This is a genomic window from Cobetia sp. SIMBA_158 (assembly GCF_046566945.1).
Lineage (GTDB): Bacteria > Pseudomonadota > Gammaproteobacteria > Pseudomonadales > Halomonadaceae > Cobetia > Cobetia amphilecti.
Window position 1 is genome coordinate 57,672 of the sequence record NZ_JAWJYL010000014.1, and the last position, 41,729, is coordinate 99,400.

Here is a 41,729-nt window from a genome sequence, read left to right on the forward strand (position 1 = left end):
TCAGCGTCACCAGTGGCGAAGACATCAACCTGGCCACCGGACGCAGTCTGGTAGGCGCCGTGGTCGAGAAGTTCTCGCTGTTCGTACAGCGCTCCGGCATCAAGCTGTTTGCCGGCAAGGGCAAGGTCGAAGTTCAGGCGCAAAGCGATGCGATGGACCTGACGGCGGAAAAGGACGTCACCATCACCTCCACCGAAAACGACATCGACATCAACGCCGCCAAGGAAATTCTGCTCACCTGCGGCGGCGCCTATGTCCGCCTCAAGGACGGCAATATCGAACTGCATGCGCCGGGCAAGGTGGATGTCAAAGGCGCGCAGCACAGCTTCGGTGGGCCGACGAGTCTATCCACGGCTTTCGATTCACTCCCAGAATCGAAAGGCCCCTATGAGCAATATTTCACGCTTAGGGACAAGCGGACAGAAAAGGCATTGCCTTACGCTTCCTATCGTGTCGAAACCGCAGAGGGCGACATTATCGAAGGTCGAGCCGATTCCGAAGGGAGGACTCAGAAGATTCTGACGCTCAAGCCGGAGAAGTTGAAAGCCACGATACTTGATCGCTTCGATGATGCAGCAGAGGGCAATTTATCATGAATATCTCTTCAACGACTGAAGCTCATGGAGAGGATAGCACCCGCTTAAACGCGAATGGTGCCGAGGCATCAAGCGACCCCGCTGATCAGCTTTTTTATCTGACTGGCACGAATACCATTCTCATGGTACCTCGTGAAGCGATGCTCGATTTCAATACTGAAATGTCCACTCTTGAAGCACTGGTGGAAGCTCAACAAAGTGCCACGGCAGAACTCAAGCAATGGCAGGACCGGTATATCGCTTATGTGCAAAGCAACTATTTTAAGCCTAACGAACGCTCCAATATTGAAGATGCCGGCGGCGTCGGTAATAAAGAAGCTGTTGGCATGCAGGTGCTGCAAGCTAAGGTCAAGCTAAATCAAGCCAATAGAAGACTCAACGAGGTCATCGATTCTCTGAGCAGTCTGGATAGCAAGACGAACAATATCGTCGAACTCATTGCGCTTCAGCGTCGTGGTGCCAAGTCGTCATCGGCAGGCTTTCGCATGGGCTATGTCAGATCGGAAAAGATCTCCAGTGAGTGGAATAGGTATTCTCTTTCCCCATCAGGCCATGAAGATATTGTTGATTCTGCCGGACAAGTCGATTGGATAACTTTGAGAGATCAGATCCAAAGCTTGAGCAATAAGCTTGATGGCAAAGAACCTTGGATTGATGGGTGGTTGGCGTTGGAGGATCAGGAGAAAGAGCTTTATCAGTGGAGCCAAGCCACCAACGTCAATCTTCAAGTGGGTAGCGAAAACGGAACCAATGGAGAACATGACCCTGGTTCAATCAAGGTTGAACTCACGAATGAAGCGCAATTGATGCGCTGGGCCCATGGCGCCGGTGGTATTTCAGTCACCAGTGCACCTTATGAACAAAGCGGTACTATCAAGTCCACTGGACATGCGGAACTGATGCTGGCGCAGGCCAAAAGTGAACTCCATTGCTACGAGCCACCCGGTGGTTACATGATGGCTTTTCAGCTACCGATGAGAGAGTCTGCCTCGACCGACGGCGATACTAGCGATAAGAGAAATGCATCCAAGTCCACTCAATTGATCGATTTGGGGATGATTCGCTCCCACCTGATCGTCATTGCTGAAGGGGGGGTTGGTGCCAGCATCGCTGCGGAATTGAATATTGAGGCAGACCTTAGTCAAGCCAACGGTAGAACAGTTGGTACGCGAGGTACGCTGGATACTCAAGCTCTACCTGGTATGCAACGTCTAGATATGTCAACTTCCGAAGAGGAAGATGATGCCGGTAATCAGGTTCGTGCCTTTGTTGGTGCGGAAATGAGTTGTACGGTGACTGGCCAGGTCGAGTGGAAGAATCCGGAGGTCAATGAATTCCGCCCGTTTGCCAAGTTGGCTCCAGCACTCACTGCACAGGTTGGCGGAGGGTTTGAAGGCGGACTGTACATCACCTATGGACAAAGTAAGTTCAAGTTTATGGCAAAAGCGGGTTTTTGCTGGGGCGTAGGTGCCAAGGGTAAAGTGTCTGGGGAAATCGACAAAGGATTATTGCTGGAGTTTATCAAATGGGTGGCTTATCAGCTGCGCCATGTTAATTATCAGCGTCTAGAGTTTATTGGTACAGATTCATTTCAAGCAATATCTGAAATAGTATATGGAGTTATTCTTACTGGGGAAAAAATAGAGGATTTCTTGGCTGACTCAGTAGTTGAGATATCTAAGTTAATAGATTATAAGTATAAAGATTTTATGGCTAGTATTAGAGAGGGGCGAGAGCGTGGTGCTTTGACAGACCGTATAAATGGAGATCCAAGTCTACTAAAATATGCTACTCCGGAAGCGAAAGGTGCAATATTATACTTGCTAACAGAAACAAGCGTTATAGATGGTTTGGACCCTAGGAATGCAGTATCGCCTATCGATAAAGATGCTTGGAGAGCTGGAGCTCTGCCCAATAGGAAACGAGCAATTATTCGTGTGTTTGAGTGGGTTCAGTCTAAGGCGGAATTTGATTGTGTCATGCAACGAGTTCAAGCTGTTATAGATACTAGAAAAATTACATACGCACAAAAAGCTAAGTTGAAAGTCGAAGGAGAAGCTAGAGTTTATAGCTTTCTTAACTTAGGTGAGTTTAGTCGTGAATCATGGTACGGGAATTCATTAAATACTAGTGATTATGATAGTGATCTACGGAGAATTTATCAAAATCTCCCTGACAAAGCCCCCAAAGGTGCACCACTAGTAAAAAACAACGTACAAGAATATTTCAGTCAAGTGAAATATGGAATAGATCCGAATTTCTATATACCTTGTGGCAATAAAACATCTTCGATATGCTCTCCCAAAAACTTTATGGTGGTGTAATAAAAGCCGAAAGAGCTTTATCTCTTTCGGCTTCTACTGTTATCCAGATATATCAGTATTTACTGCGCATCGGAAAGTAAATATCATTTTTGCACGATCAGTGAGGTCGGGGGGAGCATGATAGCGTTCCATGGTCAACTTACCCCCCATACCATCCCCATGTGGTGAGCCCCTTACAACTTTTTCTTGCCCCATATTTGGTCCAGCAGGGTTCACTTTGACAGAATGCTGGTAATAATCGGCTTTATACCAGTCTGAGACCCATTCGTATCCATTATCCCCCATTTGGTATATTCCTAGCTTGTTGGGTGGGTAAAGTGCCACTGGATAGGGGGCGATATTACTTCTAGCACCAGTCTGGGTTGCCTTATCTACGTCGATGCTTGTTGGTATACTCCTCCCTTTTTCTAAAGTGCCTGTGCTAGTACCATAAGGGATAAATTCCCCACCGGATCGTGCTGCATACTCCCATTGTGCTTCTGTTGGTAAAGTAAAGGGCAATGAAGTTTGCTCAGCTAGCCAACTGCAATACTCATTGGCTTGATGCCAGTCTACTCCAGCAGGTACATTGTCCTGACGGAACTGCATCTCGAACTCGCTAGTATTATTGATTTTATCTTTGTCCGTAGCTTGGGTATAAATATCATAGTCTGCGTATGTCACCTTAGTGGGTGACATATAAAACGTATCTAGTGTGACCTTATGCAACGGCTTATTATCTTGTTCCGCGCTATAAGGTAACCCTTTGTTGTTACCTGTCAGGTTGGGATCGATGGGCCCAAAATCTCCCATCTGAAAGCTACCGCCCTCGACGCGCACAAGAGCATCTTTTGTCTTTTGAATCAATGTATCGATAGCCTGCTGATTGCCTTCGTCAGCATTGCCATCGTTGCAAGCACTCATGCCTATGGCAGATAGGGCCGTCAGAACGACTGCGTATTTCATAAAAACTCCAGCAAAGACTGTAGGATCATTATGCCACGGATGGTGGCCTTGTGATGCAGGTCACATCATAAAAATGCACTCAGCACAATTCTTGACACGGAGTATCCAGACACTGATCTCTAGATCCCAAAGGGTATGAGGGACGGGCCATTTTGCTTTGTCATCAGATCGTTCGCTTTGTTCCATTGAGCCGAGGCTTGTGCGAGATTTTCGTAGCATAGGCAATTAATAGGCTCATTGAGCAGTAGCCCAATCTGCAGCCCGTAGTTCGCTCTGTAAGTTGTCCTATGTTATAATTATATATCACTTAGTTTTTGTAGATCTATGAGTTGTAATCTGTCGAGAGTTTCGTTGAAACAAAATTGCGTCGAAACAGAAATTTGACCACAAGGTTACGAACTAGCAAATCTCAGTTTGTCTGAGAGAACAACGGTGATGGTGTTTCCATTGGCTCTAATAGTTATCACCTTAACCATATATCGGAGAATTTAGCGGCTGATGGTGGTACAGCAATGGATAAAAAATCCTGGCTTATTCGTGACTAAATATAGGCGACGATAGCAGTGGTTCTTGGCAATACCATACCTGATGGGTCACATGTTGCACTAGCTCATTGAGACCGCTATGGTTCATCACTTGAGGTTAAAGTGGTTGGTATAGAAAAAGCCAAGATACTATATGATTTAAAAGTACTTTCTGAAAAATCAGCGGTTAATGACTCTGTAGTACCAGGTTTTAATAAGGAAATAGCATATTTTGCTAATAATGAAAATAAGCATTCTCTGGTAAAACTTTCTCGATACTTGAAGATGTAACCTGATGTCAGTGTGAGGTTGTGGTTTATTCCTCAAGCTATAGCGAAAGAATTAATGATAAGTTCAATTTAATGGGTGATTTGTGAAATTTTTTCTAGTTCTAGTTGTATGCTTGTTAAGTAGCAACGTGTATTCTGAAGTATTGTTTAATGATCCTAGTGAAAAAGACTTAAATGCGAGGTTTTCAAATCTCAAGCAAGAAGATTTTGAGAATAATAAAAAAAGCCCTGAGATCAATTTGTTCTTAGGTATTTTGTATTTTAATGGGTTTGAGAAGTATGAGATAAGCAAAGATATTGATAAATCTATAGGTTTTTATAAGGCAGCATGGCATGATAACATATCGGATGCAGGTTATGCACTGTCAAAAATTTACCATAATGGAATAGGTGTTAGTAAAGATAGTGCTAAAGCTAAGTACTATCTGGAAGAATCAGCTGAGAGTGGCTATATTCGCTCACAAAAATTATTAGCAAAAGCATATTGGGGGCAAGACTTACAAGGTTTATATGTAAAAAATATTGATAAGGCAGTTTATTGGTTTAAAGAAAGTGCTAATCAGGGAGATAGTGAATCTGCGCTAATTCTCTCTAGGTTGTATTTGAATGACGAAGAAGTTGACAAGGACTTAGATGAGTCTTTTAAGTGGGTAGAAAAAGGACTTCACGCTAAGTACGATACCTCTGGAATAGCTCCTTATATCGCCGCAGAATACTATGAGAAAGGCTGGGGTGTAGATAAAAATTTGGTATTGGCCTATAAATATTATGATTTAAGTGGCACCGCTGGTTCAAAAGGCAAAAGCAGAGTATCGAAAAATATGTCTGATGCTGAGATCGAGGAAGCCATCAAGCAGTCTCGTGCGTGGCAAGCAGTCCAAACCTTTCTCCGGTCGTTTCACTGTGATGATAAATTCACGATCAAGAAACTACATGATATTAAAAGATATTCAGATACTTTTTATTTCAGGGCATGATTCAATGAATAAATATATGGTTGTAGTGTTTTTTTTGATTTTTCATTCTGTAGCACAAGCAGATACTATAGCTTTTCCAGACCCTGGTGGTGTGTCACTTTTTAAAACATACATTAGATATGGCAAAGACGATATTAACGGGCTGAAAAAATCAGATAATCCAGTTGATAACTATATACTGGGCCACCTTTATTTTATAGGGAGTGAGCAACTAGGAATACCTAAAAATAATGATGAGGCGCTAAAGTTTCTAAGTGAAGCTTGGAGAGGAGATGTTATTGACTCTGGGTTTGACTTGGCTTTGATTTACTATAGCTATGGAAAAGTCAAAGATTTTGATAAGTCAAGGTCTTACATGCTCGATTCTGGAGATGGAGGGTATGTTAAATCGCAAAGGACCCTAGCTCGTGCTTATGCTGGTGAAGTATTAGAAAATGCTTTTTCTGTTGATAGAAAGAAATCAATTGAGTGGTATGAGAAAGCCGCACGTAATGGCGATCAAGATTCTGCAGACTATTTATCCTTCGCTTATAGAAATGGAAGTTTAGTTAATGAAGATCCTAAGTCTTCTTTCTACTGGAGAGAGGTTGCGTCAAAGTCAAAATACGGTCAACAGGAGTTATTTAGCTTTCGCATACTTGCTAAGTACTATGAAAAAGGCTACGGCACCTCTAAAAATTTAGTTGAATCATATAAGTACTACGATCTCTCTGGTACAGGTGGTACTGAGGGAAAGAAAAGAGTTGCTAAAAATATGACTGATGCTGAGATCCAACAAGCCATCAAGCAGTCTCGTGCGTGGCAAGAAGAGCACAATACGTTCGTGCCTAGTTATTACGGGCTTGAGCATCAAACCGATGGCAGCTATCGTTAGTCGACTCAGTTGACCCAGTGTTGTGCAGACAGCCCGAGCCCTTCCAGGACTCGGGCTTTTTTGTGCTTGGGGCTTTCAATGCTGGCTGATGATCGTGAGTCAGTACCAACCAAGGGGAGGGGGTGTTATGAGTCTGTAGCAGGGCAAGGCGATCAGGATGGCCTTTGACTCGCTAGCGCTTGGGCGAGAGAGGCTGGCTGCAGTTCTGTTGGCGCTGGTCGCCATGAGTGAGCGTGAAGAGGCTGCATGGGTGCGCAATGGTCGCCTGCATGACTGAGAGGTCAGGAAGTGCGGCAAGCGAAAAAAGGAGACATCGCTGGTCAATAATGAGGGTTTTCATCAACGTGATGACTCTGTCATTTCACTCAGTGAAGGGGTCGTTTATAATATTAGTTTAAACTGATTCAAAGTGTCAGAAGAAATGTCGTCGCGTAATGGGCAACTGTCTTGTCATATTTATGTTACCCAATCTCGGTATTTTTGTAACACTTTTGTTCCAGTATGGTATATGGCAGCATGTCATTGTTCTGATGGTGTTTTCCCCACCTGCGTGCCAGGTGGTGGCGAGTCGGGAGTGGCGAGGCAGGATTGAGTCCTTACTATCGCTCCAGGGTAGGTACGGCAGGCCTCTCTGTCAGATGATTGCGACACCATGGGAGATGGCGCCGCCCGCTCTGTGGCGTGGCAAGCATGGTGTTAATCGTTATTTAAACGATATTTGCCTTGCGTTTCTTGCTGGAATCTCCACCTGCAATATGTTTCCATATTCGCGTCTGCGCTAGAACAAATATACAGATTTACCCTCTATGTATCGTCAACGCTTTTCCTTCTGTATGCCCGCCGCAAGATGTCACCTATTCACGGTATCGAGCACGTCAATCAGAGGGTAGTGGTGGCAAGACGTTGTCTTGATTTATCTGACAGGGAAGCAGATTGATGTCAAGAAATGGCGGCATGTCCTTACCAGGCGGTGAAACCTTGAAGACTTCTTTTATTGCCATTGTCGGGTCATTGGTGGTGGGGCTCCTGCTGTTGAGCGGTTGCAGCTCTGCACCGGACACAGGCCCTGCCGACTACACGCCGCCGCCGATCGAGCGCTTCGTCGGCACGCTTCCCTGCCAGGATTGCCGCCTCATCCGCGCGGACCTGACCCTGCATCGCGATTCCGAGAGTGGCAAGCCTACGGCGTTCTTCCTGCAGGAAGCTCACGTCGATGCCATCGGGGGCGATTTCGTGACCACGCAGTGGGGCGACTTCGAGGCCGAGACCTCTGACAGCACTACCTATCTGCGTCTGGAGCGAGATGCGCCGCTGATGCTCAAGATGGAAGAGGGCGGCGACACCCTGGAGTTGATGGGGCAGCAGGACACTGACAGCGATTACCAGTTCACCCGTGCCGAGCCGCTTGGCTGAGGTTCATCACGCGTTGCGCAAGGTCTGCGCACGGAGAGTATCTGACATGGATTCGTCCTTTGACATTGAAGCCTTCATCCGTCAGCGCAAGCAGACTCGCGTCGTCAGTGATCTGCTGTATGACAATGCGTCGGATTATCTGACGACGCTGGGGGCCTTGATTCGCCCACAGATGATCTTTGGCGAATACCTGCAAGGGGCGCCGCGCGGTAGCGGCCGTGAGGCACAGCATGCCTTCAAGGAATTCACCGCTCTGTATGACTCCACGGCCAATGCCGAGCCTTTCCGCTTGCTGCAGGAGCTGGATGTGCCGCTGGAGCTTCTGAGCACGGCCCCGCGCCTTTATCCGCATGAATATGACGTACGCCTCACGTCCACCGGCAAGGTGATTCGCGTCACCAGCCCCACACGTTGGGTCGTGGGCTTTGACGGCTTCTCGCTGCAGCGCTTCCGCCACATCATCAAGGACCCCAATCGCAGCACGGCAGAATTGCTGCGCTACGTGGTGCACTACCTGATGCTGTTCTATTGCGTCAATCGTGCCCCGGGCCTCGGGCGTCTGTTGCTGGGCCTGCGCTTCCCGGTCAGTTTCGAGAAGCTGGACGAATTCGGCAGCATGCCGTTCTGCGTGGTGGGGTCGCCCATCCGCTCGCACCTGCCGGAGCAGGACACCATCCTGCGCAGTACCGAAATCGCCGGCAACGACACCTTTGAAGAACTGATCGATGTCGCGGATATCGAGTCGATGGATGACGCCGTCAAGCAGCGGCTACTCAAGGCGATAGCGGCAGTCTGACAGGCTGATGTCGCTCAAAGATGCGCCGGACGGCTCAGATTGATCCCCCATTTTTGACACGCGCAATCACTTCACAACAGCACATAAGGAAATGCCCCATGGCGGAGAGGGATAGCACACAACACAAGCTGGGACGCATTCGCGCACCACGCGTCCAGATCACCTATGACGTCGAGATCGGTGACAGCCAGGAGCAGAAGGAACTGCCGTTTGTGGTCGGTGCCGTCGGTGACTACACCGGCAACCCGCTCAGCCCGCCGCCCAAGCTCAAGGACCGCAAGTTCGTCGCCATCGATCGCGACAACTTCAACGGCGTCCTCAAGGGCTTGAAGCCGCGCCTTGCCTATCGCGTCGACAACACGCTGAGCAAGGATGGCACCCAGCTGCCGGTGGAGCTGAACTTCAACTCGCTGGAAGACTTCGAGCCGCAGAATGTCGTCAAGCAGGTCGAGCCGCTGCGCAAGCTTCTGGATGTGCGCAACAAGCTCGCCGATCTGCGCAACAAGATGGGCGGCAACGACAAGCTGGAAGAGCTGTTGATGGACGTGCTGCAGAACAGCGAGAAGCTCAAGACGCTGGGCGACGAGTTCGGTCGCGAGCAAGCCGTGCGCAAAGACGACAACTGATTGCGGAGTCAGACCATGAGTGACAATCGTAGTGAATCAGCCACAGTGGCGCCGCAAGCGCAGGATGCCGTCTTCGCGCCGCAGTCTTCCTTGCTCGACAGCATCATCTCCGAGAGCCGCGTGGCGCGCTCCGAGACTGAACGCACCCGTGCGCGCGACCTGATCGAAGAGCTGGTCGCCCAGGTGCTGGATGGCGAAGTCATGCCCAGCAAGGACCTCATCGCCGTGCTGGATGCGCGTATCGCCGAGATCGACGCGATGCTCTCCGAGCAGATGAATGAAGTCATGCACGCCAGTGAGTTCCAGAAGCTGGAATCCTCCTGGCGCGGTCTGCGCTATCTGGTCGATCAGACCGAGACCGGCAGCAACATGAAGATCCAGATGCTCAACGCCACCAAGAAGGAATTGGTGCGTGACCTGAAATCGGCGCCGGAATTCGATCAGAGCGCGCTGTTCAAGAAGGTCTACGAAGAAGAGTACGGCACCTTCGGTGGCGCGCCGTTCGGCATGCTGGTCGGCGATTACGAATTCTCGCGCAGCCCGGAAGACATCTATCTGCTGGAGCAGATCTCTCACGTGGCCGCCTCGGCGCACGCCCCCTTCATCTCCGCGGCGTCACCGGAGCTGTTCGGCTGGGACTCCTTCACCGAGATGAGCGGTCCGCGTGATCTGTCCAAGATCTTCGACACCGTCGAATACGCCAAGTGGAAGTCCTTCCGCAACTCCGAAGATGCGCGCTACGTCGGCCTGACATTGCCGCACGTGCTGGGACGTCTGCCGTATGGCCCGGACACCACGCCGGTCGAGGAATTCAATTTCGTCGAGAACGTCGATGGCCGCGAGCACAACAAGTATCTGTGGATGAACGCGGCGTACGCCATGGGCTCGCGCGTGACCGACGCCTTCGCCAACTACGGCTGGTGTGTCGCCATTCGCGGTGTCGAAGGCGGTGGCCTGGTCGAGAACCTGCCGACCCACACCTTCCAGACCGACGATGGCGAAGTGGCGCTGAAGTGCCCGACCGAGATCGCCGTGACCGACCGTCGCGAGAAGGAGCTGGCAGACCTGGGCTTCATCCCGCTGGTGCACTGCAAGGGCACGGACTACGCCGCCTTCTTCGGCACCCAGTCCGCCCAGAAGCAGAAGACGTACAACACCGACGTGGCCAACGCCAACGCGCGCCTGTCATCGCAGATGCAGTACATCTTCGCCACCTCACGCATCGCGCATTACATGAAGGCGATCATGCGTGACAAGGTCGGCAGCTTCGCCTCGCGCACCAGTGTCGAGCGCTACCTGAACGACTGGCTGTCCCAGTACGTCCTGCTGGACGACAACGCCAGCCAGGAAGCCAAGGCGCAGTTCCCGCTGCGTGAAGCACGTGTCGAAGTCGCGGAAGTCCCGGGCAAGCCGGGTGTCTTCAAGGCCGTGACCTTCCTGCGTCCGCACTACCAGCTGGATGAACTGACCGCCTCGCTGCGCCTGGTCGCAGAGCTGCCGCAGTCCACTCGCAGCTGATGGCGTCTCGTCACTGAAGACCCCTCGCTCTTTTCCCTGCGTGTCCTGCACGCCCGCATCGTCAGACTGGCCAACGCCAGCCTGACGGTGCGGTATATCGCCGAAAAGGAGGCGTTATGCGCATGAATGGCACCCGCCGCCTCATTCCCACCTTGTGGGATCGGTTGCAGGACGATGCACCGCATCAGGGAGAGGCCGCGGAGGAGCAACGCTTCGTCAGTCTCGACGAGTACAAGCGCACCATCGTGCGTGACCTCGAGATTCTGGTGAACACGCGCAGCGAATTGCTGGGAGGGCGCTTGAATGACTTTCCCGTGCTGCGCGGCACGGTGCTGGGCTTCGGCCTGCCGGACTTTCTCGGCCGAGGCCTGCACAGCAGTGAAGATCGCCGCTTGATCCAGCGTCAGCTGGAGTACGCCATCGAAAGCAATGACCGTCGCTTTCGCAACGTGCAGGTCAAGCTGCTTGACCAGGACGGCCAGGATCGCCTCTTGCGCTTTCGCGTCGAGACGCTCCTCGTCCTCAAGGATGCAACGCGGCAAGTGGCGTTCGATGCCGTGCTGCATGCCGACACTCAGCAATACAAAGTGCAGAACCTTTCCTGATGCTTGATGAACTGCTGCCTTATTACGAACAAGAAATCTCGCACCTGCGCTTTCTGGGCCGGGAGTTCGCACGTGAGTACCCCAAGATTGCCGCACGACTGCAATTGGAAGGCGACCACTGCGAAGACCCGCACACCGAGCGTCTGGTCGAGTCCTTCGCGTTTCTGTCGGCACGGGTTCACAAGAAGCTGGATGATGATCTGCCGGAAATCGTCGAGGCCTTCCTCGATGTGCTCTACCCCCATTACCTGCGACCGACGCCTTCGCTGTCGATCGCACAGCTCGACCCCGGTGAGCAGACCTCGCTGACCGGGCGCTATCAGGTCGCGCGGCATACCGAGATGTTCTCGCGTCCGGTGGAAGGCGTGGCCTGCCGTTTCCGTACCTGCTATCCGGTGGATGTGTGGCCGCTGCGCGTGGAAAGCGCCGGCTTCTCGCTGCTGGAACGCTCGGCCTTCAATGGTCGCGACAAGGACAGCGTCGCGCGACTGGATCTGGCCTTCGAAGCCCTCAATGACCAGTCGGTGGGTAGCTTCGGGATCGACCGCCTGCGCCTGTTCCTGGACGGCGAGGGTGCCCTGATGCACCCGATGTATGAACTGCTGTTCAACAACCTGACTCGCCTGAGCGTCAGCTTCGATGAAGGCGGGCAGCGCCGCGAAGTCTCGCTGCCGCCGGACTCGCTCAAGCCGGTCGGGTTCGCGCCCGAGGAGGGGTTGATCGACTACCCCGAGCGCTCCTTCCTCGGCTATCGCCTGCTGCACGAGTACTTCACCTTCCCCGACAAGTTCATGTTCTTCGATGTCGAAGGGCTGACACGTCTGTTGGCACGCGCCAGTGGCACGCGCTTCGAGCTGCATTTCCACTTCGCGGATTATGCGCTGGACGAGCGGCTGTCGCGGCTGTCCCAGAGCCTGGGGCGCAATCATTTCCGCCTGGGCTGCACGCCGGTGATCAACCTGTTCGAGCGCCAGGCCGAGCCGATCCTGCTGACGCATACCCAGGCGGAATATCCGGTGGTCGCCGATGTGCGCAACCCGCACGGCGCCGAGGTGGTCTCGATCGACCGCGTCACTCGCGTGCAGAAGACCGCCGAGCGCGATCACGTGCGCTATTGCCCGCCGTTCTTCGAGCCGCAGGGCAGTGCACCGTCACGCGAGACCAGCTACTGGCTGTCGCGGCGGGTGCCTTCCGCCCGTGAGCGGGATGCCGGCACCGAGCTTTTGCTGCGCCTGGCGGACCGCGAACTGAACGCCATCGAAGCCACCAGTGACGTGCTGAGCCTCAAGCTGACCTGCAGCAATCGTGATCTGCCGCAGCGCTTGAGCTTCGGCCACCCACGTGGCGATTTCACCCTGCCGCGCGAGCAGGTGGTCAAGGCCATCCGCTGCCTGCGCAAGCCGACGCCCTCGGCGCGGCCGCCGATGGGCAAGGGCGTCATCTGGCGTCTGATCTCGCATCTCTCGCTCAACCACCTGTCGCTGGTGGAGCGCGGCCGTGAGGCGCTGCTGGAAATGCTCTCTCTCTACAACTATCGCGACCTCGAAGCCACGCGTCGCCAGATCAATGGCATCGCCAGCATCCACAGTGAGCCGGCGATGACGCGGATCGGGCATCCGCGCCCGGCCTTCGTGCGCGGAATCGGCATCACCCTGGAACTGGATGAACAGGAATTCATCGGTAGCGGCATCTACGTGTTCGGCATGGTGCTGGATCACTTCTTCGGGCAGTACTGCTCGCTCAACAGTTTCACCCGGCTGACATTACGCAGCCGCCAGCGCGAAAAGGACGTCGTGACATGGCCCGCCAGAACCGGCACTCAGCCCCTGGTCTGATCGACCAGGCGCGCGCTGAGCCATACCGGTTCAGCTTCTTTCAGCTCGTACGCTTGCTGCGGCTGCACTACAGCCGTGCCGGTCGTCTCGAACCCGAGCTGCGCCCGCACGAAGACCCGCTGCGGTTTCGCAGCCAGCTGTCGCTGAACTTCCCGGCCAGCGAAGTGAGTGACCTTGTCTTCGAGAGCGAGACGCTGCGTTCGCCCACCGACCAGCCGCTGACCCAGGTGCAGGTCACCTTCATGGGGTTGGTCGGGCCGTCTGGTGTACTGCCGCGCCCGTACACCGAGACGCTGATCGACCGCCACGTGCAGCTGCGCGATGACGGCGCCCATGCCTTCTTCGATCTGTTTTCGCATCGCATGACGGCGCTGTTCTATCAGGCGTGGCAGAAGTATCGCTTCCACGTCGAGTACGAGCGGCGAGGGCAGGCCGATATCGAGCGCCAGTTGCACGCGCTGTGTGGCCTGTCGGGTGCCTCGGCCGAGCTGTTGTTTGCCCCACAGGCGCCGTTGGCACTGCCTGCCGCCAGGTCGTCAGTCGAGGCGCCGGAGGTGGACGAGAACCGCGACTACGCGGCACCCAGCTGGGGCATTGGCAGTCAAAGCGGCGGCAGTCAGAACAGTGGGAGTCAGAGCAGCGGCAGTCAGAACCGTGACAACCAAGGCACTGACGAGCAGCGTGCCGGCAGCCGCGAGCTGCCGCGTGAGCTGTTCTCCTTCTTCGCCGGGTTGCTCGGGCAGCGGCCCCGCAATCAGCAGAATCTCGAGACATTGCTGGGCGTGTTCTTCGGTGTGCCCTGTCAGGTGAAGCCGTTTCAGGGCCGCTGGCTCGACATCAGCGAGCCGGAACTGACGCGCCTGGGTCAGGCAAATGCGCGTCTCGGCCAGAGTGCCGTGGCCGGCAAGCGCGCCTGGGACTACCAGTCTTGCCTGCGCATGGTCGTTGGCCCCCTGCGCCTGGCGGACTTCCGCCGTTTTCTGCCCGGGGGTGAAGACCACCTGCGCATGACGGAATTGATCCGTTTCTATGTCGGGCCGGAGCTCGATTTCGAGCTGGAATTGCAGCTCGACCCCAGTGAAGTCCCGTCGGCCCGCCTGGGAGGTGCCAATGGCATCTCGCTGGGTCGTCTGGGTTGGCTGGGCCAGACACCACGCAGCACCTCGGGAAGTGTGCTGTTACGAATCCCCTTCGATGGAGTGACCCCGTGAGTCTCAAGACGCTATTCGCCAAGCTCAATGATGTCAGCCGCGGTGCCATGGAAGAGGCGGCGGGTCTGTGCCTTGCCAAGCGCCAGTATGAAGTCGATGTCGAGCATCTGCTGATCAAGCTACTGGATGGCGATGACAACGACCTGCTGCGCATCGCGCGTCACTACTCGCTGGGCCTGGACCAACTCGCCGATCAGCTGGATCGCTCGCTGGAGCGCCTGAAGACGGGCAGCACCGCGACGCCGGCACTCTCACCGCATATCACGCGGCTGATCGAGAAGGCCTGGTTGATCGCCTCCATCGACCATGAGGTCGCCCATATCCGCAGCGGTCACCTGCTGCTGGCACTGCTGGAAGACCCGGAACTGGCGCGCGTGATCCGAAGCGACATGCCGGGTCTCGAGAGTCCTTTCGAGCGCATCGATGTCGCGGACCTGCGTCTGCACTTCACCAGCCTGTTGGCCGCCAGTCCCGAAGCCGAACTGTCCCAGCCGTCTCAGCATGCCCCGCGCGCGGGTGAGCCGACGTCAGGTGAGGGCGCTGGCGCTGCCCGCCCGGGCAGTCACAAGACCCCGGCGCTGGACCAGTACACCATCGACCTGACCGCCAGTGCGCGTGACGGCAACATCGACCCGATCCTGGGGCGTGATGATGAAGTGCGCCAGATGATCGACATCCTGACGCGTCGGCGTCAGAACAACCCGATCCTCACCGGCGAGGCGGGGGTCGGCAAGACGGCGGTGGTCGAAGGCCTGGCGCAGAAGATCGTCGCCGGCGAAGTGCCCGCGCCGCTGGCACGCGTCGAGCTGCGAACCCTGGACCTCGGCCTGCTGCAGGCCGGCGCCAGCGTGAAGGGCGAATTCGAGCAGCGCCTGAAGGACGTGATCGAGGAAGTGAAGCGCAGCCTGCACCCCATCATCCTGTTCATCGATGAGGCCCACACCCTGATCGGCAGTGGCGGTCAGGCAGGCCAGAACGATGCCGCCAACCTGCTCAAGCCGGCCCTGGCGCGTGGCGAGCTGCGCACCATCGCCGCGACTACCTGGGCCGAGTACAAGAAGTACTTCGAGAAGGACGCCGCCCTGGCGCGTCGCTTCCAGGTCGTCAAGGTCGAGGAGCCGGCCGAGCCGCAGGCCATCGACATGCTGCGCGGGCTGGCGACGCGCATGCGCGATCACCACAAGGTCGAGATTCTCGATGACGCCATCGTGCAGGCGGTGCGTCTCTCCAGCCGCTACATCACCGGCCGTCAGCTGCCCGACAAGGCGGTCAGCGTGCTGGATACCGCCTGTGCGCGTGTCGCGCTGGGCCAGCAGACCACGCCAGCACCACTGGAAGATGCCCGTCAGCGCCTGCGTGATCTCGAGGCCGAGCGGGAAGCGCTGGCCCGGGAACACGAGCGCGGCGATGACGGCCATGCCCCGCGTCTGGACGAGATCGACACGGAAGTACTGGCCATCACTGCTCAGGTCACGGCGCTGGAAGCCGACTGGACGCGTCAGCGTGAGGCCGTCGAGGCAGTGCTCAAGGCCGACGCCGCTCTGAACGAGGTGAATGACGAGATCAATGATGAGGGCCGCGACGCGGCCCGTGAAAGCGCACTGGAAGAACTGCGCGCCGCGCGTGCGGTGCTGGAAGAGGCCGGTGGCGAGGCGCCGCTGGTACACGCCTGTGTCGATGGCAATGCCATCGGCGAAGTCGTCGCCGCCTGGACCGGCATCCCGCTGGGCAAGATGCAGCGTGACGAGATCGACACCGTGCGTCGTCTGCCGGCGCTGTTGGGTGAGCGTGTACTCGGGCAGGACCACGCACTGGAAGAGATCGGCAAGCGCATCAGCCTGTCGCGCGCCAAGCTCGAAGACCCGAACAAGCCGATCGGTGTCTTCATGCTGCTCGGCCCGAGTGGTGTCGGCAAGACCGAAACCGCGCTGGCCCTCGCCGATACCCTGTATGGCGGGGAGCGCAATCTGATCACCATCAATATGTCCGAGTACCAGGAAGCGCACACCGTCTCCTCGCTCAAGGGCTCGCCGCCCGGTTATGTCGGCTATGGCGAAGGCGGCGTGCTGACCGAAGCCGTGCGTCGCAAGCCGTACAGCGTGGTGCTGCTCGATGAAGTCGAGAAGGCACACCCGGACGTGCTGGAAGTCTTCTTCCAGGTGTTCGACAAGGGCGTGATGGATGACGGGGAAGGGCGTGAGATCGACTTCCGCAACTGCGTCATCCTGCTGACCTCCAATGTCGGCACCGACGAGATCATGAACCGTTGCCTGGGCGTGGCGACTCCGCCGGCGCCCGAGGTGCTGGTCGAGGGCCTGCGCGATACCCTCAATGGCGTCTTCAAGCCGGCCTTCCTCGGCCGTCTCAAGGTGGTGCCCTACTACCCGGTGCACAGCGACATCCTGGCGCGCATCGTCGACCTCAAGCTGTCGCGTCTGGCCGCGCGCTTCACGCGCAATCACGGCGCCCACCTGAGCTTCGACTCATCGCTTGCGCATCACATCGCCGAGCGTTGCACCCAGACCGACAGCGGCGCACGCAGCATTGATCATCTGCTCAGCGGTTCGATGATGCCGCCGCTGGTGGAGTGGGTGCTGGAGCGCATGGCCGATCAGCAGCCGGTGGGCGACATCCGCATCGCGCTGGATGACGCCGGCCAGTTCACCTATGAGATGCAGTGAGGACCATCACATGCCAGTCCGGGGATATCACGTGAAGGCTGTCCAGCGCGCCAGGTCACTGCGCCCGCGCCATTGGTTGCCGGCCATGCTGTGCGCCAGCCTGCTGCTCGGTGGCTGTGGCGTCGGCAGCCGTCTGGGCCAGCAGATGGATGGCACGGTGGGCGACATCCTGTTCAGTCAGGACGAGACGGTCGCCTTCACCCTCGATGCCGATGAATCACTCAATCCGGATGTCGACGAGGCGTCGCTGTCGGTGGTGGTGCGCATCTATCAGCTGGATGCGCGTGAAGCCTTCGCCAGCGCCTCGCCCGATGGCCTGTGGGACCACGCCGACAAGGTGCTGGGCGACACGCTGCTGGATACCCGCGAAGTGGTGATGGTGCCGGGCGGGCACGTCGTGGATGAGGCGCCGCTGAAGCCGGGCGCCCGTTACGTGGCGGTCGCGGCCTATTTCCGCCAGACCCCGGACGCGCGCTGGCGCGTGCTGTTCGATGCCGATGCGATGCGCAAGGACGGCCTGTTCACCTCACCGGATGGCGTCGAACTGACCTTGGCCGATCACTACATCACGGTGGCGCCCGACAGCGAAGACCTGCTGGCGACGGCGACCCAGCCCTGACACCCGGGCCACGAACCGCGTGGCTGACACGTCATCGGTGACACCGGACGGACTTTATAAAGGATGGATTCGTGAGCAAGCATAATCGCGTGAGGTGGTCCGAGGGCATGTTCCTGCTGCCCCAGCACTTCCAGTATCAGGACGAGTATCACCAGTGGCAGCTCGGCGAAGCCAGCACGCGCAGTGGGCCCTTTGCCTTTGGCGTGCAGCGTCTGGAAATCGATGAAAGCGCGCTGGCCCAGGGGCGCCTGCAGCTCAGTCGCCTCAAGCTGGTCTTTCCCGACGGCACGCTGTTCGATGCACCGCAGCACGATAGCCTGCCGCGGGCGCGCGACCTGGGCGAACTGGCGGGCCACAGCGAGATCAAGGTGCACGCTGCGCTGAGCCTGGTACAACCCTACGCCGGCAATGTGCAGGAAGATGAGCAGCAGCGGGGCGCGCGTCGCCGCTTCCGTCAGCGTTTCGACTCCCTGCCGGACCTGCTGGACGGCGATGGCGAGAACGAGCTGAGCCTGCTGGAACTCAATGTGCGTCTGTTGCTGGAAGGCGATGACCTGGAAGGCAGCACGCATTGCCCGCTGGCCGTGCTGACGCGCAATGCCGCCGGCGGCTTCTCCGTATCGCCGCGCTTTGTGCCGCCCGCGCTGCACCTCTCGAGCAGCGAGACGCTGATGGCCATGGGCCAGCGCCTGGCCGGCATGCTGCAGGCCAAGCACGAGACCTTGTCAGGCCGTCGCCGCGAGCGCGCCGATCAGGTCGCCGAATTCGGCTCAAGCGACGTGGCGCTGTTCTGGCTGCTGCATACGGTCAACCGTGCCTACCCGGCGCTGGCGCATCTGCTGCAACACCCGCAGCAGCATCCCGAGAAGCTCTACACCTTCCTGTCGGACCTGGTCGCGAGCCTGATGACCTTCTCGATGGATTACCGCCTGAGTGACCTGCCGCCGTACCGCCATGAAGACCCGGTCCAGTCATTGACGACGCTGGAAACCATGGCGCGCGAGCTGCTGGATACCGTGGTGCCCAACCAGTACATCCCCATCGCGCTGGAACAGACCAAGCCGTCCTACTACATCGCCCATCTGCACGATGCACGCCTGTTGGATGCCGACTTCTATATCAGCGTGCATGCCGACATGCCCGGCGCCAAGTTGCTGGAGCTGGTGCCGCGTGCCTTCAAGGTCGGCTCGCCGGATGACATCGAGGTGGTGGTCAACAGCGCCATGCCCGGCGGCTCGCTGGTGCATGCCTCGCGTCTGCCCACCGCGATTCCCTCGCGCCTCGATAACCACTATTTCGCGCTGGAACCCCAGGGGCGCATGTACGAACGCATGATGGCCGCCCAGGCCATCGCCTTCTATGTGCCCGGCGGCTTCCACAACCTCAAGATTGAATTGATGGCGGTGCTGAAATGAACCAGTACACGGCAACCCGGCCGAATGACGCTGCCCAGACCGGCAGTGCCCAGTCTGGCAGTGCTCAGGCCAACGGCGCGGCGGCGCCGGCGGATACGCGTCTGCGCACGCTGTCCCAGGACTTCTTCTCGCTGATCCTGATGATTCGTCGCGGCAGTGAAGCGCGCAACGTCGATGAATTCCTGACCCGTGTCGCCGACTACTTCCGTGAGCTAGAAGCCCAGGCGCTGGCCGTCGGCTACAGCATGGACCAGGTGCGTGACGCCCAGTACGCGCTGTGCGCCTTCCTCGATGAGAGCGTGCTGGGCGCCGGCGCCAGCAACATTCGCCAGCACCTGGAACTGCACCCGCTGCAGTACACCTATTTCGGGGTGCATCTGGCCGGTGAGGGCTTCTTCGAGCGTCTCGAGGCACTGCGCACCGACGTCAAGGCCAACCTGGACGTGCTGGAGGTCTATCACCTGTGTCTGGCGCTGGGCTTCGAGGGCAAGTTCCGCCTCGAACACCGTGATCAGCTGCGCTACGTGGCCAGCACTCTGGGCCAGGATATCGCGCGCTATCGCCAGTCTTCCGCCGTGCTGTCACCGGGTTGGCAGCTGCCCGACCAGGTGGGCCAGCTGCTGCGTTACGAAATTCCGGTGTGGGTCTACCTGCTGTTGATCGCGCTGTGCTGTGGCGCGGTCTATCTGGTACTCGACAACCTGCTGGATGCTCAGGTCACGGCGCTCATCGAGCGACTGTCGTCCCTGTTCGCAACGACATGAGGCGTGACTGAATGAAACGGGTGCTAGGGTTCCTCAAGAGTTTCTGGCTGGCGTCGTCACTGCTGTGGCTGGCCGGTGTCGTGCTGTGTGTCTGGTGGGTGCCGCGTCTGGGTGGCTCGCTGGAACGCCTCGCGATCGCCGTGGCCCTGCTCACCGCGGTATGGCTGCTGGCCATCGTGCTGCGCAAGTATCGCAAGGTGCGTGCCGAGCGTGATCTGGAAGACCTCGTCCAGCTGGAAGTGGACCGCGAAGCCGCGGATGCCGCCACCGAAGCCGGCGACTACGAAGTGCTGCGTGAGCGTCTCAAGTCGGCGCTGCGCATGCTGCGGGCCCAGCGTGGGCTGCACAAGGGCGGCAGTGCCTCGCTCAGCGATCTGCCCTGGTATCTGGTGCTGGGCCTGTCGTCCTCCGGCAAGACCTCGCTGCTGACACGCTCGGGCTTGAGTTCCAGCGTGGCGGGACTGGGCGGCGACTCCGGTACCCAGTACTGCGACTGGTACTTCGGCAATGACGCCCTGATGATCGACACCGCCGGGCGCTACGTCGCCGAGGAACAGCCGGCGCGTGCCTTCAGTGACTTCCTGCGTCTGCTGGCGCGTCGCCGTCGCGGTGCGCCCATCAATGGCCTGGTGGTCGTGGTCGACCTGCCGGCCTTGCTGCATGCGCCGCGCGACGAGAACCACGCGCTGGCACGCCAGCTGATCGAGCGCATCAATGACTTCCGCGATGCTCTCGATGCCTCGCCGCCGGTCTACCTGATGTTCACCAAGGCCGACCAGCTGCCGGGCTTCACCGCCGCCTTCAATACCCTGGACAGCGATGCCCGCCATGCGCCGTGGGGCATGACGTTCTCGGTGGCCGAGGCACGCCAGAAGGGTGTCGTGGCAGCCTTTTCCAGACACTTCCCCGAGATGGTGGCGGGGCTGCGCGGCCATGTGGAAGCGGCCCTGCGTGAACGTGGCCAGCAGGCGGACAGCGAGCTTTTGCACTTCCCGGAATACATTGCCGAGATGGAAGGCCTGCTGGCCGACTTCCTCGAGCCCTTCGATCTGCGTCGCAACAGCGCGCGTGGGCCACTGACCCGCGGCATCTATTTCACCAGCGCCTTGCAGGATGGCAGCGCGATGCCGGCGATCCTCGATGAGCAGGTCCGTCAGGGCTTCGCACTCAAGGAGCCGAGTGTCGCCCAGTCCGCGACAGTGGCGAGTGCCGCCGTCGGCGATCGTCCCTATTTCGTCGGCGGTGTCTTCCGCGACGTGATGATTCCGGACCGCAACCTGGTGCGTCACTACGCACGTGATGGCCAGGGCCGCTCCCTGAACCCGCTGTTGATCGGCGTGGGCGGGGTGGCAGGTGCGGTGACGCTGGGTCTGCTCGGCAACGCCTACTACCAGAGCCGTACCAGTCTCGAGGCCGTCGATGCGCAACTGACGTCGCTTGACGGTGCCGTGACGCCGAGCGTGCAGCTCGATCTGCTCCACGACGAGCTGTCGCGCGTGCGACAGGCCCGTGAAGACGGTGGCTTGCCCTGGTATCAGCACATGGGCCTGGATGGCGGCGAGCGCCTGGGCACCACGCTTGAAGCGCAGTATTTCGCGACGCTCAAGCAGCAGGTGCTGGCGCCGCTGGCCGAGGACCTGGACGCCCGTCTGCGGGCCGTCGGTCGCCTGGCGGTATCGCTGGGCATCGTCTCCGAATCTGCCTCGCTGCGTGCCATGGGCGAGGAGAGCGCGTCCGAGGCCGGGGCCTCCGATGTGTTGATCGAGGATGGCAAGTCACTGCTGACCTCCAGCGGTGAGCGCCTGCGTCAGCGCCTGACCGAGCGCCCGACGCTGGGCAGCGTGCCGCGCTCGCCGGGCGAACTGGCCAGCCAGCTCAAGGGCGAGGCGGATTATCGCCTGCGCGGTGGCGTCAATGACGCCTACTGGAGCACGCGTCAGCAGGGCCGTGAGGCGCTGCGCGACAAGGCAGACGCCCTGCGTGGCTCGCCGACGGGGTTCGGCGGTGATGGCACCGTACCGGGAGACGGTGGCCCGGCCGAGGGTGGCATGCCCGGCGGACCTGCCTTCTCGAGTGAAGTGCTCAATCAGCTGACGCCGGAGCAGGTCGCCGGTCTCATCGATGCCTACGATGCGCTCAAGCTGTATCTGATCCTGAGTGACCCCGTCGCGCACCCGGATGTCGCCTTCGTGCGTGAAGCCTTGCCGCGTGCCTGGCATCAGCTGGCCGACAGCCATCGTCAGGTACCGGGCGGCGATCAGCGCATTGCCGACAACGTCGCGCTCTACAGCGAATACCTGGAGCAGGGTCAAGCGCCTGCGCTGGTGCGTGATGAGGACCGCGTGGCGCGTTCACGCCGTGACCTGAAGGCCTTCCTGCTCGACAACTCGCCGGCGGAGCGCGAATACCTGCGTCTGCGTCTGGCGGCCGAAGCCCGTTTCCCGTCGATGACCCTGTCGGTGATGCTGCCGGATGAGGGCGCACGCGGCCTGTTGTATGCCGGGGAATCGGTGCCGGCCTTCTTCACGCGCCGTGTGTGGGACGAATTCGTACGCCCCGAGTTGCTCAAGACGCTGAGTTCGGACCTGCCGGTGGAGCATGACTGGGTACTGGAAGACGAGAACCCCGATGCGGCCCAGGGCAAGAGCGAATTCGCCGCGACCATTCTGGCCCACTACAAGCGTGACTACGCCGAGGCCTGGGAGCGCTTCCTGGCCGATGTCGGGGTGCGTCGCTTCGAAGGCCTGGCGCTCTCGCGTCAGCGTCTGGCGCGCTTCAGCGATTATCAGCGTTCACCGCTCAAGACACTGATGGCCGTCGTGGATGACAACACGCGCTGGGACAGCCGTGATGCCGAGGCCCGCAAGGCACCTCAGCCGCAAGCCGAAGGTGATGCCTCCGCACCGGCCGCCGAGTCGGCAGGCATGTGGGACCAGACAGTGGCGTGGCTGGAAGGCAGTGGCGCCGAGGTGGCCGAAAGTGCCGGCGTGATGCAGGGGCTGCCCCGCGTTCACGATGGCCAGCTTGCGGACCACTTCGCGCCGGTCGCCAGCCTGTTCGCCCAGGATGAAGGCCAGGGCGGTGACGCCTCGGTCATGAATCGCTATCAGCTGCGCCTGCGTCAGCTCAAGGTGCGCCTCGACGGCCTCGAGCGTGGCGATGTCGGCAAGCGCACCAAGCAGCTGCTGGCCGAGATGATCGGCGGCAAGCCCAATGAAATCTCGGCGGCCCGTGACTATGTCGCCGCCAATGTCGATACCTCGCAGGAACCGCTGGTGCAGTCGCTGCAGCGCCTGTTCCGTGCGCCCATCGATTACTCCGTGGCCAGCCTGCAGGGGCCGGTGGCCTCGCAGCTGGCCGCCGCCTGGGGTGAGCAGGTCGTCTCGCCGTGGCATCGCATGGTCAGTGGCCGTTATCCGGTCAGTGATTCCGGCAATGAGACGTCCGTGCGTGACCTGCGCCAGTTCATCGACCCCGATACCGGTCTGCTGACCCGCTTCGACAATGAAGAAGTCGGCAATCTGGAAGAGGGCGAACAGGACGGCACGCCGCTGGTAGACCCCAAGATCACCGCAACCATCACCAAGGGCACGGCAGTGGGCCGGGTGCTGGAGAGTCTGGCGGATGTGGAGAACGGCTTCGAGATCATGATCCGGCCTTCCTCCCGGCTGATCTCGATCCAGCTGACACTGGATGGCCAGCAGCAGGTGTATCGCAATGGTCGTCAGCACTGGCAGCGCTTCGTCTGGCCGGGCGACCCGGAAGTCTCCGGCGCGCGACTGGATGTGGTGACACGGGACGGCCGGCGCATCACCGTCTTCAACTTCCCCAATCGCTGGAGTCTGTTGAAGCTGATCGAATCCGCGGACGTGACCGATCTGGACACCGCCCGTCAGCGCTTCACCTGGTACACCCCGGTCGGCCCGGTGAGCTTCGAGGCGCGCAACTTCGGCGGCGTGAAGCTGACGGACCTCAAGCAGGTGCGCAACCTGTCGATGCCCTCGGTCGCCGGGAGATGACCGCATGATCGGCTTCTTCGGCAAGCTGCCCGGCAGCGCGGACTTCATTGCCCATCACGCGGGCCACAAGGACATCCGGGAACTGGATGGCTGGTGGCAGCGGGCGCTGAATCGCATGGCCGAGCGCGACGAAGACTGGCAGGCACGCTTCGACGCCTTGCCGCTGTGCTTCTTCCACTACCGCGCCAGCGGTGGGGCCTGGTTGATGGGCGCCATGTCGCCCTCGCAGGACGCCTCCGGACGACGCTACCCGCTGCTGGTCTTCCAGCGCCTGGCCGTCTCACCGGTGGTGGAAGGCAGCGTCGGGGTGCATACCCTCGGCGAGACCTTCGCGGGGCAGGTGCGGGAGTTGCTGCGCGATGTGAAGCATTGCGCAGACCCCCAGCAGGCGCAGGAGCGTCTGCTGGCGGGGATCGAGGCGCTGCGCCCGCTGGATGATTCCGATCTCAAGCTGCATCGGCGTCTGTTCGCGCGCTTTCTGGAAGACGTGCGCTATGGAGACCTCACGCGTGCATTGGCCAGTGGCTTTCCCGATGTGAGTGCCAGCAGATTGACCCGCGACATGCAGGCATTGCGTCGACAGTCGGCCACGTCGGCAGCCAGGCATGGCCAACGGGGGCATGTGGCATTGCCGCTGCCACCGGAGCGCGCGCTGAAGCGTCCGGCGGCGGATCTGTGGCTGCACTGGCTGGAGCATGACAATGGCGCGCCGGGGCACATCAGCGTGATCGTCGACGACTTCATGCGCCCGACGCTCGTGCGTTTCACGCGCGATGACCAGGAGGCACTGCGCATTCTGGCCGAGTCGGCCCCCGAGGCACTCGGTGGCTGGCGCCTGCTCGGAAGCGCGCAGGGCGAGGCGGCTCAGATAGCGGGGCCGTCAGCAGATCAGGTATCAGAGGCGGCGCAGACGCTGGGCATGGGGGCCTACCTGATCGCGTTGAACGACAGCGCCGCGCTGGAAGATGGCGTCGCACTTGCAGATGGCGCTGCGCTTGCAGACGACGCCGCTGCGGCCGGCAAGGCGGGGCAGCCAGCCAGACACCCGGGCAGTGCAGAGATGGTATACGGCGACATATCCAAGGATGAATCGGCACCGACATGAACAAGCTAAAGCTCCACGTTCTCAAGTACTACATCCTCAAATACCGCCCGTATTGGTTGGGCGTGCTGTTCTTCCTGGGCATCTTCCTGATCTGGGGCGTCGGCGTGAGCCTGGGCTTCCCGTCACTGGATAGCCTGCTGGTCGGCATTCTGGCATTCCTCGTCGCCTCCGCCTTCTATCTGTTGCTGCTCTACCGTGGGGTGGGCGAGCGTCAGGATGTCGAGTCGTTGTTGATCCAGAACGCCGATGACGCCGTGCTCAGTGCCGCGCCCCAGGACCGCGAGGAAGTCAGCCTGCTGCGCGAGCGACTGCTGGCGGCGCTGGACCGCATGCGCAAGAGTGCCAGCGAGAAGCGTAGTGGCTGGTTCAACCGTCAGGGGGACGTGCTCTATACGCTGCCCTGGTATCTGGTGATCGGTCAGCCTGCGGTGGGCAAGAGCACGCTGGTCTCGCGCTCGGGGCTGGATTTCCCCTTCGCGGAGCGCGAAAGCGCACGTGTCGCGGGCATCGGTGGCACCCGTCACTGTGACTGGTTCTTCAGCAGTGAGGCCGTGCTGCTGGATACCGCAGGGCGTTACGTCAGCTCCGAGGAGGAAGTCGGCAAGTGGCGTGCCTTCCTCGACATGCTGCGTCGCTATCGTCCGCGTCAGCCGCTCAATGGGTTGATCGTCGCGGTCAGCATCGATGAAGTGCTCCAGAACCGCCATGATGTCGAGGCACTGGCGCATCAGCTGCGCGAGCGCATCCAGGAAAGCTACGAGCGTCTCAGTGCGGCTCTGCCCATCTATCTGGTGTTCACCAAGAGTGATCACATCCCGGGCTTTCGCGAGTTCCATGCGCAGCTGGCGCCGGCACAGCGCGATGAAGTGCTGGGCATGAGTTTCCCGCACCAGGGCTATGCCGAGGCGGATTGGCGTACTCGTTTCAGTGAGGCGATGACTCGTCTGGTGGCACGTTGTGCGGGTACCGGTGAGCGCTGTCTGGTGGAGGGTGACATCGTGCGCACCCGCGAGGCACCGGCGGCGGTGGAATTCCCGCGTGAGCTGGAAGCGCTGGCTCCGCACCTGACCGATTTCGTCACGGAACTGCTCAAGGTCAATCCCTATCAGGCGGCGCCGCTGCTGCGCGGCTTCTATTTCACCAGCGCGCTCTCCGAGGGGCAGGCCAGCACGGCAGCCCACGGGCGTAACGTGGCGTCACGCTTTGCCGTTACCGAGCGACATGCGCCGGGCCATCAGGATGGCAAGCCGCTGTTCGTCTCGGGGCTGTTCTCGCGGGTGGTACTGCCGGACCAGCATCTGGTCGGCCTTTATGGCGGTGCCAATCTCCAGCGTCGGCGTCAGCTGCGTTGGGTGTGGCTGGCACTGGCGCTCGCCGCGGCCATGTGCCTGGCCTGGGCGGTGTCCTTCACCGCCAATACCCGGGAGCTGGGGGCGCTGGATCAGGCATTGGATGCCGCCTATGAGGAAGATGCCGGCGAGCCGAATGCCTATGCCCAGTGGGCGACGCTGGATGCCCTGCGTGACAGCGCGGCCCGCTACGACAGGCGTCATCACGAGAGTGGCGTGCCCTGGTCGCTCGGCTTCGGACTCTATGAAGGCGAGACGCTGGAACCCGCGCTGCGGGACGTCTATTTCGGCGCGCTGCGCCAGACGATGCTGGTGCCGATCGCCAGCAACCTCAACCAGTCGCTGTTCATGCTGCCGACCATCAGCGTGCATGACCGCGAGGATGGCCCGCGCGAGACCGATATCCATGTCCCGGGGGTCGAGGACCACGCCCAGCCGCGTGACAACTCGGCCCAGGCGCTGGCGGACTTCGGCAACAACACCCTGAAGACCTACCTGTCCCTGTCGCGCACGCCGCGCGAGGACATCGAACCGGAATGGCTGCGCAGCGAGATGCCGGTCTACTGGTATCCGGCCATCACCCAGGGGGAGGATGTGCCGCGCGATAGCCGTGATCTGGAATATGCCAGCCGTCAGGTCAACTTCTATGCCCAGCAGGTCGTGCGCCCGGACGTGCCGCGTCTGGAAGACAACACCTTCCTGGTGTCATCCAGTCGCAACTACATCGATGGTCTGCTGGACCGCTCCCTGAGCACCGTCGAGACCATCACGCTGGAGTCCGACACCTTGTTCGCCTTCGGGCGTGCGGATTACTCGGGGCTGCAGGGCGAGGGGCAGCGTCAGCTGAATGCCATCGCCGAGCGACTTTCCAATACGCCGAACCTGGGGCGCATCACCATCACCGGCCACGCCGACCCGATCGGGTCCGCCACTGCCAACCGTCGGATCTCGCTGCAGCGCGCCGAGACCGTGCGCACCTATCTGGTGGGCAAGGGGCTGCCGGGTGAGCTGATCGGCGCGGAAGGGGCCGGCAGTGATCGTCCGCTGGTCAAGTGCGATGGCGAGATGTCGCGCACCGACAAGATCGCCTGTCTGGCGCCCAATCGTCGTGTCGAGATTGAAGTGCGTGCGCTGAACTGATGCGCCTGCGCTGAACCGTTTTCACTTTGCCGACTCATGGAGGAGTCGAGCTCTTGGATGACAGGCCTGAAGGCAGGCCCGGAGCAAGAGAGCGGAGAAGCATGGACATACGCAGTGGGGGTGCCTGGATGGCATCTCCTGGCGGTAGCGTGTCCAAACGCGCGTTACAGGTGGCAGCCAGGGAGTGCTGCTACCCGTGATGCCTACCCATCACATGACTGAAATGGAGTTTTACCATGGCTTTTGACGCCTACCTCAAGATCGACGGCATCCCGGGCGAGAGCTTGGACACCAATCACAAGGACTGGATCGAGCTGCTGAGCTTTGAATTCGGCGCCAGCCAGGCGACTTCCGCGACGGCCAGCTCTGCGGGCGGCGCGTCTGCCGAGCGCGTCAACCTGAGCGAGTTCGCGATCAAGAAGTTCATCGACAAGGCTTCTCCGAAGCTGTTCGAAGCTTGCTGCCGCGGCCAGCACATCAAGGAAATCACCCTGCAGGTTCACCGTGCCGGTGGCGAGCAGGTGCGTTACATGGAAGTGAAGCTTGAGGAAGTCATCGTGTCTTCCGTGGACCTGGAAGGCATGGCGTCCTTCTCCCAGGCTGGCGGCGCCGGTGCGACCGATTCCGTGCACGACTCGCGTCACGATCTGCCGTCTGAAGAGATCAAGCTGAACTTCGCGCGTATCAAGGTTACCTACACCCAGCAGAAGCGCAGCGATGGCCAGGGTGGCGGCAACATCACCGGTGGTTGGGACCGCACGCGCAACCGCGTCTACTCCTGAGTATCGGCTCATGGCGCGGCGGCGTGAGTTGCCGTCCATGAACAGGAGGGTGGCATCCCGGGGCTTGGCCAGCGTGCTGGCGTGAGCTCGTTTTCAGGGGATATCACGTCCGGGTAGAAGGCATGCCGGGGGAGCGAAAGGCTCTCCCGGCATGTCTGTTTTCCCCTTGCGCATCCCTTTTGCTTCGATGAGCGCCTGCGAAATCATTGCGCTGTCAGTTCTTTGCCAACAGCTCTTTGCCAACAGGGTCTGTGCCAATAGCTCTGTACCAATAGCGCTGTGCTAACTGGCTCTGAAACAACAGCACTGCGCCACAGTGATTTCGCAGGCGTTGCCTCGCAACGCGATCAACACGTGATTCAGGAGAGACAAGATGGCCGACGAATGGGACCGCGACGAACTGCTCGCGCCAATCGGCGCTCATGGGACAGGAGAGGACCTGGGGTTCTCGCTGCTCTTTGATGAGATCAAGGAAGCGCGTCGCGCAGACCCGGCCTACCTGAGCCAGGGCGAATGGCAGGCCGATCTCAAGAAGTCCGACTGGAACGCCGTCATCTCGTTGACTGCCGACGGCCTGGCCGAGCAGAGCAAGGACCTGTCGCTGGCGGGCTGGCTTTGCGAAGGCCTGGCGCATCGTGATCACTTCACGGGCCTGGCCTGGGGACTGGAGCTGATGACGGCGCTGTGTGAGCAGTACTGGGAGACGCTTTACCCGACGCTCGAGGAAGGGGATGAAGAGCGTGTCGCACGTCTGACCTGGCTGGATGACACCCTCGCCGGCATGATCGGCACCTTGCCGCTGGTGGAAGGGCAGCTCTACGGGCTCGACCGCTATGAGGAGTCGCGTCAGGTCGAGAACCTGGCGCGAACCGACGTGGATGCCATGGAAAGCGCGCTGGCGGATGGCAAGATCAATGCCGATATCTTCCAGCGCTCCGTGGTGCTGACCGAGACGGCGACCTTCCGCGAGCGTCACCAGCAGATCGTCAAGTGCCAGCAGGCGCTGGCCGGTCTGGTGGCGCAGCTCAATGCCCAGCTGGGGGTGAGCGCGCCGACCTTCAGTCAGCTGCAGCGTGGTCTGGCGGATTGCACCCAGTTGATCGAGCGACTGCTGGGCGAGCGCGGGGTCAGCCTGGACGATGAGGCCCAGGCATCTGCCGAGAGCGATGCCGAGGTGACGGACGCCGCAAGTGGCGATGCCTCCACTGGGGATGCGAGTGCCACGCCGTCCGCTCAGGCGGGCATGGCGCCGGCGGCACTGCGCACCACGCCGCAGACCCGTGAGGAAGCCTTCGACATGCTCAATGGCGTCGCCCAGTACTTCAAGGGCAGCGAGCCGCACAGCCCGGTGCCGTATCTGGTCGAACGCGCCGTGCGCTGGGGCCGCATGCCGCTGGAGGAATGGCTGCGTGATGTCATCCGCGAGGAACATATCGTCGACGGCATCCGTGAAACCCTGGGCACTCAGCGGCGTGATGATCACTGATGATGTTCAAGAGCTCGATCTATGACCGCCTGCAGCAGGTGCGCCCGGCAGAGCCCGAGGCGCCGGTCGCCAAGGTGCGCAGCGACTACCGCACTGACACCCTGTGTCTGCTGGATGGCGTGGCGCTGACCTCGGCTGGGGCGGTGGCCAAGGGGCAGCTGCCGTCATCGGCGGCGGCCGAGATCTCCGCGACCCTGCGTGGCCCGGATGGCTATGGCCTGCTGGTGCACGAAATCGCGCTGGGCCAGGCGGGCGCATCGCCTGCCTCCGGCGAGCAGGTGGCACGTCTCGATCGCCGCCATCAGCGGCTCGAGACCTTGCTCCAGGCCCTGATCATCGACGCGCTGCTGATGCTGGAAGCGCTGCCGGAGGGCGCGCCCTTCGATATCGTGCTGAGTGCGCCGATCCGTCATGCCAGCCTGGTGGAGGGGTTCATCGCACGCCTGCGCGAGACGGTGGTGGCCACGCCCTTCGCCGACGCGCTGGGTAGCGTCTCGCATCGCGCGGCGGCCGAGCAGGACCTGCATGAACTGCTGGCCGCCGAAGCGTCGGGTGGCATGCCGCATGTCATCTGGCTCAGCGTCGACTCGCTGTTGTTCGACAGCAGTGTCTCGGAACTGTCGCGGCGCGGTCAGCTGGCGTATGCCTCCCGCCCGAGCGGTCTGTTTCCCGGTGAGGCTGTCGCGGCGCTGCTCTTCGAGCGCCTCGCGCCTGACTCACCGGCGCCCTTGCAGGGCTGGCAGGTACCGCTGGCGGCAACGCTGACCCATCCGGCGCGGGGCAGCCGAGAGCTGCGCCGCTCGCCGGCACCGCTGAGGCAGCTGATCGAGCGCCAGTGGCCCGTGCAGGCGGAAAATGACGAGCATGCCTCTACCCGCGAGCCGTTCGAGCCCATGCGCCTGGTAATTGATAGCCTCGGGCTGCCCGGTCGCGCGGTGGAAGCCGGCACCAGCCTGATGAATCGCTGGCCGGGGCTGGACATGATCGAGGATGGCACCACGCTCGACAGCTTCTGCGGCTGGCCGGGCGATGCCTGGCTGGCGTTGGCACTGGTGCTGGCGATCGCGGAACTGGAAGACAACGACAGCGCCCTGGTCGTGTCGCTGCGGGACGATACCCGGACCCGGATGCTGACACTCACGCCCTGTGCCGGATAGCGCTGACGGCTCTGCGCTTGCCCTGTGCTGACTGTGCTCGTCCTGTGTTGAGTGTGCTCGTCCTGTGTTGAACATCGCTGCGTCTTGAGACGCATCACCCGAACTGAACAAGCCGGTGCACTCGCTTGCCGAGCGAACAAGCGCGCGCACCGTGAGGATGTTAAGGATGGCAGAGAATTCCTGGCTGGATAGCCTGCTGGAGTCGTTCGAGATTTCACTGGATCAGAACGAGCGCCTGCTCACGCTTGAGATGAGCGGCGCGGACTTCATCCCACATCGTCTTGTAGGGGAAGAGCGCATGTCGCGTCCCTTCGCCTATACCCTCGACTGCATCTCCCAGAATGGTGATATCGAACTCAAGACCCTGATGGCGCAGCCGGCGGCGCTCTCGGTGCGTCAGGCCGATGGCAGTTACCGCAAGCTCTCGGGGCTGGTCGAGTCGGCCGCACTGCTCGGTGAGGACGGTGGCGTCTTCTATTACCAGCTGACGCTGGTGCCGTGGATGGCGATGCTCAAGCTCGGCCGCGACAGCCGTATCTTCCAGGACCTCACCGCCGTCGAGGTCATCGAGTCGGTGTTCTCGAACCACGCCATCGCGCAAGGCGAAGCCCAGGGCGGCTGGCGGCTGGATCTGCGCCGTGAGTATCCGGCGCGCAGCTACTGCGTGCAGTATCGCGAGAGCGACTTCCAGTTCGTCAATCGCCTGATGGAGCAGGAAGGGCTGTTCTACTACTTCGAACACGCCTCTGACGACAGCGATTTCAATGGTCATCGCCTCGTCATCACCGATGATGTCGCGACCTGTGCGCCGGTCGAGCCGCAGGTGATTCGCTTCCATCGTCAGGATGCCACTGAACTGGAAGACTCCATCACCCAGTGGAGCGGCCGTCGTCAGCAGCAACCGACGCGCGTCAGCCTCGGCACCTTTGATTACAAGCAGCCGGGCCTCGAAAAGCGCTCCGGCCAGGACACGCGCAGCGATCAGGGCAATCTCAGTGAGCAGGAAGTTTACGACTACCCCGGCGAGTACTATTTCGACGATCACTCGCGCGGCGAACGCCTGACCGTCAATCGCCTCGAGGCGCATGAATCCCGCGCCAAGCGCTTCTACGGCGCCGGCGGCACCCGCCAGTTGAAGGTCGGCCGCTGGTTCGAACTCAGCCAGCACGCCCGTCATGAAGACGGCGACTCGAGTGAGCGCGAATTCCTCGTGCTGGGCCTGACCGTCTGCGCCGAGAATGCGCTGCCGGTGTCGGCACACCTCAAGGCGCTACCGGGCAGCCTGCAGGCGCGCATGGCCGAGGCGCGCCAGGCACATGGTCTTGAGAGTGATGCGCAGGACGACTACGCCGATGTCGGCACCGGCCAGTATCTGATCGACTTCGAATCCCAGCGGCTCAGTCAGCCGTACCGTCCGTCTCTCGATCATCCGCGCCCCAACCTGGGTGGCCCGCAGACCGCGATCGTCGTCGGCCCTGAGAACGAAGAGATCCACACCGACTCGCTCAACCGCGTGCGCGTGCAGTTCCACTGGGACCGCAGCGAGAAGGGCGCGGCCGACGCCAGCTGCTGGCTACGTGTCGCGCAACCCAACGCCGGTGCTGGCTGGGGTAGCGTGTTCGTGCCGCGTATCGGCCAGGAAGTCATCGTCGATTTCCTCGAAGGCGACGTGGATCGCCCGCTGATCACCGGACGGGTCTACAACGGCGATCAGACCCCGCAATGGCACTCCAACGGCCTGCTCTCCGGCCTCAAGAGCAAGACCTATCGCGGCAACAAGTACAACGAGCTGGTCTTCGATGACGCCACCGATCAGGAGCGCGTGCGCCTGAATTCGGAGCACGAGAAATCCCAGCTCAACCTCGGCTATCTGATCCACCAGCAGGGCAACACACGCGGCAGCTTCCGCGGTACCGGCTTCGAATTGCGTTCGGATGCCTATGGTGCGATACGCGCGCATCAGGGCCTGCTGTTGACCAGCTGGGGGCAGATCGCCGCCAGTGGCGAACAGCTCGATCTGACGCCCGCTCAGCAACAATTGGCCAGCGCCTATCAGCTCTCCAATACGCTCAGTGACAGCGCCACCAGTCACAATGCAGAAGCGCTCGAGTCGCGCGTCAACCTCAAGCAGGCCAGTGAAGATGCCCAGGGGCGCTACGGCGCTGAAGACAGTGGCACCAGTTTCGATGGCAGCTCTGCCTCAAGCGCCAGCGCGGGCGGGCGTGGTGAAGCCGCTCGCCTCGACGCCCCCTGGCTGCATGTCAGCTCGCCTGCGGGCATCGCGCTGAGCACGCCGGAATCCACCCATCTGGCGCAGGGCAAGTCAATCAGCATCACCAGCGGCGAAGACATCAATCTTGCCACCGGCCGCAGCCTGATCGCCTCGCTCTCCGAAAAGTTCTCGCTGTTCGTGCAACGTGCCGGCATCAAGCTGTTTGCCGCACGCGGCAAGGTGGAAATGCAGGCGCAGAGTGATGCGATGGAACTGACCTCCGAGAAGGACATGACGATCACCTCCACCGAAGGCACCGTCACCATCCAGGCCAAGAACGAGATTCTGCTCACCAGCGGCGGCGGCTATATCCGCCTGAGTGGCGGCAACATCGAAGTGCACGGGCCGGGCAAGGTGGATGTCAAAGGCGCGCAACACAGCTTTGCAGGCCCTGCGAGTCTGGAGGCGACGTTGGACGAGCTACCGGAGGGTACCGATTGTGAAACCAAGCATAAAGGCGCTGCAGGTCGCGGCTCGGCACTGGTCGATGGGTGAGGTCACAGAATGACAAATTGGCTGATTCACGATCATCTGAATGGACCGCTGACTCTTGAGGGTGTCGAGTTTGTCGGTGCGTTCCAGCCACGGCGACGATTGGATCTGCACGCGCTGACACCTCATCTTTATCGCATCACTGAGTCTGCAGCTGCTCAAGTCAGGGAGCAAGCCGAGGCCATGTCGCGCCATGTCATGCCGCCCTCGTATTGCGCGCTACTGCAGGCAGATGTCGAGGCGAGCGTCTTGTTGGATCAATTGAGTCGATTCTGCTTGGTAGCTACTCCAACGGCAAAATGGATGTATTGCCGTTTTTTCGACCCTCGTGTCATGACTCATCTTCGATGGATTTTGACACCGCATCAGCTCCACTCGCTATTGAGTAAAGTTGAATGTTGGGAGTTTTTGGATTCTCGCTCGCAATGGATTGTATTGAATAGTGCCCCACAATCTACGTACCAATTGAGGTTGGTGTTTGATAAAAATCAGGAGCGTACCTTGTCCGTCTTGCCATTGCTGCGGGACTGCCTGAAACAGTGGCGGCTTCATGACTCATTGGCCCCGCAAGATGACGCACAAGCTGGCGCTCGTGTTGCCGACTGCCTGAATCGCGCACGCGAGCACGGGTTGAGGGATGAACGTGATCAAGTCGCAATGACTCTGCATGAATTACTGATCCATCCAGATATCTGCCAGCACCCTGACATCAAGAACGCGATTGTGTTGGCGAAGGGTGGCGAGGGCTATCGACGCGTGACGGCGGGCTGGCCAGCGGCACGTTGGGAATCTATTCAGACACAATTAACCAATCGGGAAATGACGTAGTATGAGCGCGATTCCGAACATCAACGAAGTGGTGGCAGCTGCTACTGCAAACGCTTCCAGTCAAGGTAACAATGCCTCTTCCGATACAGGAGGCTGCAGCGATTGTCAGATGTGCCAGAAATCCCCAGGGCTGGTCATACTCCCGGTACGTTACGCGGCAATTGCTGAAAGCCACGCTCACGGTATTGATGGACTCGTCCCGATAACAAGTGGAGGAAACTTCGGTGATGGCGTCCTCGACAAGTCGATGCAGAAAGCCAGCTATATTCTGCGCTGTATGCGATTCGGATACTTTTATCTGCACTTTCCGAATGGCGATGCAGACGGTGTCAAATGGCGCAAGTATCGTGTCACCAGTGACAGCAATTTCATTCCTCTTCCGATCGATGGTCTAGCAGCACCTGGTATAGAGAAAACCGTAGCTTGTCGGAGTGGCAGCGATTGGCAGATGGCCCGCTGTGTCACGATCAGTCAGCCAGAAAAGGTGACGCAGGCATGGCTGGCATTTTCTGATACTGACTGGGACAACACGGTGCGGGATCAGGTTGCTCAGAATCCCTCCCAGCGTATGCAGTTTCTTGATCCCTCTCTCTGTATCTCTCCGGCAGCGAGTCAGCCCCATACCGCACCGCTTTCGACAGTGACCGATTGGGTGAGTGAGTATCGCCATAACACGGCCCAAAGCTTCAGTAGTACCGTGGCCGACAAGGATGATTCGCAAAACACCGCCACGTTCGAATCCGTCTACCCCTATCACTGGCGCGCCTTCGAAGCCGACGATCTGGTCGGGATGGCAGAGCGAACATCGCAGGGGCGGTCCATTATCTTTGCGACTCATGACCCGCGGGGCATCACCGTCGAGCTCAATGCCGAGCAGATTCAGGCGGTATCCGCGTCGCTGCAGCGGTATAGTTGGGTGCTTTCCTCGACTCACGGTATTCGTAGTATACGTGCCGCCGTAGAGGAGGATGCCGAAAGAGATTACAGAGATAGTATACTTGGTAGAGAGCAAAATAATCTTGATTATACGAATAGTCAGATCGAGGAAATAAATAGTCGGTACGATAATGTCGAAGACTATGAAGAAATACTTAACCGCAGAACCATGCTTGAAGAGAATCGCAATAGAATTCAAGATCGTCTCGAATATCTGGAGAGAAATAAGATTGATGAAGCTCGCCTTGCGCGCATCCGCCGACAAGCATGGGATGATACGAGGGAAGGGGATACCTATCTACGCAAAAGTGATGAAGCCATTGATGAGGCATACAATCAGGCGCTTGATGATATACAAAAAGCCACAAAGAAATATAGTGATCTCTTGTCGATCGATCATGCTACATGGCTGAAGTCTGAAAGCTTATCTAAAGTCTTTAGTGCCGATTATGTCACGAATCGTCTAGATTCAGGAGTTGAATACGTCGAGGACTTCATTGAATGCATCGAGGAGGCTTCTGATCGTCATGAATGTGCTGAGGTTCTTAAGCAGTGGGTCAGTGCCGGTGATATTAGCGATTCCGCTAATATTTATTTGCGCTGTCTTGGTCATAATCAAGACAGCCATATATTTTCCATAAAAGAGACTTCCTCTCCTGTCACTCTGCAAAATGCTGCTAATGTGCTGGACGGATATCGGCGAGTATGGGAAAGCAGCCGAGAAAAAGTCTTTTCATCTCATAATGTGGAAAATGCTGCACGCAATGCATACGCACGTCTGATACACCAAAGTGGAGCACCAATAGCCCGCTTTTTATCGAATGGGCTTGACCAAGCTGTCACACGTATATTCATGGCAGCTTCCATGCTTTCGACCGATCGTATTTTGATACAACGAGATCTTAAAGGCACACCTGCTCAACATATTTCCATGATGGCTAATCAAAGTCGGGAGTTGATACCCGCTAATAAAAGACCTACACAACAACAGATGAAAAAAGTCATTAGGGAATGGCTGAAAAAATCGGGTATCAATCCAGATATAAAGGTTCCTCATTTCTTCTATCTGGATGAAGCGATGTTGACTGCGGCTGCGGAAGGCCGTGGTGCAAGAGGTGAGGTGACATTACGTTTGCTTCGCTCAACAGAAGATATACTTCTGACATCACGTAATATCCGTGAATCTATTTTGCCGAACTTCCGAAGAATAATAGATAGTGACGTCAGGATGAGTAGTATTGGGCTCTTTTTCTCCGCTATCTCTGTTTACTATGCTAATAGCGCACTAGACAAGGCTAGTCCTTTCAAGAATAAAGAGATGCAGTGGCGTTTTAATTCATCAATCATCACAATAGTAGGTGGTATAAGCGAACTGACCTCCAAGGGCCTCAATGCGGTAAAGGTAGGCGGCTACCTAAGAGTAAGGCGTGGATTCGTCGTTACTTCTGATATTTTTGGCCGTGCTTTGGGGGCTATAGGAGCGTGGATTATAGCGGGGTTGGATGGCTTCAATGCAAAGAAAGAATACACAAGAGGTAATGTAACATTGGGTATACTTTATACTTTATCTGCAATAACTGGGGTGTTTTTGGGGATTGCGCTATTTGCGGCTAATCTATGGTGGATTGCTATACTTTTCGCTATTGGTTTTATTTTGTCTTTGGTAATCTCTTTTTTCTCAATCGAAGATACTCAAAACTGGTTAAACCATAGCTTTTATGGACAAGCGGATAGATTCAAAAGCTTGGAAAATGCTAATAAAGAACTTTCTAACGCGCTGGGGTAAAATATTGAATATTCAAAAATATCTTCGTTTAATGAGTGTAATGAAATCAGGGGATTACCCTGATATTGAAATTCCTGATATTCAAGAAGAGAATAGTATTAAGTCACCGCCACAAACAATATTCTATATTAGTAATGATTGCATTGTTCTAGGAGATGCAGGGTTTCGTGAGAGAGGCATGCTACTTGGTTTGAGTATTCTTTTGATACCAGTAGTAATTGCCATGTGCTTATTTTTTGGTTATTATATGTTTTCGGTAGAAGCGTATATTGCTTTTGCTTTTGTTGTGTTGTTTATTTTGTTTTTGTCACACCCTTATATATTGGGAGCATGGATTGAAATAACACGAGTTCCTGTGTCTCCGGTAGTCTTCAATCGCAGAACAGGTAAAGTATATTTTTTCAGCGATAAAGATCATCAGGCCAAGCAATGGCCTTGGACAGATTGTTTATATGCTGTTGCGTATAAGGGAAGATCTATTGTGGCCTGTCAATATGAACTACGTGGTTTTCTAATGGACGGACATCGTGTCGATGATAGTTTTTCCTTTGGTGATACTGTTCTGGAAATGAAAGAGGCTCCAAAAAATGAGATTTTTTATCTCTTTTATTATATTCAATCTTTCATGGAATATGATGATGAATTTGAAGCTTCATCAGAACTAATATCATGGCGTCCATCGTTAGCTGAATCTGCAAGACACACGATACCTAGGCTCATTACAGATAACTCGTCTGTAAATTTCTTATCTACTGTCTTCTATCGCACCATGTGTGTCTTTTTCTCATGGCAAATACTCGGACATTATCTCATCTGTCGATATGGAAAGATTCCCCAATGGTCACAGGAAATTATCGATGAGTGCGGTGAAGATATAGTTTTAAAGTAACTATATATCATTTTGAATGCAATCACGGTATACAACACACTTTTCAGACCAGGTGGAGAAATTATCAATGTTCGGTTCCGGCGATGGCGTTATCGTACTCGGTGATAGCACGACACATGGTGGCAAGGTGGTGTCTGCCCAGTCCAACTATCTGCTGGAGGGCAAGCCGGTGGCAGTGGTGGGGGACATGGTGACGTGCCCCAAAGATGGCCACAGCACCTGCAGCATCATCGAGGGGCATCCCACCATCAGCTTGAATGGCAAGCCGGTAGCGTTTCATGGCTGCCATACGGCATGTGGGGCGGCGCTGATTTCTGCAGCGAGCGGCAAGCACGGCCTGGGATGAGGGCGTGAACTTGTCCATGAGGTATCTGTATTCGATGATCCCGTAGCCCTGGCTGCGGGATTTTTCGTCAGGAACCTACGTGAACTTACCAAGTTGGTATATCTGTGAGGACGCGTAGGCCTTGCCAGCAAAGATATATTTCTGTGACCCCTACTGCTCGGGCCAGCGAGGGGTTAACGAAAACACCAATGGCTTGATACGTCTGTACTTTCCTAAGGGAGCGGACTATCGACAGGTCAGCAATGCAGAGCTACGCAACTGCTCGAGAAGCTGAATGATTATCCCCTGAAAAATACCTCGGCAATCGAACACCAGCGCAAATATTCTTGGGGAGTGTTCAGGATCCTTGGTCACCGTAGATGCTGCACTTGTTACTTGAGTCCAAGGAATATTTTAAGCTGCATTGAAGTTGAATATTATCTTTGGGAGTTGCTGTGGATTTCAAAGGTCTAACTCAAGGTAAGCTTCTTAGGTACTCTGTAAATAGGAAGTTGTCCGGGGATGAAAAATGCAGGCAATTAAATCCCAAGCATAGAATGCAATGCTTGCCGAAAGATCTTTTTTCGGTTGTGAAGATGAATAATATTTATTTAGAGGTGGTGGATCGGTGGTATGCCCATAAAGGGCATTCATTAATATATTCTTTCGGAATGCTGTTTTTGTTCTTTTTTGCAGTAATTTCCTTATTAGTGGCCACTATTAATAAAGAAGGATATGATGCATGGATCGCACTTATAGGTATGTTGGTGATTATATCTCCGCTCGGTTATATCGGGTATAAATACTTAAGGTTGGAATCTTTTCAGAGGACATATTACCCAGTCAGATTTGACCGAGTAGAGCGTAAAGTATATGCAATTTTACCTAGAAGTAAATTAGTAAGCGAAAACTGGGATGACTTGTTTTTTTATATTGAGGCCAACAATATACCTTTTTCTAGCGAAGATTATTATGAGATAAAAGCACACGTGTTAGCTGAAGATAAAGATACTGTTCTAGAAACCTTCTCTTTAGGTTATCCTGCCTGGGGCGATGAAAATGATGCATGTGCGATTTGGGAGTTTATTAGAAGATACATGGAGGAGCCTGCAGGATATAAGGAAAATTCAAAGCTTATAAATATGTGTATGCCTATAGACAACAAAAGGGAGTCGATTGTCTTTTGTATATTCAGAGCAATGCTTTTGACATCTAACAGCCCTTTTGTTCAATTTATAACCTCTCCTTATATGGCTGTTTTGGCTTGGTGTCGTCTCTTCGCGGTGTATACAAGTAAGACACCCGAATGGCCCACTTATATTAAGGAGAAATACGAAAATGTGAGTGTAGATAAATTTAGTAAAAGCTCTGAAAATAATGTCCAATTGAGGTTTGTTGAAGGTACTTGGCCTATTATATGTTTTATTGCAGGCAGCATTATATCAAGCGCCTTGATTTATATTGGGTGCTATAATTTAATTGAGTTGTTATAAACTATGTTCAGTTCCGGCGATGGCGTTATCGTGCTCGGGGATAGCACCACTCATGGCGGCAAGGTGGTGTTTGCCCAGACCAACTATCTGCTGGAGGGCAAGCCGGTGGCAGTGGTGGGGGACATGGTGACGTGCCCCAAGGATGGCCACAGCACCTGCAGCATCATCGAGGGGCATCCCACTATCAGCTTGAATGGCAAGCCGGTAGCGTTTCACGGCTGCCATACGGCATGTGGGGCGGCGCTGATCTCTGTCGCGAGTGGCAAGCACGGCTTGGGATGAGTGAGTTATTCGAATTATCTCCAAAACCCTCATGGTCACTCCGTGAGGTTTTTTTCGTTGAAGCTTCACAACGATTTCATGAATCGCTCGGAGGTAAGGACTGACGTAAAGGAGGCGGTACAGGGTGCCGCCGATGCCAGCTGCTGGCTGCGTGTCGCGCAACCCAACGCCGGCGCTGGCTGGGGCAGTATCTTCGGGCCGCGTATCGGCCAGGAAGTCATCGTCTATTTCCTCGAAGGCGACGTGGATCGTCCGCTGATCAACGGTCGTGTCTACAACGGCGATCAGACCCCGCAATGGCACTCCAACGGTCTGTTCTCCGGCCTCAAAAGCAAGACCTACCGCGGCTACAAGTACAACGAGCTGGTCTTCGATGACGCCACCGATCAGGAACGCGTGCGCCTGAATTCGGAGCACGAGAAATCCCAGCTCAATCTCGGTTATCTGATCCACCAGCAGGGCAACACACGCGGCAGCTTCCGCGGTACCGGCTTCGAGCTGCGCTCTGACGCCTACGGCGCAATCCGCGCGCATCAGGGCCTGCTGCTGACCAACTGGGGTCAGATCGCCGCCAGTGGCGAACAGCTCGATCTCACGCCCGCTCAGCAACAATTGGCCAACCCCTATCAGCTCTCCAATACGCTCAGCGACAGCGCCACCAGCCACAACGCAGAAGCGCTCGAGTCGCGCGTCAATCTCAAGCAGGCCAGTGAAGATGCCCAGGGGCGTTATGGCGCTGAAGACAGTGGCACCAATTTCGATGGCAGCTCTGCCTCAAGCGCCAGCGCGGGCGGGCGTGGTGAAGCCGCTCGTCTCGACGCCCCCTGGCTGCATGTCAGCTCACCGGCAGGCATCGCACTGAGCACGCCGGAATCCACCCATCTGGCGCAGGGCAAGTCACTCAGCATCACCAGCGGCGAAGACATCAACCTGGCCACCGGCCGCAGCCTGATCGCCTCGCTCTCCGAAAAGTTCTCCCTGTTCGTGCAGCGTGCCGGCATCAAGCTGTTTGCCGCACGCGGCAAGGTGGAAATGCAGGCACAGAGTGATGCGATGGAATTGACCTCTGAGAAGGACATCACCATCACCTCCACCGAAGGCACTGTCACCCTCCAGGCCAAGAACCAGATTCTGCTCACCAGCGGCGGCGGCTATATCCGCCTGAGTGGCGGCAATATCGAAGTGCACGGGCCGGGCAAGGTGGATGCCAAAGGCGCACAGCACAGCTTTGGCGGGCCTACGCGTTTAAGTGAATCACTAAAGCCCTTACCTGAACCAAACTCAGTGTATTGTTAACTCAGGGCGGATGCAGGCTCTGAGTGCAACACCCTATTGAATTGAGGGTGGTGCTTCATTGTGCTTTGCCATCAGTTCA

General features: G+C 57.7%; 30 protein-coding genes (1 of these 30 only partly in view). 29 read left to right on the forward strand and 1 reads right to left on the reverse strand.

The window, feature by feature from the left end:
* Window positions 1–596, forward strand: the final stretch of a protein-coding gene (locus R2R70_RS16585) for a type VI secretion system Vgr family protein (protein ID WP_410978535.1). 2,161 nt of this gene lie to the left of the window's left edge; the window shows 596 of its 2,757 coding nt (coding positions 2,162–2,757); its start codon lies off the left edge, out of view; its stop codon occupies window positions 594–596.
* On the forward strand, window positions 593–2,920 hold the full coding sequence (locus tag R2R70_RS16590) for a hypothetical protein (protein ID WP_410978536.1): 2,328 nt from the start codon (window positions 593–595) through the stop codon (window positions 2,918–2,920). The genes R2R70_RS16585 and R2R70_RS16590 overlap by 4 nt, the downstream gene beginning before the upstream one ends.
* A gap of 39 nt (window positions 2,921–2,959) precedes the next feature.
* On the opposite strand, the gene R2R70_RS16595 is transcribed toward R2R70_RS16590, so the two are convergent.
* Entirely contained in the window at window positions 2,960–3,865 is a 906-nt protein-coding gene (locus R2R70_RS16595; protein ID WP_410978537.1) for a formylglycine-generating enzyme family protein, read from the reverse strand.
* A gap of 942 nt (window positions 3,866–4,807) precedes the next feature.
* On the opposite strand from R2R70_RS16595, the gene R2R70_RS16600 reads away from it, so the two are divergent.
* The 27 genes from R2R70_RS16600 (at window position 4,808) to R2R70_RS16730 (ending at window position 41,650) form a co-directional block, all read left to right on the forward strand.
* Window positions 4,808–5,656, forward strand: a complete 849-nt coding sequence (locus tag R2R70_RS16600) for a tetratricopeptide repeat protein (protein WP_410978538.1) — start codon at window positions 4,808–4,810, stop codon at window positions 5,654–5,656.
* A complete protein-coding gene (locus R2R70_RS16605; protein ID WP_410978539.1) occupies window positions 5,613–6,530 on the forward strand; it encodes a tetratricopeptide repeat protein in 918 nt (305 codons plus the stop codon). The genes R2R70_RS16600 and R2R70_RS16605 overlap by 44 nt, the downstream gene beginning before the upstream one ends.
* A gap of 978 nt (window positions 6,531–7,508) precedes the next feature.
* Window positions 7,509–7,943 (forward strand): copper resistance protein NlpE N-terminal domain-containing protein, encoded by a 435-nt coding sequence (locus tag R2R70_RS16610; RefSeq protein ID WP_216061579.1) that lies wholly within the window; start codon window positions 7,509–7,511, stop codon window positions 7,941–7,943.
* 46 nt (window positions 7,944–7,989) lie between these two features.
* Window positions 7,990–8,739, forward strand: a complete 750-nt coding sequence (locus R2R70_RS16615; RefSeq protein WP_107335073.1) for a hypothetical protein — start codon at window positions 7,990–7,992, stop codon at window positions 8,737–8,739.
* 98 nt (window positions 8,740–8,837) lie between these two features.
* A complete protein-coding gene (gene tssB / locus R2R70_RS16620; protein ID WP_077377258.1) occupies window positions 8,838–9,365 on the forward strand; it encodes a type VI secretion system contractile sheath small subunit in 528 nt (175 codons plus the stop codon).
* Between the two features lie 15 nt (window positions 9,366–9,380).
* Window positions 9,381–10,883 carry a type VI secretion system contractile sheath large subunit gene (gene tssC, locus R2R70_RS16625; protein ID WP_107335072.1) on the forward strand — a complete coding sequence of 501 codons (1,503 nt, stop codon included), beginning with the start codon at window positions 9,381–9,383 and terminating at the stop codon, window positions 10,881–10,883.
* A gap of 122 nt (window positions 10,884–11,005) precedes the next feature.
* The gene (tssE, locus tag R2R70_RS16630) at window positions 11,006–11,488 is read left to right on the forward strand and encodes a type VI secretion system baseplate subunit TssE (protein ID WP_107336591.1); all 483 of its coding nucleotides are present in this window, start codon (window positions 11,006–11,008) and stop codon (window positions 11,486–11,488) included.
* On the forward strand, window positions 11,488–13,323 hold the full coding sequence (gene tssF / locus R2R70_RS16635; RefSeq protein ID WP_410978540.1) for a type VI secretion system baseplate subunit TssF: 1,836 nt from the start codon (window positions 11,488–11,490) through the stop codon (window positions 13,321–13,323). Before tssE ends, tssF begins: the two co-directional genes overlap by 1 nt.
* Window positions 13,287–14,534, forward strand: coding sequence for a type VI secretion system baseplate subunit TssG (tssG, locus tag R2R70_RS16640; RefSeq protein ID WP_410978541.1), 1,248 nt, complete (start codon window positions 13,287–13,289; stop codon window positions 14,532–14,534). Before tssF ends, tssG begins: the two co-directional genes overlap by 37 nt.
* The gene (gene tssH / locus R2R70_RS16645) at window positions 14,531–17,215 is read left to right on the forward strand and encodes a type VI secretion system ATPase TssH (protein WP_410978542.1); all 2,685 of its coding nucleotides are present in this window, start codon (window positions 14,531–14,533) and stop codon (window positions 17,213–17,215) included. The genes tssG and tssH overlap by 4 nt, the downstream gene beginning before the upstream one ends.
* Window positions 17,216–17,225: 10 nt before the next feature.
* Window positions 17,226–17,834 carry a type VI secretion system lipoprotein TssJ gene (gene tssJ / locus R2R70_RS16650; RefSeq protein ID WP_410978543.1) on the forward strand — a complete coding sequence of 203 codons (609 nt, stop codon included), beginning with the start codon at window positions 17,226–17,228 and terminating at the stop codon, window positions 17,832–17,834.
* 71 nt (window positions 17,835–17,905) lie between these two features.
* Window positions 17,906–19,249, forward strand: coding sequence for a type VI secretion system baseplate subunit TssK (gene tssK / locus R2R70_RS16655; RefSeq protein WP_077377241.1), 1,344 nt, complete (start codon window positions 17,906–17,908; stop codon window positions 19,247–19,249).
* A complete protein-coding gene (gene icmH, locus R2R70_RS16660; protein WP_107335067.1) occupies window positions 19,246–20,013 on the forward strand; it encodes a type IVB secretion system protein IcmH/DotU in 768 nt (255 codons plus the stop codon). The genes tssK and icmH overlap by 4 nt, the downstream gene beginning before the upstream one ends.
* Before the next feature lie 11 nt (window positions 20,014–20,024).
* Window positions 20,025–24,032, forward strand: coding sequence for a type VI secretion protein IcmF/TssM N-terminal domain-containing protein (locus R2R70_RS16665; RefSeq protein ID WP_410978544.1), 4,008 nt, complete (start codon window positions 20,025–20,027; stop codon window positions 24,030–24,032).
* 4 nt (window positions 24,033–24,036) lie between these two features.
* The gene (gene tagF / locus R2R70_RS16670) at window positions 24,037–25,137 is read left to right on the forward strand and encodes a type VI secretion system-associated protein TagF (protein ID WP_410978545.1); all 1,101 of its coding nucleotides are present in this window, start codon (window positions 24,037–24,039) and stop codon (window positions 25,135–25,137) included.
* On the forward strand, window positions 25,134–27,626 hold the full coding sequence (gene tssM / locus R2R70_RS16675; protein ID WP_410978546.1) for a type VI secretion system membrane subunit TssM: 2,493 nt from the start codon (window positions 25,134–25,136) through the stop codon (window positions 27,624–27,626). The genes tagF and tssM overlap by 4 nt, the downstream gene beginning before the upstream one ends.
* Before the next feature lie 236 nt (window positions 27,627–27,862).
* The gene (locus tag R2R70_RS16680; protein WP_107335063.1) at window positions 27,863–28,408 is read left to right on the forward strand and encodes an Hcp family type VI secretion system effector; all 546 of its coding nucleotides are present in this window, start codon (window positions 27,863–27,865) and stop codon (window positions 28,406–28,408) included.
* Window positions 28,409–28,781: 373 nt separating this feature from the next.
* On the forward strand, window positions 28,782–29,894 hold the full coding sequence (gene tssA, locus R2R70_RS16685) for a type VI secretion system protein TssA (RefSeq protein ID WP_279830844.1): 1,113 nt from the start codon (window positions 28,782–28,784) through the stop codon (window positions 29,892–29,894).
* Window positions 29,894–31,051, forward strand: coding sequence for a hypothetical protein (locus tag R2R70_RS16690; protein ID WP_410978547.1), 1,158 nt, complete (start codon window positions 29,894–29,896; stop codon window positions 31,049–31,051). Before tssA ends, R2R70_RS16690 begins: the two co-directional genes overlap by 1 nt.
* A gap of 166 nt (window positions 31,052–31,217) precedes the next feature.
* On the forward strand, window positions 31,218–33,818 hold the full coding sequence (locus tag R2R70_RS16695) for a type VI secretion system Vgr family protein (protein WP_410978548.1): 2,601 nt from the start codon (window positions 31,218–31,220) through the stop codon (window positions 33,816–33,818).
* Window positions 33,819–33,827: 9 nt separating this feature from the next.
* The gene (locus R2R70_RS16700; protein WP_410978549.1) at window positions 33,828–34,643 is read left to right on the forward strand and encodes a DUF4123 domain-containing protein; all 816 of its coding nucleotides are present in this window, start codon (window positions 33,828–33,830) and stop codon (window positions 34,641–34,643) included.
* 1 nt (window position 34,644) lies between these two features.
* Window positions 34,645–37,365, forward strand: coding sequence for a T6SS effector BTH_I2691 family protein (locus tag R2R70_RS16705; RefSeq protein WP_410978550.1), 2,721 nt, complete (start codon window positions 34,645–34,647; stop codon window positions 37,363–37,365).
* A gap of 4 nt (window positions 37,366–37,369) precedes the next feature.
* Window positions 37,370–38,254, forward strand: a complete 885-nt coding sequence (locus tag R2R70_RS16710; protein ID WP_410978551.1) for a DUF6708 domain-containing protein — start codon at window positions 37,370–37,372, stop codon at window positions 38,252–38,254.
* A gap of 67 nt (window positions 38,255–38,321) precedes the next feature.
* Window positions 38,322–38,600 (forward strand): PAAR domain-containing protein, encoded by a 279-nt coding sequence (locus R2R70_RS16715; RefSeq protein WP_410978552.1) that lies wholly within the window; start codon window positions 38,322–38,324, stop codon window positions 38,598–38,600.
* A gap of 434 nt (window positions 38,601–39,034) precedes the next feature.
* A complete protein-coding gene (locus R2R70_RS16720) occupies window positions 39,035–40,072 on the forward strand; it encodes a DUF6708 domain-containing protein (protein ID WP_410978553.1) in 1,038 nt (345 codons plus the stop codon).
* Between the two features lie 3 nt (window positions 40,073–40,075).
* Window positions 40,076–40,354, forward strand: a complete 279-nt coding sequence (locus R2R70_RS16725; RefSeq protein WP_410978554.1) for a PAAR domain-containing protein — start codon at window positions 40,076–40,078, stop codon at window positions 40,352–40,354.
* A gap of 78 nt (window positions 40,355–40,432) precedes the next feature.
* Entirely contained in the window at window positions 40,433–41,650 is a 1,218-nt protein-coding gene (locus tag R2R70_RS16730) for a DUF2345 domain-containing protein (protein WP_410978555.1), read from the forward strand.
* Window positions 41,651–41,729: the final 79 nt, after the last annotated feature.

Bases quoted from the DNA above. Each gene is read 5' to 3' on its own strand.
- R2R70_RS16715 (WP_410978552.1), top strand. From the start codon at position 38,322: ATGTTCGGTTCCGGCGATGGCGTTATCGTACTCGGTGATAGCACGACA.
- R2R70_RS16700 (WP_410978549.1), top strand. From the start codon at position 33,828: ATGACAAATTGGCTGATTCACGATCATCTGAATGGACCGCTGACTCTT.
- tssG (WP_410978541.1), top strand. From the start codon at position 13,287: ATGGCCCGCCAGAACCGGCACTCAGCCCCTGGTCTGATCGACCAGGCG.
- R2R70_RS16730 (WP_410978555.1), top strand. From the start codon at position 40,433: ATGAATCGCTCGGAGGTAAGGACTGACGTAAAGGAGGCGGTACAGGGT.
- R2R70_RS16680 (WP_107335063.1), top strand. From the start codon at position 27,863: ATGGCTTTTGACGCCTACCTCAAGATCGACGGCATCCCGGGCGAGAGC.
- tagF (WP_410978545.1), top strand. From the start codon at position 24,037: ATGATCGGCTTCTTCGGCAAGCTGCCCGGCAGCGCGGACTTCATTGCC.
- icmH (WP_107335067.1), top strand. From the start codon at position 19,246: ATGAACCAGTACACGGCAACCCGGCCGAATGACGCTGCCCAGACCGGC.
- R2R70_RS16595 (WP_410978537.1), bottom strand. From the start codon at position 3,865: ATGAAATACGCAGTCGTTCTGACGGCCCTATCTGCCATAGGCATGAGT.
- tssC (WP_107335072.1), top strand. From the start codon at position 9,381: ATGAGTGACAATCGTAGTGAATCAGCCACAGTGGCGCCGCAAGCGCAG.
- tssE (WP_107336591.1), top strand. From the start codon at position 11,006: ATGAATGGCACCCGCCGCCTCATTCCCACCTTGTGGGATCGGTTGCAG.
- R2R70_RS16695 (WP_410978548.1), top strand. From the start codon at position 31,218: ATGGCAGAGAATTCCTGGCTGGATAGCCTGCTGGAGTCGTTCGAGATT.
- R2R70_RS16665 (WP_410978544.1), top strand. From the start codon at position 20,025: ATGAAACGGGTGCTAGGGTTCCTCAAGAGTTTCTGGCTGGCGTCGTCA.
- tssM (WP_410978546.1), top strand. From the start codon at position 25,134: ATGAACAAGCTAAAGCTCCACGTTCTCAAGTACTACATCCTCAAATAC.
- R2R70_RS16725 (WP_410978554.1), top strand. From the start codon at position 40,076: ATGTTCAGTTCCGGCGATGGCGTTATCGTGCTCGGGGATAGCACCACT.
- R2R70_RS16590 (WP_410978536.1), top strand. From the start codon at position 593: ATGAATATCTCTTCAACGACTGAAGCTCATGGAGAGGATAGCACCCGC.
- tssB (WP_077377258.1), top strand. From the start codon at position 8,838: ATGGCGGAGAGGGATAGCACACAACACAAGCTGGGACGCATTCGCGCA.
- R2R70_RS16615 (WP_107335073.1), top strand. From the start codon at position 7,990: ATGGATTCGTCCTTTGACATTGAAGCCTTCATCCGTCAGCGCAAGCAG.
- tssA (WP_279830844.1), top strand. From the start codon at position 28,782: ATGGCCGACGAATGGGACCGCGACGAACTGCTCGCGCCAATCGGCGCT.
- R2R70_RS16690 (WP_410978547.1), top strand. From the start codon at position 29,894: ATGATGTTCAAGAGCTCGATCTATGACCGCCTGCAGCAGGTGCGCCCG.
- R2R70_RS16605 (WP_410978539.1), top strand. From the start codon at position 5,613: ATGATATTAAAAGATATTCAGATACTTTTTATTTCAGGGCATGATTCA.
- R2R70_RS16705 (WP_410978550.1), top strand. From the start codon at position 34,645: ATGAGCGCGATTCCGAACATCAACGAAGTGGTGGCAGCTGCTACTGCA.
- tssJ (WP_410978543.1), top strand. From the start codon at position 17,226: ATGCCAGTCCGGGGATATCACGTGAAGGCTGTCCAGCGCGCCAGGTCA.
- tssF (WP_410978540.1), top strand. From the start codon at position 11,488: ATGCTTGATGAACTGCTGCCTTATTACGAACAAGAAATCTCGCACCTG.